Raw genomic sequence first — 56,330 nt, 5'->3', positions numbered from 1 at the left:
GTCCTGAAGTTCTTTCCGATCAGGCCGCGCCCGGTGGAACACCGGAACAGCCAACCGCGCTGAACACCGCGACGACAGAAATGGCGAAAATTTTCGGCAACACTCCGGAAGAACTGAAGGAACACGGCGGACTTTAATTCGCTGATCTCCGGAACACTGCAGCCGGAAATTTGAAATCTAATCCTTAACCATAGAGGGAAAAATGGAACGCAATACAGAACGACTCGCAAACGCCGATGTGCTCGGCTTTAAAATTGCCGCCGGACAGAAACTCTATCTCGGCAAACTCGTTGGACTCAATGATGACGGTTACGCCGTTGATGGAGACGACACCGATCTCGCCAAGGTTCTCGGCCGTGCCGAACAGACCGTGGATAACACTGACGGTGCCGACGGCGATCAGATGATCGCAGTCCGGCGCGGCATTTTCAAGTGGAACAACGACGCGACTGATCCGGTTGTTCAGGCGGATGTCGGCCAGACGGTTTACCTCAAGGACGGCGTCACTGTTTGCGCAGATGATTCCGGCGTTGAGGCGGGAGTCTGCACGGCGGTCGAGAGCGACGGCGTGTGGGTAGAGACGCGGTAGGTTGAACAAAGCATAGAGAGGTAAAAGAGATGTTAATCAACAAAGAAAATATCAAGGCGTTTTTCGTAAACGTCAGAACCACTTTCCACAAGGCGCTGAAAGAGGCGAAACCGCAGTGGGAAAAAATCGCGACGAAAGTCCCGTCTAAAACCGGCATTGAAAATTATGCCTGGATTAAGGACATGTGGCCGAACCTTCGCGAATGGATCGGCCCGAAAAAGGTCAAGGGTCTGGAAGCGGCGAAGTATGTCATCGAAAACAAACCGTATGAAGCGACCATCGGCGTGAAGCGTGACGATCTGGAAGATGATCAGACCGGAAAATACGCTGCAATGGCACGCGCACACGGTGAAGCCGCTGCCGCATGGCCGGATCAGCTTGTATTTGGCGCGCTGAATGAAGCGTTCGAGAAAGAGTGTTTTGACGGCCAGCCGTTTATTGATGCCGACCATCCGCTGGAGGGCGGCAAGGTGTTCAGCAACAAGGGAACGAAAAAGCTGAAATGCGGCAGTTTCGCTGAAGCTCAAGCCAGCTATGGTGCGGCACGCACTCAGATGCAGAATCTGAAAAATGATGCGGGCCGTCCGCTGGAACTCAACCCGAATCTGCTGGTTGTTCCTCCGGCGCTTGAAGATACCGCAAAGATGCTGCTGACCGCTGAGAAGTTCGCGGACAACTCCACGAACATTTATAAAGGCACCGCCGAAGTTTTTGTCTGCCGTGCGCTGACGAGCACCACCGCCTGGTTCCTGATGGATACCACGCAGCCGATCAAACCGTTCATCTTCCAGGAACGCAAAGCTCCGACACCGGTTAACCAGGAGACGGAAGCCAGTGACGACGTGTTCAATAACGGCGTCTATAAGTTCTCGATCGAAGCGCGCGGCGCGGCTGGATTCTCTCTGCCGCAACTGATCTACGGTTCCACCGGCGCGCAGAACTAAGCATTGCAGACAGGTGATTGACGAGTTCAGATTTTCGGAATCCGGAACCCGTTAATCACCTTTCTGAAAGGAGAGCCTCATGGCAAAGAAAGCTACAGAAGCGAAAAAGCCGGCAACGACTAAAAAAGCGCCGGCGAAAAAGAAAGTAACCATCGCCACGCTGAAAACCGCGCAGGAAAATCTGGCGGCCGCGCAAACCGCACTCGCCGCTGATCCGGAAAATGCCGACCTGCAGAAAGCAGTCGCTGAAGCGCAGGCGGTTCTTGACGCATTGCCGCCGCCGGCAGAACCGGTTCCGGCGATCAGTGTGACCTGCAAACGTCCGGGCGGACTCTGGCGCGCCGGACGGCACTGGCCGAAAGGTCAGACGATCGTCGCAGTTTCCGAGTTTTCACCGGAGCAGATCGCTGCGATCCGCGCCGAAACGCGGTTCACGGTTCAAGACGGCATGATGCCGGTTTAAGCCGAACCGCCAGAAACGGCGATTTGGGCGCGTTTGATTGCGCGCCCTGATCGACGGGCGGATTCGGGGAGAAGTGGTGTTTAATGCTCAAATTTGGCTGTTTAAATTTGAAGCCCGTGGCGGGGCGCAGGCTGAAAACGGCGGGAATTTACAGAGATTCAGAAATGAAGGGTAAAAAAAGAGTAAAAAACGCAGTCCGTCCGGCGGATTTTAAAATCCGTTTTTCCGGTTTTTCTATGAACCGGAGTTTTGGCGGGTGCATCCGTATTTCCGGAGCCGGAGAATATCAGTTTTTTGAGCCGGGTGTGTTGAGCGCATTCAGGGTTATTGCCGACCCAAACCGCCGGAGAGTGCGGCGTCTTTCTTTAACTCGGTCTGAACAGGAACGCGTTGAGCGAACACTGGCATGGCTGGAGCTGGTTGACGGCATCTGTATGGAACTCGGATTCGATGCAGAGATCGGAAGGCCTGAAAGTTTACTGATTCGTCCGGATCTCCGGTGTCTGGATGATTTAACAGACTTTCTTGAGCAGGAATATCTGCGGCTGTCCGCCGGTTTGGCAAAACGGAACAAAGGGTAAAAAATGGCATACGCAACGGTAGAAGATCTGGAAGAACGGCTGACACGGCAGCGGCTGCTTACGCTGGCCGGAATCGATGCGGACAACTGTGACGGCTGTCCGTGTCCGGATGAACTGGATATTGAACGGATCACTGCAGCGCTGGCCGATGCTTCGGCCGAGGCGAATGTCTACCTTAACGCCCGATACGCAATGCCGCTGACCTTTATTCCGGAGGCTTTGAAAAATGCGGTGTGCGATATCGCCGCATATCTGCTCGGAAACGAAACGACGATCTCCGACTTTATTACTGAACGGCGCGACAACGCCGTCGCGCTATTGCGGCGTATCGGTGAAGGAAAAGCAGACCTCGGAATTCCAGAGGCGCAGAAACCAGGAGCCGCCGGCGGCGACGCGTTTATTGAGGAAGGACGATCGGATTTTAAAAAGTGGCGACTGTGAGGTGCAGCCGCGTCTTTGTGCAAACAAAAAACGGAGAGGAACAATGGGAAAAATTCAGAAAATATCAGGAGTAATTTTAAGCCAGGTGTTAAACATTCTGGTTCTTGCCTGCCTGTTTGGCGTGATTGCGGTCTTTGCAGCGCCGGCAATTAATAAAGAGATCAGTACGAATGCGGTCAAGGTTCTGCCGGAGCGCAATCTGCTGCTGAAAGACGGAACGCCGTGGCAGGCCGAACTGCAGGTTCCGCAGGGTTTGGTGATCCGTTCCGGCACTGAACATTATATGGCCGAAAACGCCGGCACACTCGGTACGAACGCTCCGACGATTTTTTATCCAGGCTGGGAAACCAACGGCACGGTTGTTTTGCGTTATATCGAAAAAGGCCCACGTCTCGGTTTTATCATGATGATGGAAACCGACGGCACGATGCGCGTGAATGTGAACACACCGCCGACTCCCGGAAGCGGTGCCATTCTCGACGGCCGTCTTAGTACCTGGCAGGAGTCCGGCAGTCAGGCTGTGCCGCAAGGCGCAATCTGGGCAGTCAGTGAAACCGGAACGAATCGCGTTACTGCGATTGAATGGTAGGTTGAAATGAAACGTGCGATTTTTCTTATCACAGCGTTCACGGCCGGCGCCTGTTTTGCCGGGATTATGTTTCCCGGCGTAGAAAAAGAGGTTGATCCGTATGCTCTACCGAAAGTAGAGGCGATCATCGACGGCACTCAGCCGCTGGACGCGCTGATCCTTGACCGGAAAATTGAATCCTGGTCGGATATCGGGCTGACCTATGAAGACGCCGTGCGCTTGAATAATGAAGCGGTGATCGCAAACGGTACGGCGTGGGACGGCTGGGTGACCGATGGAGATCTGCTGCCGGACGGAAGTATATTTCTTGTGCCCGGCCGTTATCTTCAAAGTCCCGTACAAACGAACGGCATTGCGCGGTTTAACATAGACGCATCGTCACACATGAATGCCACGTCCTATCGCGTGGCAATTTCCACGCCGCTCGGAGAATTTCCGTATCCGTATTACGGAACCGACGGCGTTGTTTGCATTACTGCTGGCGGATCATTGCCAGGAGCGACGCCCGGCTTAATCGTGTTGTCCGCGCAGATCGTTGGATATGAAAATGCTGCTGAAGCCGGAAGATCCAAGTCTGTGGCGAATCTGAAGGTGGTTGACGATCCGTCTATGCCGCGTGATCTGACACCGAAAGAATATGTCGACGGCAAAGCGGCGACAGCGCGCGAGTATGCGGATCAGCAAATCGCCGCGTATGCAAATGATGACACGAAGATCGTGCGCGGTTCGCAAATCCGGTTGAACAATACCTGGTCGATGTCGGAGTTCGGGAGACTTAAATTCCTTTCGGCTGAAACTGAGGGTTCGGCAGAGATGGAAGGCGACGGGAATTATTTTGCGATCGCGCAGAATTACTATCCGCTTCTCAGCTTTCAGTCGGATATCGCCGGACTGAAATTAAACGACGTAAATTTTGATGTCGCAGATGAGCAGGCAACGATCACACTGTTTATTTCAACGAACGGCGTGACCTCGGAGCCGTTTGCAGAATGGGCAGAAAGCCTGCGGATCGGCAGCTGGGTTCGCATTATGGACTACAGCATTAACACATATCCGGCGGTCTCGAACGGTTCTTATGTCCTGCAGTTTACCGTGAACGATTATGCCGAGGCGGCTTTTTTTCGCGCCATGCAGCTGAACGGTGAAAGCGTGGTTACGGTGCACACCGATATTTTGAAAGTTGTCGGCCGGATCGAGTTCACGAACGGCTGGAGCATTCAATGCACAACAAACGGCCTCGAATTTATCCAACCATAAGGAGCAACGATGAAACGGTTTTTATTAACAGCAGCTTTAACTGCCGCCCTGTTTGCGGCAGCGCAGGAAGACGAGGGGCTTTCTTTCAGTGTTCGCATTGATCCGGCGCGCATCGAGTTTTTAACCATGACCTATACGCCTGAAAATATTGTCACGAATATTTCCTATGAATGGGTCGAGACCTTTGCGGTTTATACGAATTATTTTTTCGGCCTGCGCGACGACGAGGTGGTTACGAACGCCGTGCGACAACAGGTCGCGCTTGAGCATGTGGTTACGAATGCGGCGTTCTGGACGACACCTTTTATTTACACACTGCCGGCAAAAAAGCCGGTGCTGATGGGCGGAACTCTGGACGCACGGCCGCAACGGGATGCCGTGTTTAATGTTCAGCTTGTTATTCCGGCAACGTTGATGCGCGAGTCAACTGATGCGGCCTTTTATCAGCAGATGGAAGTTTCCGCGTCGCTGTTCGGCGCGCTGCCAGTGCAAGGCGCCCTGGCGGATGTGATGAGAAACGCAGTGATGCTTGTCATGCAAAACGGAGGAATAGAGTAAGGAAGGTTTTTTTGTGCGCAGCTTTTTCGGCGGCCGGTATTTTGGCTGGAATTTATCATCCGGCCGGATCGACCGCCAGCTCTGTGATTACCAACGGAACCGTTGTCGGCTCTCTGACTGTAACACCGGAACTCATCGGCATCCCGACGACGGTTTCCGGAGCACCAGATCCGGTTTATGACGGTGAGTATAATATATTCACGACGATGAATTATATTGGCGAGGTATTCACTAACGCAAACGGTAAGTTCATGTTTTACGATATCGAATGTCTTGCTGATGGCAACTGGTTGATTTCAGATGATTTTCCTGTTGTTTATGATTATGAGAATTGGCCATCGGCAAGCTATGGATATGTTTATTATTACGGTGTTGATAAGGTTACATGGCAAATCATCGGATGGAATAATTCAAGTTATCAGCATATTGACGGTATGAGCTGGACCGGGAAGCCCGACATAATAGAACCGGGGGGAGCAGTCGTTGCGCGATATGGAAAATTTTTAAAAATACAAACTGGGGATCATTCGTATCAAGACAACCCGCAGCGCGATGGAGGAATCATTCGATTTGACCCGCAGCTGCTCCAAGACAGTACGATTAATTACGGCGCTCTCACTAATGGAAATATTGCATTCCCCGGACACATTGCGCTTGTCACGCACACTGACCTAGGACACCGCTGGTGGAGAGGAACGCTTAATCTGCCGGAAGCCTCTCATGGAACGCATGGAACGATAGGCATCAAGCCGTTTTGGGGCGCAAATGTTACGGTTAAACATTGGCCGCAATCCGGATATTATTTTTATTCCGCCGGTGGAAATAAGAATCATACGTTTAATTATCAGGCCGACGCTTCCACGGTAATTCTCCAAAGTCATAATAATAACGCCAATTTCGGGAATACGAACGGAGCGGATTCGATTACGGGGAGTTATGTTGTGTTTTTGGGCAGGCAGTTTTATCCAATGAACAGCACAAATGTTTCTTTTGACACTCAAGGTGATATTAAAAATTCACTGGTTTCTCTGTGGAATAACGCAAATGTTGTAATCGTTAGGGGAAATATTGAGAATTCTATTATCGCGGTGGATGGGCTCTCAAATTCGGTTCCTATTCAAGGCAGTGTGCTCGCCGGAAAAAACCATCAAGTTAACCATACGCATATTGTTATGGCTGGAGATAATAAAACCTCCGTTAGAGACAATGCTGTGCATACAGACGAGCTTGTTCTGTTTAATCAGGCAAATCCAGATCAATACGGCCGAATGTGGTTTTCTAATGACGTGCTGTATGTGCGCACGCCGGACGGCACAGTAAAAGAAGCCCAGTTAATTAATCCATAAATATAAGGAGGTATCATGAAAAAAATTATTATTGTACTCGCGTTGATTACCACTGGCGCAAAATGTGCTGAAATTGTAAGCGAAATTGTTGCCCAGCGCGGCCCGCGCCTAACGCATCGCGTCATTATTCGCAACGCCAACGGGTCAGTAACGCCGCACGATCGCACATACAACATGGTTTTAAGTACGGTCAATGCGCTGGAATTTGAAGCAACGAAAACGCAGTTTCGTAACGAATTGCTCAATATGTCCGCAACCAATGATGTTGCGGCGGCTCCTTAACAATTCCGGGTTTTATGGCCGGCACCGCGATTACTGTAACCGCTGAAGGGATGCGCCATGTGCAGGAGGTGATCTCCCGCCTGGCGAATCCTGATTTTAATCCGCTGCTGGATGCGATCGGCGCGATGGTTATCAGTCAGACGAAATACCGGATCAGAGTTGAAAAAACAGCGCCCGACGGTTCGCCGTGGGCAGATCTGAGTCCGGCCTATAAAAAGCGTAAACCGAAAGGTCGAGGGATTCTCGAACTGGAAGGCGATCTGCGCGATTCCCTCACTCACCTGGTCAACGGCGGATCGGTCGAAGTCGGAACAAATCTTGTCTACGCCGCAACTCACCAATGGGGTGCTCCGTCGCGCGGGATTCCGGCGCGGCCGTATCTTGGAATCAGCGCACAGAATGAAACAGAAATTACGGAAGTGATCGAAAAATGGATCAGCGATCAAATGTCAGCGTAAGACAAATCGTCACGCTTTTTTCATTCGGTGCCTTTGGGTGCCTGGATTTTATTCCGAGAGCGGAACGGCCGCTTCCTGGAACACGAGCAGAGCGCCGCGCGGTTTATCGCAACAACCGGCAGAAAAAATAGAGGTTGAAAATGGAAAAACTGAAAATTGCGAAAACTCTGGATGCGTGGGTGGAGATTTTTCGCGCGAACTATAAAAAATTCAACGTCGCTATTCATGAAGGCGTGATCGATGACAAAGCGATCCAGCAGATGATCGTGCAAGCGCCGGCGATTTTTGTGACCGCTCTTTCCGCTCAGCCGTCAAAAGATATCGGCGACGACACGATGGCTTACGAAACGGTTTTCTCTGCGTTCATTATCACCAAAGGCACCTGCAAAATGACGCAGGGTTTAAACGTCAGCGAAACGATGCTTGTTCTGCTTCGCGCGAATCTTCCGGAAATTGCGGGTGTGCAGCGTGCGGTTCAACCATCCTGGCAGAACATCGTCTCGGCCGGTTTAAGCGGCCTTAAAGTGTCGTTAAATGCCGTCGCCTGGCGTCACCAGATTCTGCTCGGTGAGCCGAATGAAGAAAACATTATGTACACCGACGGCGTCGCGTGGCCGGACGGCGCTATTCCTGAAAAGTTCTGTCCGGCGCTGGAAGATGAAACTCAACCCTAAAACGGAACCCGTTCATGTGCGCGATTCATTCCAATTTTGTGACGCTATCGAAAACAACCGATGCCCATGAGTAAACACGAAAAACATTTTCAGCTTTCCGATGCGCTTCGCCGGATCGCCAACGTAGTCCAGGTTGGCACGGTGGAGTCCGTCGACACGAAAAATGCGCGTGCGCGCGTAAAGCTCGGCGAGATCACTACGGCACCGCTGCCCTGGTGTACACCGCGCCAGGGGAAGAAGCGTGTCTGGAATCCGTTGACTGCCGGCGAGCAGGTTTTAGTGGTTTCTCACAACGGCGATCCGGCGCAGGGAATTATCGTCGCGTCGCTCGGCTCGACAAAAAATCCGGCCGGCGACAATTCGGAAGATATTTTTAAGGTCATTTACGCGGACGGTTCCTTTGTACAGTTCGACCTAGGCACGTCTGAGATGCAGATTGAATGCAAAGGACCCGCATCCGTACGCGCAAAGTCATTGACGGCCATCGCGGATGAATCGGCGGAGATCATTGCGGGAGCACGCTGCGAGCTGACCGCTCCGGAAACGACTGTCACCGGAAACGTGACGTTCGCCGGCGCAGTGATTTTTTCAGGAAACGTAACCATCGCCGGCTCGCTGAATGTTGGCGGATTAACCACACTGGCCACTGCCACAGTGAGCGGAACCCCGCTTATGCCCGGCGGCGACAGTTTTTAAGGAGGAACGGTGAAAAAGGAAATCTATATCGCACAAGTTGAATTCTGGTGCGGGAACCAGCGCATCGGGAGAGGCGACGAATTAACGCTTACTGACTCAAAGGCCCGCTGGCTGGTCGGTCAGGGAAAAATCAGTCTCAAAGAAAAACCGAGCGCAAGAAATAAAAAGGAGAAAGACAATGAGTGATCTTCAACGCGGCGTTGAAACTCAACTGGTAGACGACGGTGTCCGATCAATTGAGACCGTCCGTACCAGTATCATCGGTCTGGTCGGTACTGCTCCGCAGGCTGATCTTGAAAAACTGCCGATCAATGTACCGACATTGTTCGCCGGCAGAATAACGGCACTGCGTAAAGCAATCCTGCCGGACGGTGCAACAGACGGCGGAACACTGCTGGATGCGGTGGATATGATTGCCGGCATCACGAGTCCGATCATCGTTGTTGTGAACGTCGGTGCAGTAAACGGCCCGATCGCGCCAGCACTGATCGGAAACGCGGCCGAATTCACCGGCATGCACGCTCTGCTGAAGGCAAAAGCAAAAACCGGCGTGAAACCGCGCCTGCTCATCGCACCGGCTCCAGACGGATATAATTACACGGACGGCGCGATTACGGCCGCGCCGCTGGCCACTGCGCTCGGCAGCGTTGCCGACCGGCTTCGCGCGATCGCTTTTGCCGACAGCCCGAATGTTGACGCCAGCGCGGCCAATGCTGCGGTGAACGCAATCGGCAACAAGCGGGTTTATTTGACCGATCCGTGGGTTCTTAATCTTGCCGGCGAGGAACGGCCGTTCTCTCCGGTAGCCGCCGCCATGTTCGCTCTGCGCGACAATACGGACGGCTTCCATTGGACACCGAGCAACACAACCATTCCGAACATTTCCGGCACGAGCCGCCCGATTGACTTTGAGCTGGGCGATTCTTCCTGCGAAGCAGATATCCTCGCCGGTTTCCACGTCAACACGATCATTCGTGAAGACGGATTTCGGTTGTGGGGTGTCAAGGTTGCCCAAAAATCGGACTCAAACTGGTTCCAGGTTACACGCGTCCGGATCGCGGACATTATCGCTGATTCAATTCAGCTTGCACACCTCTGGGCAATCGACAGGCCGATCACTGCACGGTTTGTGGATGATATTCTCGCCGGCGTGAACGCCTATCTGCGGAGTCTGAAAGCTCGCAGCATTATTGTCGATGGAAACACATGGGCAGATCCAGACGAAAACACGGCCGCTGATCTGAATCAGGGACACCTCACGATTCGCTACGACTTCTGCGACCATCCGTTAGCGGAAAAAATCACAATGAAATACAACCTGAACACCGACTATCTGGAATCGATCGTCGAGTAACCGGAGGAACGCAATATGCCACTGCCTAGAAAGTTAAAAAATATCAATCTGTTCGTCGATGGGCGGACATACATCGGAAAAGTTACCAGCCTCACGCCGCCGAAACTTACGGCGGTGGTTGAAGAGCATCGCGGCGGCGGAATGAATGTTCCGATCGATTACACGATGGGTTTTGAAAAACTGGAAGCGGAATGGGTTCTGGCGGAGGTTGACAAACATCTGCTGAAGCTGTCCGGCCTGCAGTTGAACGCCGCCATCAATGCTCAGTTCCGCGCCGTCATTGACGATGAAATGGGGAACGTCGGTTCCGTTGTTGTTAATCTGACCGGAAAAATCACTGAAGCCGATCTCGGCGAATGGAAGCCTGGCGAAAACAGCGAGTCCAAATTCAAGATGTCGGTGATTTTCTATGAGATGAAAGTCGACAGCGAAACCGTGGTCTACATCGACGCGGCGAATAACGTCTGGACGATCGGCAAAGTCGATCAGATGCTCGTGTACCGCGCACTGCTTGAAGGCGGCGACGCCGGCACTGCCCGCGCGCTTGCGTCTGCAGCGGCGAACTGGGCGGCCAGTAAAGTCAGTTAAACAACCAATCAACCTTAAAATCATGCCGCCGGATTTCCGGCGGCAGTTTTGGAGACAACCATGAAAACTGTAACAATCAAACTTGATGATCCCATCAAGGTCGCCGGCGAAGAAAAAACGGAACTGGAGTTCCGTAAACCCACCGTTAAAGACATTCGCATTGCGAATGCACAAAAAAAAGACGATCTGCTTGAACAGTCTATTCTCCTGATCGGCGCTTTGTCCGGTTTATCGCCTGAAGACATGGATCAGATTTCATTTTCTGACCTCAATAAAATTAACGAAGGGCTGGCTACGGCCGGTTTTTTACCGGAACCGAAGAACAGTTAGAAAATATGATGTGCGACATCGCAGCAATCTTTCACACGTCATTCGATGAGATGGAATGCTGGGATGTCGACACACTGACTGTTCGTTTGAAGCACGCGCACAAGATCGCAAAAGCAATGTACGGCATGAAGTGATATGGCAGAACTCGGTGTCAGTTTAAAACTCAATCTGGTCGATCGTTTGACCGGCGGAATGAAACGCGTTGAAGAAACCGTCGGCAGGGTTTCCGCCGCGTTTAAAAAACAGGCGGACGAATTAAAAAAAGTTGAGGCATCGCTCGAAAAATATCAGAAGCGAATGCAGCTTGCCCAGAACCTGACTATCGTCGGTGGCCAGGTCTCGGCAACCGGCAACAAACTCCTGCGTCCGATAAAAAACGCAGTGGATGTCGCGGCGCAATTTGAAGAAAGCATGAGTGCTGTTAAGGCTGTTACCGGCGCAACTGCTGATCAGTTTGCGGCGCTGGAACGACAGGCAAGACAGTTAGGTTCATCCACTCAGTTCACTGCAATACAAGCTGCTGAAGGAATGAAATTTCTCGGAATGGCGGGGTTTAAAACCTCGGAAATTCTTGAAGCCATGCCATCCATGCTGGCGCTCGCAAAATCTGGCAGCCTGGATCTTGGCCGTGCCGCCGATGTCGCCAGCAACATCCTTTCTGGCTTTGGGCTGGAAGCAACGGAAATGACGCGCGTCGCGGATGTTATGGCCGCAGCATTCACAAATTCAAACACCGACATTAATATGCTCGGTGACTCAATGAAATACGTTGCACCGTTGGCGAACGCTGCGGGCATGAGTCTTGAAGAGGCGGCAGCGATGGCCGGTATGCTCGGCGATGCCGGTATCCAGGGCTCAATGGCCGGTACCGCATTGCGAGCCATGCTACAAAAACTTGCGAATCCTGCTAGCGATGCCGCCGCATTGCTGAGTGAGTTTAATATCGACCTGTTAGACATGGAAGGAAACTTGCGGAGTCCTGTTGCAATTCTCGGCGAACTGGCTGAGGCGATGGAGGGACTCGGTTCCGGAGAACTCCTGAAAAATATGTCTACTCTTTTCGATGATCGTGCAGCGGCCGGTATGACAAAGCTGATGGCTGATGAAGGTTCTGGCGGTATCACGAAGTTTGTAAAGGCTCTGGAGAACTCAGCCGGTGCTGCAAAGCGTATTGAAAAACAGATGGGGGACAATACGAAAGGTTCAATTATTGAACTGATGAGTGCAGTTGAAGGGTTGCAGATCGCGTTCGGCAGTCTTTCGTTCGGCCCGCTTCGCGTGGTGACTGACCTTATTACAAAGTTCACACAAAAAATCACGGCTCTGACGGAAAAGAATACATGGTGGGCAAAGGTCATTTTGTATGGCGTTGGCGCGCTCGGTTTATTGCTGGCTACATTGGGCGGCCTGATGGGAGTTGTGGCTTCGATTCTCGGCCCGATAGCAATGATGAATCATGCGATGGTTCTTTCTCAGGTGTACGGCGTTTCGGCTGGATCAGCGCTTCGGATTTTCGGCAGCGCTGTACTTGGCGCAACGAAAAGAGTTTTTGCATTCGGCCTTACCCTTGTAAAATCTGCATTGGTTGGCTTGTGGAGTTTTATTACCGCAATTCCGGCGATGGTCAGCGGTCTCGGTGCGATCGCAGTTGCCGGCTGGACAGCAATGGCTCCGTTCCTGCCGATCATTGCAATTATTGCGGCCGTCGCCGGTGCCGCATTTTTGATCGTGAAATTCTGGGAGCCGATCAAAGGATTTTTCCAGCAGCTTTGGGCGGGAATTATTTCCGGCGCACAGATGCTGTGGAATGTAATTAAAACTGTGTTCGGTTTTTCTCCACTCGGTTTAATTCTCAAAGCATGGAATCCGATCATAAACTTTTTTAAGGGCGTGTGGGATAAGATCGGCGGCGTTCTTTCACGACTCGGTTCGTTTTTTGGATTTGGTGCGAAAGGCGCTGCCGCCGGCGCAATGGCCGGAGTCGCTGTTGCCGGCACGCCGAACAGCACACTGGAGCAGAACTACGTTCCGCTGGAAAAAACAATTACTGAAGCGCGCGCCAATAATACGTCGTCCAGTGTGGTCAGCGCGCCGATCACGATTAATCCCGCGCCAGGGCAAAGTCCTGAAGATATTGCAGCGGCTGTGGCGCGCGAACTGGACGCGCGCGATCGTCGCGTCCGGTCGGGAGAACGCGGCGGACTTTATGACTCAGAGTTTTAGTGATGAAATCGTTTCTTCTAATCATAGGCGTTGCACCGAATGACTTTGTGTTTGAAGTTTCCGGAACAACGTACAATCGCCTGCAGCGATCCTCTTCGTGGCGCTGGGCAAAGATGCCTCGCGCACGTCGCTTGCCGGCAAGACAGAGCATCGGCCCTGATGATGATACGATAGAACTCTCCGGAACCATCATTACGGAACGCTCCGGTTATACCAGTATGAACCGTTTGCGCGAACTGATGGGAACCGGCGAACCTCAACTGCTTTGTGACTCCTTCGGAAATGTGTTCGATCGGTGGTGCATTGAAAGCGTTACGGAAACACAAACGAATCTGCACGAAAACGGCCTGCCGCGTAAACAGACGTTCACGATGAAAATGAGCATTTACGGAGAGGATGCGTAATCATGGCCGCTGTCGTTTACACAACCAAAGACGGCGACATGGTCGACGCGATCTGTTTCCGGCGTTACGGCCGGAGCGCCGGCATTACTGAAGCGGTTCTGGCGGCCAATATCGGACTGGCCGCGCACGGCCCGATCCTGCCGGCAGGCATTGAAATTAACCTTCCGGACTATGGAACTCCGGAAAAGCGTCCGGAGAAAAAAGAAACTGTTCAGCTATGGGATTGAGTTATGGGAAGACCGAAACAGAGAGATTTTAAAATGCCGGTACCGGAAGCGGTTCGCGTCCGGACGGTGCTTCAGAGCGCATTAACGCGCGTTGAAAATGTTCGCCGGAAAATTGTCGGAACGAATGCCACGGAACTTGATATGGCGCAGCGCGATCTATCCGTCGTGATCACGATGTTCCGCAACTGCGATCGGTTTTCCGGACTCGGCGAAAAAACGGAGACAGATGGTGAATAAGCCGAAAAGCCGCACGTTCCAGGTTGAATATGAATTGCCGTCTCTGCGCGCGATCTATTTGAAAACAATCGCGGACGTTCCGGACGAAGATCGTGCGCTGAAACGCCTGCGCGAAACAGTTCCGAATGCGCGCATCCGGAGAATCCAGGAAATTTAAAAACGATGAAACCGGCATTCACAATTACAGCGAATGATAAAGACGTCACGGATTTAATCCGTGATCGCCTGCTTTCGTTGACAGTTACAGATGAGGCCGGTTTTGAAAGCGACACGGTTGAAGTGCGACTGGATAACCGCGATCTGAAAATCGCGCCGCCGACAACCGGCGCGGAACTGCGTGTGTCACTCGGCTATGTTTCATCCGGCGTGTATGAAATGGGATTGTACGTTGTCGATGAATATGAACGTTCCGGACTTCCGCACGAATTATTAATCCGCGCGCGCAGTGCATACGGTGGCGACGGCAAAAAAATATCTGAAACTGTTTCCGGTATCACCGCCGCACTGAAAGAGCAGCGCACGCGTTCCTGGGATCAGCGGCGGCTCGGCGGTGTTGTGGATGATGTTGCCAAAGACTGCGGCCTGAAGCCGGCAGTATCTCCGGATCTCGGCCGGATTATGATTGAGCATATTGACCAGACGAATGAAAGCAATTCACATTTTCTGCAGCGCCTGGCAAGGGAATATGACGCGGTATTTAAACCGAATGGCGGCGTGCTGATTTTCGTTCCGAAAGCGCTTGGTCGGACGGCCACCGGCCAGCAGCTGCCGGAAATTTTTCTGTCGCTGTATAAGCAGAAATCCTCTGAAAGCAGAATCTGCGCTCAATTAACCGGCGAGTCCGGCTGCTATCGTTTAACAGTTGCTGAGCGCGCAAATTTTAAAAGTGTCCGTGCGTATTATCACGATGTGGCGGCCGCCGAACGGAAAGAAATTTTTGCCGGCAGCGGTGAGCCGATCAGAACCATGCGCGGAAATTATGCGTCGCCGGAAGAGGCCGCGCGCGCGGCGGATGCTGAACTGCGCCGGATTGGACGCGGGAGTGCTGCGCCGACGTTTTCCTGCCACGGTGAGCCGCGCATCCGCGCGGAAGCAACGGTAACAGTTGACGACTCGATGGGATCAGACCTCGCCGGTTCCTGGTCAGTAACGCGAGCGGAACACACGTTCGACGATCGCGGCTATGCAACCTCGATTGAGTGCGAAAGTCCGGAGGCAGGGAAATGATGTTTATCTGCCAGAAAAAAACACCGTTTAAATTCCGGTTCAAATGCCATTTTAAAATTGCGTTCGGTTGTCTGCTGGAATGGCTCGGCGTGATCACGCTGTTCGTCTGGGGTGTGCCGGTTGAGGAACTCGACGATTTTTCATCACGGAGCGAAAAGGAGCCGGCGCAATGAACGGAATGGATAAACGTACCGGCAAGCGTCTGAGCGGACTGGATCACCTGCGCCAGTCGGTTGAAGATATTCTCCGCACGCCGGTCGGTTCGCTCGTAATGATGCGTGATTATGGCAGCGAACTTTTTAGCCTGATTGATGCGCCGCAAACAGTGGCGAATCGCGCGCGTATGATTGCGGCTACAGCCGGCGCATTAAAAAAATGGGAGCCGCGCTTGCAAACAACGCATGTCGAGATCAGCAACGTCGGCGGCGGAGGCAATACGGAACCGGTTCACCACGCATCCGTTCTGGTAGTTGTGACAGGATACTACACGCCGACGGGAGAGCCTGTCGTTTTAGATGGAATAAAAATACAATGACAAACACATATACAGCGATCGATTTAAGTAAGCTTCCGATGCCGCAGTTTGTCGCGCCGTTAGATTACGATTCCATTTATAATGAATCATTGGCCTATCTGCTTTCGCTTGATCCCACGTTTAATGCGATCGTTGAAAGCGATCCGGCAATAAAAGTCATTCGCGCGCTGGCATACCGTGAGTTGATTTTACGGCAGGATATAAACGATCAGGCGAAACAGTGCATGCTAGCGTATGCTACCGGCGCGCATTTGGATGTTGCTGCAGGAAATCTCCTGATTGCACGTTTGGACGGCGAAGACGATGAAGCGTTTCGTGAGCGCACGGCAAGTGCGCCTGAAGGCTATTCCGTTGCCGGCCCGACCGGAGCTTATCGTTTTCATGCGATGTCGGCACATCCGAATATAAGGGATGTCGATATTTGGAATCCGAAGATCGGCGGCCGCGTAAATGTTTCTGTGTTAAGCAAGGATGGTGACGGTTCTACTTCCGGCGCACGGATCACACACCCTGAAGGTTATTTAGACGGCGCAACATTAATCGCAGTCACGGATGTCCTGGCGGATTTACAAACAGGTATGAAGCTGACCTTTGAAAACGGCGCAGTATTTACTCTTGATGCTGATTTTCCGTCCGGCTCAACGGCATTAACCGGTGTGCTTGAAGGCACCCTCGTTGAGGGTGAGCGCGCCGGCATTCTTCCTTTTGTGATGGATGCGTTAAGCGCGGAGGATGTTCGCCCTCTTTGTGACACTGTAAGAGTGATGAGCGCAGCGATCGTAAATTATGAAATTATTGCGGAGCTAACACTTTATTACGGCCCAGACGCAATGGTCGTTTTACAGAACGCACTTGAGAACCTTTCAGCATATAAAGAGAGCATTCGCCGATGTGGCCATGACATTACGCGATCTGGAATTTTCGCCGCACTGCATCAGCCTGGTGTTCAAAACGTACATATTATTTCGCCAGCAGAGGATATTGTGATCAATGACGGCGAAGCCGGTTTTTGCACCGACGTAAACGTCACTGTACCGAGGAGAGATGTATGACGGTACAACGCGCAGAAACATCAATTCTTCCAGGTGCGCCGGCGATCGGTGCAGTCCGCAAGCCGCGTGGCATTCATGCAATGGATATTACCGCCAGCAGAATTGCATACATCCCTCACGATTTCAGCACGCTTTGGAATCCGGACACCTGTCGGGCGGAACTGCTTCCCTGGCTGGCTTGGGCATGGAGTGTTGATGCGTGGGATGACGACCTGACTGAAGCAGAAAAACGCGCGTTGATTAGTAACAGCATATACACGCATCGCAAAAAAGGAACCGTCGCGTCAATTCGTGCAATTTTAAAAGCCGCCGGATATGAAACCGCAAAAATTATCGAAGGACGGCCGGAACAGTTGCATAACGGAATTTATTTTCGTGATGGAACAATCCGGCGTTCCGGTGGTGGACATTGGGCATACTACTCGATCGATATTGGGAATTTGCCGGCAATTCCCGCCGGCGTGCTAACCGCGATTATTGATGCGGCACCTAAACGGTGCATCCTCTGGAAAATTATCGGAGATAATGGATATGAATACGCTGCCTGAAATCGCAGAATGGACACCAGGAATTTATCAGCTTGAAATCGACGATCCGGTTCAGGGCGGTGCAGAAGGAATCGACAACCTTCAGGCAAAGCAACTGGCCGCCCGAACATTGTGGCTAAAGAAAAAGATAGAGTCTGCGTTCATTGGCGCTGGTGACGGGAAAGTGCTGCTTGCTGAAGGCGACTGGAATGAATACACGAACTCTGGTTTTTTTGCCGGCAAGGAGATGGCGAATGCGCCGCGCGATTCTTTATTGCCGCACCTCGTCCAGGTGTTTGCTTTCGATGATTATGTCGTACAGCTTTCAGTTTGCCCTTACGACGGCTCTCTCTGGCTCCGTTCTTTTTCATCGAATGAATGGTGGCACTGGGAACGCCAGGGAGAAGGCCCTGATTTAATCACGGTGGGTGAAGCGCAGTATTTGGTTCAGCTTTATGACGATCGTGCGAAATATGTGACCATTAATCCGACGGTTAAATCAACACTGCTGCTTCCTGCAGCAGACGGTGGTGAACGCTTTACTTTTATTCGCGCAAACTCTGCCGGCATTCGTGTTCAGGCTCCTGCAGGCGTGTCAATTAATGGATCGCCGCCTGGCGGATATATTGAAGCAGTTGCCGGCAATGAAAGAACCGCCAGTGTCGTGCTGGTTGCCGTTAGTGACATTTTATGGGTTGCAATCGGCGGACTTGGAACCTGGCACGAATCTCGCGGCGCAGGACTTAGCGCGGTGCGCGTTTTTGGAATCATCACAAACAGTGGAGAGGCAACGCCTGCGGGCGGTGACTTCTCCGGAGACATTAGCCTGGTGTAAAATTATGATTATTATTCAAAATCACGTCGGAAATTCGTCCAGCACTTCCTATTACATTATCACAAACTGCAATCAGGAAGTTGATGGAATTGGCGGGTTCTTTGCACAGATGAAAAGTAAGTTTCATCCGTCACGCACATGGAATTCTCATGCAAAATGTGAACTTAGCTTTAAGCACGAGGGAACAGGCTCGCAACGCTTGCTTTCCTTTGAATACTGCCGGCAAACCCGCGACGGCGGAGTTGATAATGCGTGGACGAGCATTGAGGAGTTCGGGCCGTGGAACTCGATCGGGCCGGTTGATGTTACCACCCTCGGTGTCGGCCAGCATATTCTTGAAGGCGCGGCGTATGGCGCTGGTACCGGCGTTACGCTGGAAGTGATTCAGACGGCAGCACCGGACACCTGGCAGTTGGTCATTTGGGTTTATACACTCATGGTGGTCGCTGGTGATTATGCACAGGACGCGATCGCGCTCCGTAATGTTTCGGTGGTAAGCTGATGAAAAAACTTTCTTTTGAGCATGGTGATGGATTCCGGCGCGTGATGAGCGAGGATTACAACACCATTTATGATTTTAAAAGCGGTTATTTTGCACGCTGGGGAAAAACGCTGAGTGATAACAATACGCCGCCGTATCCGGAAGTGTTGGACATGGAAGTCACAACCATCTGTCGCGGCGTGAATGGACGGCTTTGTCCGTATTGCTATAAAGCGAATACGCCGAACGGCAGAAATATGTCGTTCGCGACATTTAAAAAAGTTTTTGATAAACTGCCGATGACGATCACACAGATCGCTTTTTCCGCCGATGCTGATCTGACCGCAAACCCTGAAGTGTTCGACATGATGCGATACTGCCGGACGAACGGCCATCATTATGTGGTTCCCTCGATCTCGGTTGGCCAGGTTACGGAAAACACGGCTTGGAATCTTTTAAACGCACGAGCCGGATGTGTTGGAGTTAGCCGGTATGACGATAAAGAGCCGGCGTATGATGCTGTAGAAACACTTTCCGATCTGGACGGGAAACTCGGCCATCGCTGGCAGATTAATCTGCACATCGTCATTTCTGAAGACACGTTTGAACAGGCGATGGAAACGATCGAAGATACTCTCACTGATCCGCGCCTAAAAGGACTGAACAGTATTGTATTTCTAAGCCTGAAACAAAAGGGACGTGGCTGTAGTTCTAAAATAATTTCTCCGGAACATTTCCGGACGCTGATTGAAACATCACAACGGATTCTCCCGCAATTCGGCCTTGATGTTTGCGCGACGCCGAAACTGCTCCGCGTGAAAGATACGCCGATGTGGCGCATGTGTTCGCAGCCATGCGATTCTGGAATTTATGGTTCTTATATCAACGTCGACGGCTGTGCTTTTCCGTGTTCATTCATGGAAGGAACATCGGGCTGGGAAACCGGCGTCGATGTGATCAGTGCAGAGGATTATATGCGTGATGTCTGGCGGACGCCGGCGTTTATAAATCATCGGAAAAAAATTGCGGATATGCACGCTGAAGGCTGCCGGCTTTGTCCGGTGTGGGACGTTTAAACAAGGAGACAAAAATGGACAAATATAAATTCTATGTACCTGCTTATTTCTGGCATTCGCTCTACGGCCGCACACCGACCTTTGAGCAGTATCTTGATGGATTCCGGCGGTTAAAACAAGAAACCGGAATCGCCGGCGCGGAACTGGCGGCATTTGCTTTCAGTTGGGATGATAAATTCGCCGAAAATGAAGCGACGATGAAAGCAATGTTTGAAGACCTCGGCATTGAGCTTTGTAATTATCGCATCATTTCTCCGGATTGCGTCTCTCTTGATGAACCGACGCGCCTGACCGCCATCGCAAAAGCTGAAAAATCATTTCAAAACGCCGCCGCATTCGGCATCCCGAATGTCCAGATCGATACGCTTTCCGCAATTCAGATTTACGCAAATTATCACGGCGTCTCGCCGGACATTCAAACCCTGCCGGACGACTTCGACTTTTTTGCGATCCGGCAGTTGTTGTCGACACGGTTCGCCGGTTGGCTGCATACGCAGAGGAGTATAGTGTGCACCTGCTGATTGAGCCGCGTTCTTATGGCGTAATTTCATCGCCGGAAAGCGCACTTGCAGTGATCGCTGAAGCCGGCTCGTCGAATGTTCGCGTTGTCTTTGATACAGCGCACATGGTCGGTCAGAATATTCCGCTGGGTATCGCGTGGGCGACACTGAAAAACAAAACTCAGCTTATCCATCTCGCGGATAACCGTCCGCTGGATATGCGCCACGCAACGCCTGGAACCGGCTCCGTTCCGTGGGAGACGATGTTTAATGCACTCAGCAGTCTGCAGGAAAAGGTCTGGCTGGGCATCGAATTATTAACATTTTCTCCGGACTGTATCGGTGCGTATCGTGAAGCGCTGGCGCGCTTGAAACAAACTGCGGAGAAATACGGAAAGGCAGATTTGTTCGACTTCCCTGTGGTGTAAACAGCCACGGGCAGTCAAAGGGATTGCACTCCCTTTAACGACCGGCTTCCACCGGCCACGATAAAAAACCGCTACCCGCAGCCAAGCAACAGAAGCCGCGCAAGGTAGCAAACTCGAAAGAGAGTGCAACATGAAAAGTCCGATCAGTTATCTGGGGGGAAAAAGCCTGCTGGCAAAACAGATTGTTTCGATGATGCCGAAACACAAGGCGTATATTGAGCCGTTCTGTGGCGCAGCATGGGTGTTCTTTGAAAAAGAACCGTCGGAAGTTGAGGTTCTGAACGACATGAATCTGGAACTTGTTACGTTCTGGCGCGTGGTGCAGAATCACTTGGAAGAATTTTTGCGGCATTTTAAACACTGCGTTATTTCGCGGGAGATCTTTGACATTTTAAATCGAACGGACACGTCTACGCTGACGGATGTACAGCGCGCTGTCTGTTTTTTCTACCTGCAGAAAATGGGTTACGGCGGAAAAACGAAGGGGCGGACGCTGACCGCGTATAAAGAGCGGCCGCCGTCGCTCAACCTTTTAACGCTGGAAGAAAGCATTCTGGACGTCCACTGGCGGATGCAAAAAGTCATGATTGAGCGGATGGACGCGGTGCAGTGCATCCAGCGCTATGACACACCGGATTCGCTGTTCTACATCGACCCGCCGTATTACGGCCATGAGAAAGATTATGCCGTCACGATGCCGCGTGAGAAATTCGAGGAAATAAACGCCTGTTTAAGTGGCGTTAAAGGCCGGTTTATTCTCTCATTAAACGATGTGGCGGCTGTGCGGAAAATCTTCGCAGGATTTAAAATAAAGAGTATTTCCACGCGATACACCGCATCGACCGGCACAGGAAACCGTGATAAGGATCGCCCAGAGGTTTTGATCACGAATTTTTGATTGAAATATACGTACCTGAAACATAAATTCTGCGCGATTTATGATTTTATTTAAATTTTAGCTGTCCCTGACTTAAATTTTAGCCGGCTTTTTACAGAAGCCGGAATAAAAACAGGCTTTATAGAACCGGCACTGTCATTTTGTATTTTTAATAGTTTTTGGAGGCCATGCAGTTGGTGCTGATTTTTTAGCCTGTTATCCGGTCAGAAAAATTATTAGCTTCGAAACGATGAGAATTATCAGCGGAAAGTTTGGCGGACGGCGGTTTGAAGTGCCTGAAAACGGGATGCGGCCGACGAAGGAGCAGGTGCGTGAGGCGGTGTTTTCGTCGCTGACGGCACGTGTGGCCGGCGCGCGGGTGCTGGATTTGTTTGCCGGCGCCGGCGGGTATGGACTTGAAGCGCTGAGTCGCGGCGCGGTTCACGTTACAGCGGTGGAAAAGGCGCCGGCACACTGGAGGATTCTACAGCAAAACTTTGAAACAGTTACCGGCGAAAATGGCAGGGCGGGTTCGATGAATCCGCCGCGGACGCCTCATCGAGGTGTTCCTGCCGCCGGAAATGGCAGACAGGAATGTCTGCCCCACACAAATTCCGGTAATTGGAGAACGGTTCAGTCGGATGTGTTTGATTTTTTAAAAGACGGCGGAACGTTTGATCTGATTTTTGCAGATCCGCCGTATGACGATGCAGATCTGCCGCAACTGGCTGCGGCGGTGGAACAGGTTATTGCACCGGACGGGTTATTGGTATTTGAAATGCGGTCGTCCGATCCCTATAGTCTGCCGGATAAATGGACTTTGAATAAGAAAAAAAAATACGGGGAGAGCCGGGTGCTTTTTCTGGAAAAGGATAATACATGAGTAAGAAAGCGATTTATGCAGGGACGTTTGATCCGCTGACTCTGGGGCATCTGGATGTTGTGCAGCGCGCGGCGAAAATTTTTCCGGCACTGATCGTGGCAGTTGCCGCCGAGTCCGGGAAAAACACGCTTTTTACGCAGGATGAGCGGCTTGATTTTGTCCGGGTCTGTTTGCGGAATCTGCCGAATGTGACCGTGAAAACGTTCGACGGACTGCTGGTGGATTATGCACGGCAACAGGGGGTGAGCGTGCTGGTCCGGGGCTTGCGGGCATTCTCAGATTTCGAATATGAATTTCAGATGGCGCTGACCAACCGGCGGTTATCGCCGGATATTGAAACGATGTTTCTGATGCCGTGCGAAAAATACAGCTATGTAAGTTCTACGAATGTCAAACAGATCGCCAGACTTGGCGGCAATGTGAATAATTTTGTCCCGCCGCCGGTCATTGCTGCGCTGCAGAAAAAAATATTGCCCGGCGTGCCGGTCTTCGGACTTAGCAGGAAGACGTAGTCAGTTATTTTTTGACAGCGGTTGTTAATTATTGATTGTCAAATCGCGCCGGAGTCTAATCACTGTTCACTATAAAAACCAGTAGCACCAAATAATCGGCAGCCAGTAACCCATAACTATCAACTACTCCCATGATCATTAACGTAGCCAGAATTCCTGAACAGGGATTAAAGATTCAAGAAAATGAGCCGGGTGAAATCCTGGAGCTCAGCGCCGGAGACGAATTCTCGCCGGACGGGCCGGTGTACTGCGATTTTTATGTTCAGGTGGTTTCCGGTATGCTGATTGTGCGCGGAACAGTGAGCACAGCGCTGAAAGTGCGGTGCGCAAGATGTACGCAAATTTTCTCGACAACGGTCGCCGATTCCGGTTTTCTGCGCGACTACTCTGGAATTGAAGGAACAGAGGAAGTGGATATTACAGAGGAGATCCGTGAAGCGGTTCTGCTGAATCTGCCGCATTTTCCTTTGTGCACAGAAATGTGCAAAGGACTGTGTGTGAGCTGTGGCGGAGCATTGAACGAAGGAGTCTGCGGATGTCTGGAAACGCATGAGGGCGGCGCGTGGAGTGCGCTGGATAAATTAAAATTTTAGGCAGGAGAAAAAAATGGCTGTTCCAAAGAGAAAATCTTCAAAAAGCAGAACCGGGCGCCGTAAAGCACAGAATATGAAACGCAAAATTACGCTGGCCGGTTTGGATGCTGAAAGCGGCGCACCGGCACTGCCGCATCGCGTGTGCCCGGCGACCGGAAAATATAAAGGCCGGCAGGTCATTACCGTTTCAGACGAATAAGTTTTTGAAATTCGACCTTTGATTTTTGGAGTTCGAATTTTGTCTTTTAGAAGTTAACATTATGCGTATTGCAATTGATGCCATGGGCGGCGATTTTGCTCCCCGCGAACTTGTAAAAGGAGCCGTGGAAGCGGCTCGCGGTCTTCCCAAGGTTGAAAAGCTTTTTCTGATCGGCGACGAAACGGCGATCAAAGCGGAGCTGGCACAGTACGGCGAAACGCCGGCATGCATCGAAGTCCGGCATGCATCACAGGTTGTCGAAATGAACGATTCTCCGGCGCTGACGCTGCGCCGGAAGAGAGATTCATCGATTATGCGTGCAGTGGAAATGGTGAGCGACGGCGAAGCGGATGCTATTTTTTCTGCCGGCAACACCGGTGCCGCCGTCGCAGCGAGCACGCTCCGGCTGCGCACACTCAGCAATGTGGATCGTCCGGCCATTGCCACCGTGATGCCGTCGCTCAAAAATCCGTTTGTACTGTTAGATGCCGGCGCGACTCCGGACTGCACCGGCAGAATGCTGGTTGAATTTGCGGTGATGGGCAATATCTACGCGAAAAAAATTCTGAATATTCCCAACCCTACCGTCGGACTGCTGAGCATCGGCGAAGAGGATGCAAAGGGAAATAAAAATACAAAAGAGGCATTTCAGCTTCTTGAAAATTCACCGCTCAATTTTATAGGGAATGTAGAAAGCCGCGACTTGTTTGACGGCGATGTGGACGTGGCGGTGTGTGACGGTTTTGTCGGTAACGTCGTTCTGAAAACCGGCGAGAGCGTGGCGCATACGATGAAGCAGTGGCTGACGGAATCGTTTTCCAGCACGCTGCTGCGGAGAGTCGGCGCCGGAATTTTAAAAGCGGCCGGCGCATTCAAAGAAATCAGAGTTAAAACCGACTCTGAAAGTTCCGGCGGCGCGCCGCTGCTCGGTGTTAATGGAATTTGCATTATCGGTCACGGTTCGTCATCGTCGTATGCCGTTTATAACGCCATTCGTGTTTCGATTGATGCGGCTGAACGAAACGTGAACGGATTGATCCAAGAAGAGATAACCCGGATTTTTGCCAACAGTGAATCCAGCGAATAACACAGCTTTGCGTACGGTCTCGATTATCGGAACCGGCATGTATGTTCCGGAGAAAACCGTCACGAACGACGATCTTTCAAAAATTGTCGATACCTCCGACGAATGGATTTTTACGCGCACCGGCATGCGCGAGCGCCGGATTGCCGCGCCGGAACAGGCAACGTCGGATCTCGCCGCCGGTGCCGCACGCGCTGCGCTGGACGATGCGGGGGTCGCGGCGGATGAAGTTGATCTGCTGATTGTCGCCACGCTGTCGCCGGATATGTTTTTCCCGAGCACGGCCTGTTTTGTGCAGGAAAAAATCGGTGCAAAAAACGCATACTGTTATGATCTTGGCGCCGCCTGTTCCGGTTCACTCTACGCGCTGGAAACGGCAAAAAACGCCATTGCCGCCGGTGCGGCAAACACAGCGCTCGTTATCGGCGCTGAAAAAATGAGTACGTTTATTGACTGGGAAGACCGCAACACCTGCGTGCTGTTCGGCGACGGCGCCGGCGCGGCGGTTCTGCGCGCCACCGGCGCTAAACGCGGCATTATGCCCGGCACATTCGGTTCCGACGGTTCACTCGCGCATCTCCTGTTAACGCCCGGCGGCGGATCTCGTACGCCGATTTCGCACGCGATGATTGACCGCAAAGAGCACTATCTGAAGATGGAAGGCCGCGAAGTATTTAAACATGCGGTGATGCAAATGACGGCCTCAGTCACTGAAACGCTTAAAAAAAACAATTTGACCACAGACGAGATCGCATTATTTATTGCACACCAGGCGAATGCACGGATTGTTGATGCCATTGGCAAGCGTCTGCATGTGGAAGACCGCATGTTTTTGAATGTTGAAAAATATGCCAATACTTCGGCGGCGGCACTGCTGATTGCACTGCACGAAGCGGTAAGCGCCGGAAAAATCAAAACCGGCGACCTCGCGCTGCTGGTAGCATTCGGCGGCGGTTTCACCTGGGGCGCAAATATTGTGGAATGGACGAAATCATGAAGAGAGCCATTTTATTTCCAGGGCAGGGTTCGCAGTTTGTCGGTATGGGCAGAGACTTTTATGATGCACTGCCGGAATGCAAAGCGCTTTTCGAAAAAGCCAATGAAGTGCTCGGTTATGATATCACCGCCATTTGCTTTGACGGCCCCGAGGACGAGCTGAAAAAATCGCATCATACTCAACCGGCCATTTTCACGGTCAGCGCTGCCGCGCTTCAAGCGCTGCGGCTTAAAAAGCCGAACCTCACCTTTGATTATGCCGCCGGTCACAGCCTCGGCGAGTGGGGCGCGCTGTACGCCGCCGGCGTTATTTCTTTTGAGGACACACTGCGCGTGCTGAAAGCACGCGGGGAATTTATTCAGACGGCATGCGAAGTGAATCCCGGTGCGATGCTGGCGGTGATTAATCTCGACCGCGCAACACTGGAAAAAATCGCCGGCGAAGCGGACGTAACGCTGGCGAACATTAATTCGCCGGAGCAGATTGTGCTTTCCGGAACAGTGGAAGGCATTGCAGCAGCAGAAACGCTCTGCAAAGAAGCCGGTGCAAAACGCGCACTGCCGCTGCCGGTTGCCGGCGCATTTCATTCGCCACTGATGCAGCCGGCTGCCGACCAGATGGCAGAGTTTTTAAAGGATATTCCGCTGGCGGAGCCGCGCATCCCGGTGCTTTCAAATGTGACCGGTAAGCCGCATGGTGATCTGGAATTGCTGCGTGATCATATGATTAAGCAGATTACCGGATCGGTGCGCTGGGTGGAATGCATGCAGTGGCTTGCAGGAAGCGGTGTGCAGGAGGCAGTAGAGTGCGGCCCCGGCAGGGTGCTTGCCGGATTGATGAAGCGTATTGACAAAACCGTTGTGATTTCTAACATAGGCGTAATTTCTGATCTGGACGCATAATCGTTCAGGGCATAATCATAGAAAGGGATTTTTTAGATGGGACAGTTTGACGGGAAAGTGGCATTGGTGACCGGCGCCGCGCGCGGGCTGGGTCAGGCGATTGCATTGAAACTTGCCGCCGGTGGCGCCGATCTGGCGTTGTGCGATCTGAACGCGGAGTGGCTGGAGGAGACTGCTGGAAAAGTGAAAGCGCTTGGCCGGCGCGGTGCAGGCTACGGCGTAAATGTGGCTTCCGCCGAAGGCACCGAAGCGGTCGTGAAAGAGATTGAAAAGGATTTTGGTAAAATTGATATTCTCGTGAACAACGCCGGAATCACAAAAGACGGTCTGCTGATGCGTATGAGCGAAGCGGACTGGGATGCCGTAATGGATGTGAACCTGAAGGGCATGTTCCTGGTCACTAAAGCGGCGATGCGCGGCATGATGAAGCAGCGCTACGGAAATATCATCAACATTGCCTCTGTGGTCGGCATCATCGGCAATGCCGGTCAGGCAAATTATTCTGCAAGCAAAGGCGGCGTGATTGCGTTTACCAAAACGGTAGCACGTGAGCTGGCCAGCCGTAATATCCGCTGCAACGCGGTGGCGCCCGGATTTATTCGCACGAAAATGACGGATGCACTTCCGGAGGAAGTGAAAAACAAGATGCTCTCAAATATTCCGCTGGGACGCTTCGGAGAGCCCGAAGAAGTGGCCAATGTGGTCGCATTCCTTGCGGATGACGTTTCAAGTTATGTCACCGGTCAGGTGATTTCAACTTGCGGCGGAATGGTTATGTAAGACAAACGACGACAAGGAGAATACAATGGCACTTGAAGATAAAGTAAAAGATATTATCGTTGAACAGCTTGGCGTAAACGCTGATCAGGTCACACCGGAAGCTTCTTTCATTGAAGACCTCGGCGCAGACTCTCTCGACACCGTTGAGCTCGTTATGGCTTTCGAAGAAGAATTCGGTGCAGAAATTCCGGATGAAGATGCTGAAAAGCTGACATCGGTCGGTGCTGTAATCGACTACCTGAAATCCAAAGGTCTCGGCGAGTAACAGCTGTTTCTGATGAAAACCGGGGATCCGTCTTGCAGACGGGGTTTCCCGGTTTTTAATTAGTCGAAAGTATAAAAGTCGAACGTTAAACATCCTTCCCGGATTCCCGGCTTTCGACCTTTGACTTTCAGGCTTTTGACTCTTTGGCGGGGAAAAAATTTATGAAACGTCGTAACGTTGTAATTACAGGCATGGGTGCGGTGACGCCGATCGGCAACAACCTCGAAGAGTTCTGGGAAGGACTCAAAACCGGACGTTCCGGCGGTGCGCGGATTACTAAAGTCGAAAATGTGGACGCATTCACCACGACCATCGGCGCCGAAGTAAAAGATTTTAATCCCGAGCTCTATTTCTCCAAAAAAGAGGCCCGGAAAATGGATCCGTTTTCACAGTACGGACTCGCCGCATCCATCATGGCGATTCAGCACTCCGGACTCGATTTTACCAGAGAAGACTGTGAGCGCATTGGCGTCATTGTCAGCACCGGAATCGGCGGGCTGCAAATCATGGAAGCCTCGCAGGATATCTACCGCGAACGCGGTCCAAGCCGGCTGTCGCCGTTCATAATTCCGACCATGATCACCAACATCATTGCCGGACAGATCGCCATTCAGTTCGGACTCAAAGGCCCGAACTTCTGCGTTACCAGCGCGTGTGCCTCCGGTACGCACTCCATCGGTGAAGCGCTGCGCATCATTCAACACGGCGAAGCCGACGTTATGATCGCCGGCGGAACCGAAGGCCCGATGACGCCGCTCGGACTCGGCGGATTCTGCGCACTCCGCGCGCTTACCTCGCGTAACGATGATCCGGCGCGCGCATCGCGTCCATTCGATCTCAACCGCGACGGATTCCTCATGGGTGAAGGCGCCGGTGTCATTGTACTTGAAACCGAAGAGCACGCCAAAGCGCGCGGAGCAACAATCTACTGCGAACTCGCCGGCTACGGCCGCACCTGCGATGGATATCATATCACCGCACCGGCCCAGGACGGGGATCAGGCCGCACGCGGAATGCGTCTGGCATTCGAGGACGCCGGGCTGCAGGCTGCAGATGTTGATTACATTAATGCGCACGGAACCAGCACGTCGCTCAACGACAAAGGCGAAACCGGCGCCATCAAAAAAGCGCTCGGAGAAGAGCTCGCGCGCAAAGTTCTGGTCAGTTCAACCAAATCAATGACGGGACATCTGCTCGGCGCCGCCGGCGGTGTTGAAGCCATCGCCTGTGCAATGGCGCTCAGAGAAGGCATCATTCCGCCGACCATCAACTACGAGACGCCGGATCCGGATTGTGATCTCGACTACGTTCCGAACACTGCCCGCAAAGCTGACATCAACGTTGCGCTCAGCAACTCCCTCGGCTTCGGCGGACACAATGCGACACTTTGTTTCAAAAAAGTGTAAAAATCGGCAGAGCGGTTTCAATGAAACCGCCGGAATTTGTTCACGGCTGACTCATCGGGTCAGCCCTGCCGTTTTAACCGCCGAAAATTTCCGGCGGTTTTTTTAATTTTCCAGCTCGCTCTTACAATCTGCCGTAACACCTTCTTCCGTCAAATAAATCTGTGCTGTCTTCTGCTTGATTCTTTAGCTTTTCTTTTCGTATGCTCTTCGCATTGTGAGTGATACTTTAATTGTTATTCCAACGTATAACGAACGCGACAATATCCGGACCATTGCACCGGCTGTGTTTGAGTGTTCTCCTGATGTACATATTCTCTTTGTAGATGATAATTCCCCGGACGGCACCGGCATAATTGCTGACGAACTGGCCGCCGGCGATGCGCGCATTCATGTGATGCACCGTCAGGAAAAGAACGGACTCGGCCGTGCATATATTGCCGGATTCAAATGGGCGCTTGCCAATGAGTATCAGTTCATTTTCGAAATGGATTCCGATTTTTCTCACAATCCGGCGGACATTCCCCGTTTTCGTGCCGCTGCACTGGACGCCGATCTGGTGCTTGGATCGCGTTATAAAAACGGCGTGCGGATTATTAACTGGCCGTTGCGCCGGTTGTTTCTCAGTCGCGGCGCCGGAGTTTATGTCCGGCTTGTCACCGGCATGCCGTTTACGGATCCGACCGGCGGTTATAAGTGTTTCCGGCGCGCCGTGCTGGAGAAAATCGACCTCGAAAAAATTGAATCGAACGGGTATTCATTTCAGGTCGAAGTGACACATACCGCATGGATGATGGGTTTTCGCATCGTTGAAGTTCCAATTGTTTTTGAAGAACGCCGGTCCGGTGCATCCAAAATGTCGAAAAAAATAATCTTTGAAGCGCTCTGGATGGTCTGGAAACTGCTGGCATATTCCGGATTCCGCCGTTATCCGCCGAAAAAATCATGACCCGCTTTGAAAATATGTTCTCAGATTAAATGTGTTATGCAGATCATTACAATTAAACTGATGTTTCTCTGTTTGTAAATTTGATTGTCGACTGGACAGTAATTCTTATAAGTACAAACACACGGCATTGATATATCAACCCGGATGATTTGAAAGGATCAGATATGGAACTTACAGCTGCGCTGAAAAAAGAATTCATGAAATTCCAACGGAATGAAATCACGGAATATCATATTTATTCGCTGCTGGCGGCCAATACATCCTGTCCGAATAACCGCAAGATTCTTTATAGAATCGCGGAGGACGAACGCCGGCATTATTATCAATGGAAGGAAGTCACCGGACAGGAGGTGCTGCCGCATCGTTTTCGTCTGTGGAAATATTATCTGATTGCGCGCGTATTCGGCCTGACGTTTGGTATCAAACTGATGGAAGCCGCTGAAAAAGACATCACGACGGTTTACGGAAGTTATGAAAAACATTATGCCCCCGCCGGACAGCTTGCCGCGGAAGAAGACGAGCATGAACGTACATTGATCAACATGATCGACGAGGAACACTTGAAGTATACCGGTTCCATTGTACTCGGATTGAATGATGCGCTGGTTGAACTCACCGGTGCACTCGCCGGTTTTACGCTTGCACTTCAAAATACAAAACTGATTGCACTGACCGGCACAATCACCGGAATTGCGGCGGCGTTTTCAATGGCGGCATCGGAATACCTTTCAACTAAATCAGAAGAGACAGACAAAAATCCGGTGAAATCCGCTGTTTATACCGGCGCAGCATACATCGTCACCGTGCTGCTGCTGATTTCGCCGTATCTGTTCCTGAAAAATTATTTTGTGTGCCTGGCAATTACACTGTCGCTCGGCGTTATTATTATTGCCTCATTCAATTATTATATTTCTGTCGCAAAAGATCTTAATTTTAAACGTCGTTTTTTGGAAATGACCTGCTTGAGTCTGGGTATCGCCGCCATCAGTTTTCTGATCGGCTGGCTGTTGCGGACATTTACGGGAATTGAAATTTAAAATAGACACGACGAGAAAGTCGCGTCTACTTTTTTAAAAGATATTCCAGTCCATTCGCTTTGATCGTGTAAACCGTTTCGAGCATTCGTCCGAGTTCACCTTTCGGAAACCCTTTCTGTTTCATCCAGACAACATACGGTTCCGGCAAATCAACCAGCCGCCGCCCGGTGTATTTACCGAACGGCATTGTCGCGTTCATTAGTTTTAAAAACGCATCGCGGTCGGGTTGTAATTCATGGCTCATAATGAAGAGCGGGTTGTTGGAATAATGGAATATTGGATTGCTGGAATTTCCTAGAAAAATCGTGAATAATTTCGCCGCGGATTTCACAGATATAAGCGGATAAAAACCACCATCAATCCGTGTCGATTAGTGTTAATTAGTGGTTTAAACACATCCGTATTTATCCGTGTCATCCGCGGTTAACTTTTCCAGCGAAAAAGGGAGCCGGAGCTCCCTTCCCATAAACATCACGTGATGTTTTTTAGACAACACCCTGAGCGAGCATGGCGGTTGCTACTTTGGTGAAACCGGCAATGTTGGCGCCGGCGACATAGTTGCCTTCAAGTCCGTATTCGGCCGCGGTTTCAAAACAGTTTTTATGAATATTAATCATGATCTCTTTGAGTTTCCGGTCGACCTCTTCACGGGTCCAGCTCAAGCGCATGGAGTTCTGGCTCATCTCCAGTCCTGAAGTAGCCACGCCGCCGGCGTTGACCGCTTTACCCGGACCATAGAGAGTTTTCGTCGTAATAAACTGTTCAATCGCTTCCGGGGTGCAGCCCATGTTAGAAACCTCGGCAACGGCTTTTACACCGTTCTTAATCAATGCTGCAGCGTCTGCGCCGTTGAGTTCGTTCTGCGTCGCACAGGGCATCGCAATGTCAACTTTGACCTCCCAGGGTTTCCTGCCCGCAAAGAATTTTGAGCCGGGGAATTTCTTCTCGTACGGGGAGACGATATCGTTATTTGACGCACGGAGTTCAAGCATGTAGGCAACCCTGTCAGCGTCAAGACCTGCCTCATCGTAGATGTAGCCGTCCGGGCCGGAAATCGTCACCACCCTGGCCCCCAGTTCCGTGGCCTTTTGCGCCGTGCCCCAGGCAACATTACCGAAACCTGAAACTGCAATGGTTTTTCCCTCCAGAGAGTCGCCGGCGGTGTTGAGCATCTGTTCAAGAAAATAGACCGCACCGTAGCCCGTGGCTTCGGGGCGGATGAGAGAGCCGCCCCATTCCGGGCTCTTGCCGGTGAACACACCGGTAAATTCATTGCGCAGGCGTTTGTACTGGCCGAACAGATAACCGATTTCACGCGCACCGACGCCGATGTCACCCGCCGGCACATCGGTGTCCGGTCCGATATGGCGCTGCAGTTCTGTCATGAACGACTGGCAGAAGCGCATCACTTCCGCACTCGACTTTCCTTTCGGATCGAAATCCGCACCGCCTTTACCGCCGCCCATCGGCAGCGTTGTCAGCGAATTTTTAAACGTCTGCTCAAAACCGAGAAATTTCAAAATGCCGGCGTTTACACTCGGATGAAAACGGAGACCGCCTTTATACGGACCGAGCGCACTGTTAAACTGAATCCGGAATCCGCGGTTTACCTGAACCCGGCCTTTATCGTCCACCCACGGCACACGGAAAATAATCTGGCGTTCCGGCTCAACAATGCGTTCCAGAATGCGCGCGTCCTGAAAATCCTGCCGGCGCTCAATCACCGGCTCCAGCGATTCCAGCACTTCGCGCACCGCCTGCATAAACTCCGGCTCGCCGGCATTACGGCGCTCCACCGCCGCGAGAACATCATTAATAATCGTACTCATCTGCACACTCCCGTTGTTAAATTCAATACGGCATAAATATGTCGTATAAATAAAATTATCAGTTCTGTTTCTTAAAATTATTCCGGTAAGTCAACGATAATCTTTTGGACCGGGATTTGACAAAATAAATTTATACGGTAATAATGCCGTATAAGTTAATCTACGAAAGGAATAATTTTACAAAAACATCATGTTTATGCGCCGTTTAATACGGTGAAAAAATTTAGAAAAAAAGTTGCAGGTCTTAAGACCAAAAATCCGAAAGTCAGCAATCATAAGCATTCAATTTCCGGATTCAGACTTTTGACTATAAAAATGACCTGCGACTTTCAGACCTGTGACTGTCGACAAGACCCGCACTGTGAACTCTAAAAGTGAAAAAATTCGCATCGCTATTTTGCGCGCACTGAGTGAAATCAGCGGGCCGGCCGGCGCCGCTAAAATTGCCGAACGGCTGCCGGCGCTCGGTGTACAATTGCAACCGCGCACGATCCGTTTATATCTCAACGAGCTTGACCGCGCCGGACTCACACAATTAACGAGCCGCCGGAAAGGCCGCATTCTTACTGAACCCGGACGCGCCGAACTCGAACATTCCAACATTGTTGCCAAAGTCGGTTTCGTGCGCGGACGAATCGACACGCTCGGTTACCGCATGACCTTTCGCTGCAAAACCGGCGCCGGTACCGTCATTTCAAATTTTGCCACCGTGCGCACACGCGATCTGTCGCAGATATTCACCGAAATCAAACCCGTGTTCGATAAAAACCTGAGCATGGGCACGCGGCTCAGCCTGCTTCATTCCGGCGAAACCCGTTCCGGTAAAACAGTTCCGGCAGGCTGTGCCGTGCTCGGCACACCGTGCAGCATCACACTCAATGGGATTTTGATGGCCGAAGGAATCCCGGTAACGGCGCGCTACGGCGGACTGCTTGAAATGAAACAGAACCGCCCTCTCCGCTTCGTTGAACTCATGGAATATTCCGCCGTCACCGTCGATCCGCTCGAAACATTTATCCGCGCCGGCATGACAGACCTGCGCGGCTGCATTCACAAAGATCACGGCATCATCACCGCCAGTTTCCGCGAAATTCCATCCGCCGCCACCGATGATGCGAATAAAATTTTTGCGCGGTTGCAGAAACTCGGACTCGGCGGTGCGTTATTAACCGGACGTCCCGGCCAGCCGCTGCTCGATATTCCCGTCGCCGAAGGACGCACCGGATTCATCGTCACCGGCGGACTCAACCCGATGGCGGCAATTGTTGAAGCCGGAATTCCGTGCGAACCGAGATCGCTTTCCAGTCTTGAAGATTTTTCTCTCTTCCGTTTGTATAATGAAACGTTCCGGCGTTATATGGATTCATTAAGATAAAAACACAGTCCGGGGTTCAATTGTTCAACATACAGTATTTAAACTCTGCCTGTTTCCTCTTCTCCGCTGTACCCGGCAATTTTCCGGTGCAGTGTCCGGCGGCTGATGCCAAGCTCTTCCGCCGCACGCGTGCGGTTGCCGGAATTCCGTTGCAATGCATTTTCAATCGCAGCACGTTCCATTTCGGCGAGCGTTACACCGGCAGCATCCAGACCTGCTGCGCGCTTTAAACCGGTTTCACGGGAGCGGAGCTGCACCGGCAGTTCGCGTACGCCGATTTTTTGCGCGCGCGACAGCACCACAATCTGTTCTACGACATTGCGCAGTTCGCGCACGTTGCCGGGCCAGTTGTAGGCCGACAGCAGATCGAGCGCATCCGGCGAAAAACCTTCAATCGTGCGATGATTCTCGCGGTTGAACAGATCAAGATAATGTTTCAGCAGCAGTGGAATATCGCCGCGCCGGTCACGCAGCGGCGGCAGAGTGACAACCACCACATACAACCGGTAAAATAAGTCTTCACGAAAGGTTCCATCAGCGACCATTTGCTTCAGGTCGCGGTTCGTCGCCGCAATCAGGCGCGTATCCACATCCACCGGCTCCATGCCGCCGACGCGTTCAAACCGGCGCTCTTCCAGCGCGCGCAGAATTTTCACCTGCACATTCGCGTCGATTTCGCCGATTTCATCCAGAAACAGCGTGCCGCCGTCCGCCATTTCGAAACGTCCTTTGCGCCGCTCCGTCGCGCCGGTGAATGCGCCTTTTTCGTGTCCAAACAGTTCGCTTTCAAGCAGGCTCGACGACAGCGCCGCGCAGTGCACCGGCACAAACGCACCGTTTTTGCGCGGACTCAACCGGTGAATCGCTTTGGCAATCAGCTCTTTGCCGGTACCGCTTTCGCCCTGAATCAGCACCGTCGCGCGCGACGCCGCAACCTGCTTCACCGTATCGAAAACCTCCTGCATCGCCGGCGAATTGCCGATGATATTTTCCAATCCGAATTTACTGTCGAGCTGTTCGTGCAGCTGCCGGTTTTCCGCTTCGGCACTGCGCGAGCGCAATACGCGTTTCAGCACCAGTTCAAGCTGATCCAGATTCACCGGCTTCGTCATAAAATCCGTTGCCCCGTGACGCATCGCCTCCACCGCCGTTTCAATATTTCCATAGGCCGTCAGCAGAATGCAGATCAGTTGCGGTGAAATGGCCAGCGCGCGCTGCATCAGTGTAATGCCGTCCATATTCGGCATACGTACATCACTCAGCATCACATCCACCGGCTCTTCGCTCAGGATTGCCAGCGCCGCCGCACCGCTCTCCGCCGTGCGGATTTCATAGGAACGCCGCAGCGCCCGCGCCAGTCCTTCGCGGATATTCTTTTCGTCGTCGACAATTAAAAGTAACGGTTTTGTTCCAGCCATAACTCTTCCTTAATTTTTCCACCGCAGATTACGCGCATATAAACGGATGATCCTGATGGCGGATCGCCGGCCTCGGCGGCCACGGACGCTGAGCCAGCGTCCCTCCAATTTTTCCTTCGCGATCCTTCGTTTCCTTTTTGTTAAAAATCTGCGTTCATCTGCGCCATCTGCGGTTAAAAATCATTTCTTCGCTTTTTCCGGCGCGGTGAGCAGCGCCATCCGCACATCGTCGCGCGGGAAGTGCAGGGTAAATGCCGTGCCGCGATCGGGCGTGGAGGCAATTTCAATCTCCCCGCCGTGATCGCGCAGAATACGCTGAACAATCATCAGTCCAAGTCCGCTGCCGGTCTCTTTCGTGGTGTGATACGCATCGTAAATTGCACCGAAATCCTCCGGCGCAATGCCGCTGCCGTTATCGGTAAAACAGACGCTGACAAAGCGTGATGACACCGCAATACTGATTTTCAAAATACCGCCGTCGTCCATCGCCTGCAGCGCATTTTTGATCACATTAAAAAAGGCCTGTTTCACCTGCGTATCGTCGGCCGGCACCGGCGGAATATTCTCCGGCTGTTCGCGTTCCACCAGCATCCGCCGGTTTTCAATTTCATGTTTCATCAGTTCGAGCGTTTCATCCAGCATCTGTTCAAGCTGCACCGGCCGGCGCTCCGGCATCGACGGACGGATTGCGCGCAAAAACTGTGTGATAATCTTGTCCAGCCGGTGCACTTCGCGCTGCGAAACATCTACCAGTTCCTGTAAATTTTCGCGCAGCGCCGGATCGGCCACATCGTGCAGTTCGCGCTCCATCAGTTGCAAATGGATGGTAATTGCGTTCAGCGGATTGCCGATTTCATGCGCGACGCCGGCGGCCAGCAGTGTCAGTGCTTTCAACCGTTCAGACTCAATCGACTCCGCCGCCGTTTCACGTTCGCGCGTCACATCGCGGAACATAATGACGGCGCCCTGCTCCTTTTCCTCTTCAGAAAGCGGCACCACATAAAATTCAACAAACCGGTGATCGGGATAGGTAACTTCAATTTCGCGGCGCACCATTTTCACCCATTCATCACCGTCGAGATGCAGTACTTTATCCCAGGCAATATCACGAATGTAGCGCGCTACCGGCTGACCCTCAACCGTTTCCTGCTTAAAGCCGAACAGATTCGCCGCTGCACGGTTGGCATAACGGACGCGTGCGGCGCTGTCGACCACAATCAGCCCCTCCTGAATCGCCTGAAAAATAGTTTCCAGCAATCCTTTTTCGCGCGCCAGATGCAGGAAATGCGTCTGAACACTGTCGGCATCCAGCCGGTCAAGCCGGTCGATCAATTTATCTAAAAACTTTGACCTCATAACAAACCGTCGCGACAATTTGTACCATATTGCAAAATTAATTCAATGCCGATATGCGACAAAAGTTTACAGAAAAATAATTCGTATTGCATATTTGATTGAAACTGCAGATGAAGCGGCTGCAAACAGATTTTCACACAGAAATAATAAAATTATAGCGGCACCTTCAGCGCTTCCATGATTTCTTGCCGGTCGGTGCGGAGCATCTGCAGGAAAAGCTGCATGTCGTCCGGCAGCGGTGCGGTAAACATCATGCGGTTGCCGGCGACGGGATGAATGATGGACAGCTTGGCGGCGTGCAGCATCTGGCGCGGTGCTTTGAGATAGAAACTCCGGCCGTACAGTTTATCACCGAGCACCGGATGCTTGATGTGCGCCATGTGAACGCGGATCTGATGTGTCCGGCCGGTTTCAATTTTAACGCTCAACATGGCTGCCGCCGGAAATTTTTCTACGATTTCATAGCGCGAAAGTGCACCGCGTCCGTTACGCACATTCACCGCCATTTTTTTGCGGTGAATGGGATGCCGGCCGATCACCGCCTGAATTACACCGTGTGGCGGCGCCGGAACTCCCTTAACAATCGTCAGGTATTCTTTTTCGGTTTCGCGCTGTTTAAACTGCTCCGCCAGCGAATTCATAGCCGCTTCAGTTTTAGCTGCTACGATGACACCGCTTGTATCTTTGTCGAGCCGGTGAATAATTCCGGGGCGTTTTTCACCGGCGATACTGGCGAGATTTTCACAATGATGCAGCAATGCGTTCACCAGTGTGCCGGTTTCATTGCCGGCGGCGGGATGCACCACCAGTCCGGCGGGTTTATTCACTGCGATAATCGCGTTATCTTCATAAAGAATATCAAGCGGAATGTCCTCGGCGCGCAGTTCAATATCCACTGCCGGCGGAATCATCCATGAAATCTTATCGCCGGCGTGCAGTTTCTGATTCGCCTTCGCCGGCGCGCCGTTCACCGTAACCAGCCGGGCTTTAATTAACGACTGCCATCGCGCACGCGAGTGCTCCGGCTGCTGCTCCGCCAGCCACACATCCAATCGCTTTGCATTCGTCTCTACAGTTCTTTGAAACATGAGAACAGAGTAGAGAATAATAATGATTTTGAAAGACCGGAATGCCGGCGTTCAACTGCAGATGATACAAATGAACATGGATTTTACAGAGAGACATTCGTTTTTAAATCTACATTTTAATCCTTAAACTCCGGCTTCTGTCCCTGTTCTGCTTTGTCATCGGCTTATAAAAACCGGATTGTGCAACATCCTGCATGTTGATTCTGACCTGGAAAGATAGTTGTTCGGGAAGCTTTTTTATAAAAATATGAAATTTATAGTTCAAGGTTCAACGTATTTTTTCCTATACAACGTCCGGCGACGTCCTTATTTGCATAAGCCCGGCAGGAGCCCTCTTCTGCGCGTTTTCCTGTTAAATCCGTTTCCATCCGTTTGAATCCGCGGTTAAAGCGTGTGCCCTTTTCATCTTTCATAACCGGAAGCGCTGCTTTATTCTTTTGCCTATGAGCAAAAAACTTTTTCTTCTCGACGGAATGGCACTGGTGTATCGCGCCTATTTCGTCTTTATCCGCAACCCGATGATTAACTCGAAGGGAAAAAATGTTTCGGCGATTTTCGGTTTTCTGAATACGCTGCTCGAGCTGCTGGAAAAACAGAATCCAACACACATTGCGGTGGCATTTGATGTCTCCGGTCCGACGTTCCGGCATGAAGAATTTCCGGACTACAAAGCGACGCGCGACGAAACGCCGGAGGAAATCCGTTCCGCCGTCCCGGTGATCAAGGAATTCCTCGCGGCATTTAATATCCCGGTGCTCACCGCACAGGGATTTGAAGCGGACGATTTGATCGGCACTCTTGCACGCCGCGCCGAAAAAGAGGGTTACGACACGTTCATGGTGACGCCGGACAAAGATTTCGCACAGCTCGTTGATGAACACACCTTTATTTACAAACCCGGCAAAGGCGGTGCACCGGCGGAAATCCTCGGTGTGCCGGAAATTCTAAACAACTGGGAAATTGAACGCATTGATCAGGTTGCCGATATTCTTGGCCTCGCCGGCGATACCGCTGATAATATTCCCGGCGTGCCGGGCATCGGACAAAAAACAGCACAGAAATTAATTGCACAGTTCGGTACGGTTGAAAATCTGCTCGCCAAAGCCGGCGAGCTGAAAGGCAAACTGAAAGAAAACCTGGAAGCAAATAAAGAGCGCGCCCTGCTCTGCAAACGTCTTGTGACTATTATGACAGACGCGCCGATTGAATTCTCGCCGGACGGACTGGTTCGCGGCGATTACGATGAAGAAAAACTTTCCGCGCTCTTTGCCAAATATGAATTTACTGCATTTGCAAAACGGCTGTTCGGCAAAGCGCCGGCGCCGGCACCGTCCGCCGGTTATGCTCCGCCGCCACCGCACAGCGGACAAGGAGACCTGTTTGATTTTGCGGTGCCGCAGGCGCCGGACGTCCGGGCGGCAGAGACACCGCAGTATAAAACCATTGCCGATACCCGACATGTGTACAAACTGGTTCAAACTCTGGACGAACGCAAAGAACTCGCGGCGCTGCTGGAAAAATCAAAACAGTTCTGTTTTGACACCGAAACCACCGGACTTGATCCGCGTACCGCGCAGCTCATCGGTATTTCGTTTGCCGTCAAACCGCACGAGGCGTTTTATATGACGCTGCCGCCGGATTCCGGCGAATGCAAAAAGGCGCTGGAGCCGTTCGCCGGAATTTTTGCTGACGAAACGATTGAAAAGACCGGGCACAATTTAAAGTTTGATAGCGCGATGCTGCGCACCGCCGGCATTGAACTGCGCGGTCGACTGTTCGACACCATGCTCGCGCACTATCTGCTCGATCCGGAAACGCGGCACGCACTCGACCGGCTCGCGGAAACACATTTGAATTATGCGCCGGTGCCGATTACGGCGCTGATCGGCGAAAAGAAAAGCGGACAGATTCCGATGACGGACGTGCCGCTTGACACACTTTGCGATTATGCCTGCGAAGATGCTGACGTCACACTGCAGCTGCGCTCAATATTTGAACCGCTGCTGGAGAAACATAAACTCGCCGGCGTTTTTAACGCTATCGAATGCCCGCTCGTGCCGGTGCTGGTGGCCATGGAAGCCAGCGGCGTGGCGGTGGATCCCGGTGCGCTGAAAGAGATTTCCGCCAAACTTGCCGGCGAACTCGCCGGCCAGGAAAAGCGCGTCTACGAACTCGCCGGACAAGAGTTTAATCTCAATTCGCCGAAACAGCTCGGTGAAATTCTCTTCGACAAACTGAAGCTGATCGAAAAACCGAAAAAAACCAAAACCGGACAATACGCCACCGGCGAAGAGATTCTCGATCAGCTCGCCACCGATCACGAAATCGCGCGTGTTATTCTTGATTATCGTGCCGCCGCCAAACTGAAAAATACCTACGTCGATGCATTGCCGGAATATATTTCACCGGCGGATCGCCGCATTCATACGTCGTTCAATCAGGCGGTGACAACTACCGGACGTCTGGCATCAAGCGATCCGAATCTGCAGAATATTCCTGTGCGCACCGAGGCGGGACAGGAAATCCGGCGCGCATTCATCGCCAATGCACCGGAGTTTACACTGCTCTCCACCGACTATTCGCAGATTGAACTGCGTGTTATGGCGCATCTTTCCGGGGATGAATTTATGCAGCAGGCCTTCAGTTCCGGCGAAGACATCCACACCGCCACCGCCGCGCGCGTATTTGGCGTCGATTTGAAAGACGTTACCAAAGAACAGCGCCGGCGGGCTAAAATGGTCAATTTCGGCATCATCTACGGCATTTCATCATTCGGTCTCGCACAGCGGCTGCGCATTCCGCGCAAAGAAGCGGCTGAAATTATTGAAAATTATTTTACACAGTATCCGGCAATCAAAGCGTGCATCGACAGTATCATCGCCACCGCACGCGAGAAAGGCTACGTCGAAACCATCGCCGGACGCCGGCGCCGTGTGCGCGATATTAATGCGAAAAACGGCACCGTTCGCGCCGCCGCCGAACGGTACGCCATCAACGCACCGATTCAGGGCTCCGCCGCCGACATGATTAAAATTGCGATGATTCGTATTTACGACCTGCTCAAAACACGCCGCGCCAAAACACGCATGCTGCTGCAGGTGCACGACGAACTCGTCTTCGAACTTCATCAGGACGAACATGAACTCATCGACGAAATCCGCAACCTTATGAGCACCGCCCTGCCCCTGGATGTTCCCGTCGTCGTCGACTGCGGCATCGGCAGAAACTGGCTGGAAGCGCATTGAGGAATAAAAAATGGAACGCGTACAACTTCCATTTGGGATTAAAGCCAATAAATTAACACATATATCTGAGGTTGGTTCCGGGCTAAGTTGCGAATGTTTTTGTCCGGCGTGTGGTACATCTTTAATTGCAAAAAAAGGCGAAATTCAAGCTCATCATTTTGCTCATTATAATGCACCAGAATGTACGTATGCGTTAGAAAGTGCATTACATCTATTTGCAAAAGAAATTATTGCAAAACGAAAAGTATTCACGGTTCCGCCTTTATATGATGATATTCCAGATTATGGGATATGTTTATTATCTAAAGACCAAATAATCAATATTGATAATGTCTACTTAGAACATCGCCTTAAAAGAGTTATTCCTGATTTAATAATTGAAGCCAAGGGTCGGCGGCTTGCTATTGAAATAGCAATCACTCATTTTATTGACGAAGAGAAATTTTACGAAATCGCAAGTCAAGAGTTGTCTACAATTGAAATTGATCTGAGTTCTTTTGATAAAATTTCATTCAAAAAAGAAGATATCGAAAACATAGTTGTCGATGGATTGCAAGGAAAACGTTGGGTTTTCAACGACAAACATCGTTATTTAAGAGAAAAATATATTGAGGAAAGAAAAGCAGAGGAAAGAAAGCGTCAAGAACGGGAATATTTTCTGCAAAATTACAAATTTAAAATAAAAAAACGAAAAAGCCACACGGGCTCGGTATGGCATGTTGATGGGTGTTATTTGAAAAAAAGAAAATATGACACAGACGACCCTTCCCGCCAATATTATGCGAATGTGGATTCGGATTGCCGGAGATGCAAGTACTTTCGAGGATTTCGGAACGAACAAACTTCTATGATCTGCCTGGCTCCCTACTACGGAAAAACAAAACGATTATCTGCATATTTACATTCTGAACAATAAATGCTCACTGCATTTATGATGAGCAGGAATTATTTTGAGGAGATTAACAGGATCGACAGGATTTTCTTTTCTGTTTTTCATCCTGTAAATTTTGTTAATCCTGTCTGAAAATTTTTCACACGAAACGTGACGGGAACGTCGCGTCTACTTTAATTCAAAAAGTGTAGCAAACGCATCCGGTGAAACCGGCTTTCCGCTCTGCATTGTAACGCAGGTGACTTCTGCAGTGAAAATCAGTTTGCCGGTGCAGGGAATTTGCTAAACAAAAATGTTCCGTACCCATCTGTTGAGTCAGAGGCCGTTTGGCATAATAAACACAGCTTTTATGAAATTATTGCAGAGTAGCACGTCCAGCCCTTTCCACGCTTCAACAGAATTTTTTAGACAGGATTCACAGGCAGAATGGAAGGCAAAAGAGGTTGTTCTCCCGCAGCAGCAGTTAAACTGATAAAATCGTAGATGGAAACATAAAGGAACGAACCGGCGGCAAAGAACCGGTGTACGTTGAAATGAACGGCTCCTGATTTACCTTCTCATGGAAAAACTTTTCGTGACCACGAAAATCCACAACATATTTTCAATTGTAGAATACACCAAACACACGGAAACAAATCTGTAATACCTGCCATCAACCCTGTAAATTCCGTCTAAATTATTTTCTCTACTCTGTCATATTTTTATAATTGCCGTTCAGCCTTGAAATTATCATACATGAATTTTTCAAGAAATGCCGTGTTATATTTTCCGGCACGGAATTCCCCGTCGGCCAGCAGTGTAACCCCGACCGGCACGCTCGTGCTTGGACCGGCGATCGTAAATTCCGTCAGCGCGCGGTGCAGCCGGTTGAGTGCTTCATCGCGCGTTGCACCGCGCGCAATAATCTTTGCAATCATGCTGTCGTAATGCGGTGAAATCGTATAGCCACTGTACACATGCGAATCGACGCGAATTCCGGGACCGCCCGGAAAATGTACCGCTTCCACTCTGCCCGGTGACGGAATAAAATTTTTATACGGATTTTCGGCATTCACACGGAACTCGATCGCGTGATTTTTAAACTTCACATCATCTTGTGTAAATGAAAGTTTTCTGCCGCCGGCCACCATAATCTGCTCTTTCACCAAATCGATGCCGGTGACTTCTTCACTGACGGTGTGCTCGACTTGAATCCGCGTATTCATTTCCATGAAATAGAACTTTTTATCCTTTTCATCATACAGAAATTCAAGCGTGCCAACGCTGTTATAACCCACCGCCTTGGCAGCGCGCACGCCGGCTTCGCAGAGCGCCTGCCGCTCTTCCGGCGTCAGTGCCGGACACGGCGACTCTTCGACCAGCTTTTGGTGCCGACGCTGAATACTGCAATCGCGCTCGCCGAGATGCACCACATTGCCAAAATTATCACCGATCACCTGCACTTCAACGTGCCGGGCTGACTCGATATACTTTTCCATAAACACATCCGGATTGCCGAAGTTCGTCTCCGCTTCTGCCCGCGCCATCATAAAACCCTGCACCAGACTGACGTCGTTACGCGCCACGCGCATTCCTTTTCCGCCGCCGCCGGCGACGGCTTTAATCAGCACCGGATACCCCATTTCCTTCGCCAGCGCGAGCGCCTCATCGGATGTCTGCAGAATTCCGTCGCTGCCCGGCGTAATTGGAACACCGGCGGCTTTCATCGTATCGCGTGCAAACGCCTTATCGCCCATGTTGCGGATAATTTCCGGATCCGGACCGATGAATGTAATGTTGCAGCTTTTACAAATTTCGGCGAAATGCGCATTTTCGGCGAGAAACCCATAGCCCGGATGAATCGCATCCACGTCTGCAACTTCGGCGGCGCTAATAATATTCGCCACTTTCAGATAACTCGCCGTTGAAGCGGCGGGACCGATGCAAACCGCTTCGTCCGCCATTTCAACATGCAGCGAATCCCTGTCTGCCGATGAATACACCGCGACCGACCGGATTCCAAGTTCTTTACACGCGCGGATAATACGCAGAGCAATTTCGCCGCGATTTGCAATCAGAATTTTTCCAAACATACCAGACCCTTCGGGTTAAAATTCGCAATCCGAATTCCGAAGCACGAAACAATCTTCGAATATTTTAATTTATTTCGAATTTCGTGCTTTGAATTTCGAATTGTTTAAGCCGGCTCTACGAGGAAAAGCGGCTGACCGAACTGCACCGGTGTGGCGTTATCGATCAGAATTTTCTTAATCCTGCCCTTTACGTCCGCCTGAATTTCATTCATCACCTTCATCGCTTCAATAATGCAAACTACACTCGTTTCAGAAATATCGGCACCGACTTCCACAAATGGCGGCGCATCCGGCGACGGTGCACGGTAGAATGTGCCAACCATCGGTGATGGAATTTCAATTAAACCGTCATCGGCGGCCGGTGCAGCGTCCGGTGCGACAACAGACGCCGGTGTGCCGGCAGGAACAGCCGCCGGAGCTGCGGCAGGCATTGATACAATCTGCGGCGCGGCGGCTACCACAGTGGCACCGCGTTTCATCTGTAATGTGCTGTTGTCGTCTTCGAAAATAAATTCTGAGAGATCATGATCGGTCATTATCTGAGCGATTTTTTTAATTTCTTTGAAATCCATCACCATCCTCCTTTTCTACTTATCCGGCAATTTTCTGTTTTTATGCAAAATTATTAAAAGCAAATTATTTTTAACCACTGATTCACACTAATCGGCACTAATATAATCAGTGGAAATTAGTGAAGGCCAGTAGTTCAAATTTTTTCCTTCCTTCGTTTCCTCTTTGTAAAAAATATTCCCGTCCATTCGTGGTTTTCTAACTGAGATTCGGGGAAATTATCACTAAACCGGCGCCGAACGCAAGGCTTCCGGCAGATTGCGTTGATTGGCATGACACAGCGCCGCTGCCAGCGCATCCGCCGCATCCTCCTGCGGCTCCGACTTCAAATTAAGCAGGCGCATCACCATTTTTGCAACCTGTCCTTTTTGCGCCGTGCCGACACCGGTGATCGACTGCTTAATTGTACGCGGTGAATATTCAAACACCGGCAGCGTCCGCAGCGCGCACGCCGCTAAAACCACGCCGCGCGCCTGACCCAGAATCATTGCGGTCCTGGCATTTTTTGCGAAAAATGCGCCCTCGATCGCCACCTCGTCGGGTTCAAACTCGGTGATGAGTTTATCAATTTCACGGTGGATTGCGGCGAGACAGCCCGTGTGCAGCAGTGCCGGTTTGTTATGAATCCGGCCATATACCAGCGCGCGCACTTCACCACCGGACATTTCAATCACGCCGACACCGGAAGAACGCAGTGATGTATCTACGCCGAGAATGCGGATCGTACTCATACAGATAAAAGCAAAAACCAATTCATAAAAACTGCATCAATTCTGCCGAAAAATACTTTTTTTAGACCTGAAAGTGCAACCTTTCTGTTGCCAAACACCGTTTTTATTTTTCAGCGAAATAATTTTGCAGCAGCGTATCTCTGCCGCCGGACAGAGGCGGGATGCACTTCCATTAATCTGTAATGCGTAATCCCCGTTTTACATATTATCCGTTATGCATTATTTCAAATCCATCATCACGTCTGAAGTTTCCGGCGGCTTGCGCGGTTAAAACTTTTACCGGCCACAACTGTTATTCACAAGGTATGTATTTAACTGCAAAATAAAATTCTGTTAATAACGATCCGTGATTGGACAAGCCGGATCATATACTTTCACTGCGAAAAGTGATTACAGAAACCTTGATTTAATAATAAAACCCAATCCGTTGCATACACATTTTATTATCGGGCAAAATCGAATGCCGGCTTTCTATATTTTTCTTTTTATGCCGCTGTTATATTTTATCAAGGTCTGTTCACTCCAGATGAAGCAGAACCATTACTTGAGAAATTTGTAAACGAAACCGTTTTCTCTGATGAACTTTTACACCGCTTGCCGAGATAAAAATATCTGTCGCAGTGCATGCAGGATCTAAGCAGAATCAAATAATTTGCGCGTCTTCGGCAAAAAATATCTTGTTTTCCAGACAGAATGTTTATATCCGCCTGCTCGACATCTTTAAAAGACCGGCTATGATTCCGGTATGAAAACACTGTTTGTCACCCTGCTCTTTTCCGCACATACGTATGTATATGGTTCTCAGCAATACGGCGAACCGGAGGAGATTCCGGAAGCCGGCCACATCCGTATTGACGGAAAATTGAGCGAGTGGCGCAATATTGACTGGACACCGCTGCCGGAAATTATTGACGGCAATCCGGCAATTACCAAGGCCGAGTGGGCAATCCGCTGGAACGATGATCCGGCGCTTTTCATCGCCGTGCGCTACGTCGATCCCGAATTCGTTTTAAAAAACGGGTATGCCGGAACCCATGCTCAGGACTGCGTCGAAATTTTTGTGCGCGCTGACACCGGCAGTTCGCCGGAAAAATATGCAGCCACTCAATCAAGCGCTCAGAATTATATTTTCGGCCTTGCTCCGGATAAAAAAACCGTTTGGAAAAAACTGGCCGGCGCCGACCGCTTTCCGCAACACAATCCGGCAACCGCTGCCATTACTGTTGACGGCGACACAATAAATTACGAAATCATGGTGCCGCTTTACGACCGGTTTGATAGTCAAAACCGGCGACGCGTCAGTAAAAGCGAACCGGTTGTTGAGATGGAAATCGGCGTCGATATTTTAATTATCGACGCCGGAACAAACGGCTATCGCGGTACCGTCGCCGAAAATCTGATGGATGACAAACGCAACAACGCCGGTCACATCGCTGTTCACACACTGGCGGAATAAAAGTACAGAACAGGAATCAACCATGCCGGCAGTAGAGCAGCAGTAATTCGCCAATAAAACTGAGTTGAACGAATCAGGTTTCGTAATCTGAAACACATCGTGCTGCCGCAAGTTCTTGAATCAGTGCGCCGGCAGTTTTATGGGCCGGATGTTCCTGATATCCGGCGAGCGCATCAAACGAATCAAGTTCGGAATAAAGCGACATCGTTCCGTTTCCGGCGTCAATTCCGACCTCCAGTGTATGCAGTCCCGGTATCATTCCGACCAATGCTTCCAACCGGTTTTTTGCTTCCAGTTTTTTCTCCGGCACTGCCTCCGGCTTCATCGTCCAAAGTACAATGTGCTTAACCATTTTCAGCTCCTTATCATTCGTTCCTGAATTAATTCTCTAATATTCCGGCGGCAATCAAGGACTGCGACAATAGAAAGTTTATTTGGAAATATTTCATAAAAAATCCGATATGGTTTATATCGGAACTCTCTGTATGTTGCCTGCTGAACACCATTATCAAATTCCGGCGGAATATGACCACTGTTTGGGAATTGAGTGAGTTTAAGCATTTGGGTTTCCAAACCGGAAATAATCGCATCTGCTCGTTGCGAATGATCTTTTGCAATATATTCGTAAATGGATTTCAGATCGGATTCTGCATTGCTTGTAACATGAAGTGCTAAACTCATAAGTTGCAATCAGGATACTTTCTTTTAACTTCTTTGCGTAAGCGTGCAAAAACTTTATCTGCCGGCGCAGTTCGTCCAGCAGCAATATCCTCTTCACCCTGCCGAAAAATTTCGAGCAGTGCAGCACGTTCCTGTTCGCGTTCGTATTCTTTCAAATCCTGAATAATAACTTTTGCATAGCCATTTTGCGTAACAATTACAGGATTTCCGCCGGCGCAAACCTGATTAATAATTTCAGCAGCGTTTGCTTTGAAATGACTGATCGGCATAATGGATTCGCTGAGTTTCATGACCTTCTCCGGTTTTTATTCGGTCTTAATTTAGACCATCCGGATCAGTCTGTAAACACCAGTTCCATATTTTTTGCGGCAGCAACTTCATCGAGGCGGCTGACGGGCGTAGTGACCGGCGCGCGATGTAAGGCTTCGGGATCAGTTTTGGCCTGTTCGGCGATTTCAATCATTGCGCGGCAAAACTCATCCAGTGTTTCGCGCGTTTCGGTTTCCGTCGGTTCAATCATGATCGCGTCCGGAATGATTAGCGGGAAATACACCGTCGGCGCATGGAATCCGCGGTCGATCAGCGCTTTCGCCAGGTCGAGCGTGCGAATTCCGTTGGCGAGTGCTTTTCCGCTGAATACACATTCGTGCATGCAGCGTCCCTCAGTCGCTGCCGGAAAACAGGGGCGCAGCTTTTCCTGAATATAATTTGCATTCAGCACAGCGCGATCGCTCGTGGCGCGCAACCCGTCGCGGCCGAGCATCAGCAAATATGCATAGGCTTTCACCAGCACCGCAAAATTGCCGTAAAACGGTGCGATGTAGCCGATGCTTTTTGGATGGTCATAATCCAGAGCAAATGTCTCGGCGGCAGTTTTCACCACGCGCGACACCGGCAGAAACGGACGCAGCTTTTCACAGACGCCGACCGGACCGGAGCCCGGTCCGCCGCCGCCGTGCGGCGTTGAAAATGATTTATGCAGATTTAAATGGCATAAATCAAAGCCGAGTTCACCGGGCTTAATACGCCCCATGATCGCATTAAAATTTGCCCCGTCGTAATACATCAAACCGTCCACCGCATGAACGGCTTCAATAATTTCTTTTACGCGCGGATTAAATACGCCGATCGTGCTCGGCAGTGTCAGCATCACACCGGCAGTTTCCTCATTGAGCGCAACTTTAAATTTTTCCAGATCCATATCGCCGCTGGCATCGGACGGGATTGAAACCACATCATAACCGCCAAGTGCGGCGCTGGCCGGATTTGTACCGTGCGCTGAATCCGGAATAATGATGTGCGTTTTTTTATTTCTGCGGTCGCGATGATATGCCGCCATGATCATCACCGCCGTTAATTCACCGTGCGATCCGGCCAGCGGCTGCAATGTAAACTCGGCGAGTCCATTTATTTCCGACAGCGTGCGCTCGAGTGAATAGAGAATTTCGAGCGATCCCTGCGTCAGCGAACCGCCGCCGGCAAGCTGCGGCAGCAGCGGATGCATTCCGCTGAATTCCGGCAGCGCCGCCGCCGCTTCGCACGCGCGCGGATTATATTTCATGGTACACGAACCGAGCGGATAAAAATGGGTATCCACTGAAAAATTCTGCTGGGACAGGCGTGTAAAATGGCGCACCGCTTCGCTCTCTGAAACTTCCGGCAGTTCCGCCGGCACTGCGCGCAATAAATTTTTCGGAATAACATGACCCTTTGAGAGCCGGTCTGCCGGCATTCTCACTCCGCTCCGCCCTTTCGCACTCAACTCGTAAATTAACGCAGAGTTCACAGTTCTCAGTTCACAGTTCTCAGTTTTCAATTTTGAATTCATAACTTCCAATCTTCGATATCTTCAAAACGCTCAATTTTTCATTTATTATTTCCAACTCTGAACCGTGAACTCTGAACTACAAAACTGTTTCCAGTTTTGCGGCGAGCAGATCAATTTCCTGCTGCGTATGTTTTTCGGTGAAAGCGCAAAGCAGAACATTATCCAATTCAGCATAATAGCGTCCGACAGGAAATCCGGCAGCAATACCCTCTTTAATTAATTCGCCGACGACATCACCGGAATTTTTGGGCAGCCTGATTGCAAACTCATTAAAAAACGGGCGGTCAAACAGCAATTCAACACCGGAGATCCTTTTCAGTTGCGACCACGCATACGCAGCACGGTCGGCGCACTGCTGCGCGACACTTACAAAACCGGTTTTGCCGAGCAGCGAAAGATAAATAATTGCGCGCAGCGCGCAGTGCTGCGCATTGGTGCAAATGTTCGACGCCGCTTTTTCGCGCCGGATATGCTGTTCGCGCGCCTGCAGCGTTAAAACAAATCCGCGCCGGCCTTTAGCGTCGTTGGTGATGCCGACGATGCGTCCCGGCAGATTGCGGACATATTTTTTCTTTGTCGCCATAAACCCGAGATACGGCCCGCCGAACGAAAGCGGAAGTCCGAGGCTTTGCCCGTCGCCGGTCACAATATCTGCATCCATTTCACCGGGCGTCTTTAAGATTCCAAGCGAAACCGGATAGGTTGATAGAACAGCGAGTGCACCGGCACGATGCGCCTGCTCAATCAATCCGGAGAGATCGTCAATGCAGCCGAAAAAGTTTGGATTCTGTAAAAGCACCGCGCCGGTTTTTTCGTTCAGATTTTTTGCAAATGCATCGCGGTCGGCAATTCCGCCGGCAAGTGAAATTTCGCGGTATTCAACATTCAGGTTGCGCGTATAACTTTGCAGCATCATCCGGTAAACAGGATTCACGCCTTCATCAACGAGTACGCGATTCCGTTTTGTAATGCGCAGCGCCATCATCATACCTTCAAACAGCGCGGAGCCGCCGTCGTAAAGCGACGCGTTGGAAACCTCCATTCCAGTGAGTCGCGCGATCGCAGTTTGATATTCAAACGCCGCCTGCAATGTACCCTGCGCCGCTTCCGGCTGATACGGCGTATATGCCGTAAAGAACTCGCCGCGTGCGGCAAGCGAGTCGATCGCCGCCGGAATAAAATGGTCATAAAAACCGGCGCCGCAGAAATTAAGAACGGCACCGGAATTTTTGCGCGCCACAGTGCGCATCTGCCGCATCATTTCCAGCTCGGAAAGTCCGGCCGGCAGATTAAAACAGCCGGTTTGAAACTCCGGCGGAATATGCGCAAACAGATCATCGAAATTTTCGGCTCCGATGGCGGCAAGCATTGCATTTTCGTCATCCGGACTCGTGCAGGCAAACGGCTGAATTGACATGATGATAAGGCCTTTTCTGATTCTGACTCAAAATAACTTGGACAGAGTAAGGCGGTGTGCCGTACAGTGTCAATCATGCAAATTTTATAGGGAAATAATGATAAAAAAAGCGATTCAAACTCTGATTCACGGCGGCACGCTGGAGCGGGAAGATGCCTATCACGCGATTATGAATGTGATGACCGGTGAAGCAACGCAGGCGCAGATCGGCGGCTTTATTACGGCACTCCGGATGCACGGTGAAACGCCGGAAATTATTGCCGGTGCGGCGCAGGCCATGCGTGAAACATCCATCAAAGTTAAATGCGACGATCCAGACGCGGTCGATATTGTCGGTACCGGCGGCGACGGAGCCAAAACATTTAACATTTCAACCGCTGCGGCATTTGTCACCGCCGGCGCCGGGATCACCGTTGCCAAACATGGCAGCTACGGCGTTTCGAGCCAGTGCGGTTCCGCAAACGTTTTGGCGGCGCTCGGTATCAACCTCGACTATTCCCCGGAACAGGTCGAGCGCTGTCTGAATGAAACAGGCATTGCATTTCTCTTTGCACAGACATTTCATCCGGCGATGAAAAACGCCGCCGGTCCGCGCAAAGAGCTCGGCTTCTGGAGCCTCTTTAATATTCTCGGCCCGCTTTGCAATCCCGCTGATATAAAAAAAGGCGTGATCGGGGTGTTTCGCCCGGAACTCGTTCCGATTATGACCGACGCGGCAGCGCAACTCGGTATGACCTATTTATTTGTGGTTCACGGTCACGACGGACTCGATGAAATTACAACCACAACCACCACATCCATGATGGAAATACGGCGCGGAAAACTTGAATCCTACGAGGTGCATCCCGCCGGGTTTGGAATTCCCACTGCGGAAAAAGAAGATATCACCGGCGGCGATCCGCTCGAAAATGCCGGCATTATCCGGCGCCTGCTGAGCGGCGAAGAACACGGACCGAAACGCGATATTCTGCTGCTCAACGCTGCATTCGCCATCATGGCCGGCGGGAAAACCGGCGCGCCGCCGGAAGCGATGGCGCTTGCCGCCGAATCCATCGACTCCGGCGCCGCACTCAAAAAACTTGACCTGCTCATTGAGCGCTCCCGAAAAGGATAACGGGCATAAAAATATCGTTCTGTATAGCTATGGTATTTTACACCCTTGTCAGTTAACGATTGAAGATATTCCAGCGTTTTAGCTGTTCCTTCGCGAGACAGGCGGTCAGGCAACCAAAAACAGCAGCGGGTCATACTTTTTCTAATGCGCTATCTTTAAAACGTCCTTTAAATTTTACGCCTTCTGCAGGTCGGCCACATCTTAAACACTGTGCCGTCCGCCACACCGGAACAATTCCAGTCACACAGAATTTCTGCAAAAACTGTCAGGGCCGCTGCACTTTTTTGTCCGGTTGACATAATTCAAACCAGTCCGCAATTCCATTCTCATTGATATCCGCCCAGCGTCCGTCATGCGGATCAAGATCATATCCGGCGTACTCTCTAAAGAGCGTATGACATTCGGATGACCAGATATACGGCACTTTATCTGTCCGGTAAGGAATGCCGTCAAAAATTTCATATAATCCCTCGACCTGTGCCACCGGTTCATTACTCCGGAGCAATGAGGCGGCCTGTTTACCGGGAACTGCATCGAATTCATGGAACGATAAGCCGGCACTGACACTGCGGGTTTCATTGCCGAAAACTAACGTGCTGTCTTCTTTAGCAAAGACCGCGACATGAACAAAATCGCGCAGCGGCTGATAGCATTGCAGAACGGTATGAAAATCCGTTGCGACCGGATTTCCAAGATACGGCGGATAATGCAGAATCACAACATCCTTTTCAACCGCCGGTTCTTCACCGGTTTTAAACCGTTTCAGATAATGATCAAGGATCAGCAGCTTGCCGAATCCCTGCCGGAACGTCGGCGCGAGCTGGGAATTTTCCTGATAGTCGTTCCAGATGATCACTTTTATCACCGGATTATTCGCGCGGCGTGTGTTTTCAAATGTTTTAATTAAATTATACCAGCCGTCAAACGCGATTCTTTTGTTCCAGACCCGGTGCCAGCCATGCCAGACGGGGATTACAGAGAGTTTCCCGAATTTATTATTACTGTCGATGGCATCATTGTAAACGGCTTGTGTCCGTTCCGGATCATCCAGTACTCCGAAAAATTTTATTCCCAGGAACGGCTCCGCCCACAGATCAAAATATTGTCTCCGCTGTTCCTGAGTCAGTTTCGCCACACCTGTAATTGCACCTGTTTCCAGTTGGGGAACGAAACTCCATGCCGGCGGCATATCAGCAAACACCACAAAATTTGTATCATACCGCTCGCCCAGTTTCGCGAGGATTTCCTGCCAGTTTGCAACAACCTGCCGTTGGTCTTGAAAAAACCGGTCGGTATGAGCAGGAATATCATCCGCATTCATCGACGGATCAAGGATGTTCGCCCGGTAGGTATCGATGACCACATTGCCTTTTTCATCGCGCAGCAGATTGGGTGTATCCAGATAGTGGTCAAACAAGTCCTCCATTCCTTCTTCACGGACCCTTTTAGGCGGCAGTATGCCGTTGGGGTATGCCTGATCCATCTGAAACAGAACTTTTAAGTCTGGCCTTTCTTTAAGCGCTTCAATGATCGGTTTATAGACAGCGATCAATCCGTGCGGCTGTTCTTTCGGATCCGGCCATTTGTTTACGCCCATGCCATAATTGAGACAGATCGCATCAATACCGAAACGCTTCATCAAAGCAAAATCAAACAGCATGGCGTCTTTTGCGGTGGCTCCCCACGGCAGAGTTTCTCCCGTTTTCCATGCACCGGCGGAAAACATGGGGATGTCACGCAGCGTTGCCCGCACTTCTTCTACTGCGCTGCCGGTATGATACGGATTGCATAGCACATTATAACTCTGGGACAGTTTCTGTCCGGACATATAATCAACCAGAACCATTCCGCGCAGCGGATTTTCTTTTGCAGCACCGGGCACAGTGCACAGAAACGCCGCACATATATTTAAAGAAAAAAACAGATAGTGTTTTGCCTGCATGGTGAATAACTCCTTTTGACGGGGAAGTAATATCCCGTTGATAACTTTACAACCAGCCTTTTACGATTTTATTTATGTTAACCGGTTTACACAACACTTTTCAAGCAACAATTCAGTTGCTGGAAAGTGTGAAAATCGGGCTGACATGTATGATTGATTCAAACCGCGGATCACCCGGATTTAGACGGAGGAGGAAAAACCACGAATAGACACGCATAAGAAACCGCAGATAATCCGATATAAACGGATTTTTTTGGAAAAGAGTTAACCACGATTCGAGACGAAGTGAAGAACGGCTTAACGAATGTTAAGCAACAAAACGGCAATTACACAAACCGCACGAAAAGGGGCAAAGAAAATTGGAGGGCTGCGGGCCTCCGCAACCATGGGCGGCGAGCCGCCGTCCTCCATTTCCGGCCTGTGACTTTCAGACTTTAGCTGTTTAGTCCCACAGTGTGCTGGAGTGATGTATAACCAGCTCCGGAGGGATAAATTATGGGACAGATATTACACGGATGCGCCCGTACGACCGAGGCGGTGCGTCGAATGATACAACATCGTCAAGAGAGCCTGAGTGTTCTAGCGCGCCGGCACGGTATTAACCCGAAAACCGTAGTGAAACGGCGACAGCGCACAACAGTACAGGATGCCCCGATGGGACCCAAACAACCCCGGTCAACGGTGCTGAGCAAGGAGGAAGAAGCCGCTTGCGTCGCTTTTCGGCAGCATACGCTGCTTCTTCTCGATGATTGTCTTTACAGCCTGCAGACCGCCATACCTCATTTAACACGCTCCTCTCTGCATCGTTGCTGCCAACGTCATGGGATTAGCCGGCTGCCGGATACCAAAGATCCTCGGAGCAAACGGAAATTCAAAACCTGTCCGATCGGGTTTTTCCATATCGACATCGCTGAGGTCCGCACGGAAGAAGGCAGGTTATATATGTTTGCTGCCATTGACCGTACGTCAAAATTTACTTTTGTTCAGCTTCACGAAAAGGCAGCCCGGCGAATTGCCGCCGACTTTCTTCAAGAGCTCATCCGGGCCGTTCCTTATACTGTCCACACCGTATTAACGGATAACGGAACCCGGTTTACCTCGCCGGGTAACCGACGATCCGCGACAGCGGATATCAAGCAGGCCATGGATTGCGGGAGTCTTTTTACACGCACATGCCTTTGGAACCGGCTTGCGCCCGAAACAATGTTGAGCGGATGAACCGGACGTTGAAAGAGGCAACGGTGAAGCGTTATCACTATGGAACCCATGATCAGCTGAAAGAACACATACAGACCTTTTTGATGGCCTATCACTTTGCCAAACAGCTCAAAACATTACATGGCCTCACGCCATACGAATATATCTGCAACATCTGGACTTCTGCTCCGGATCGGTTTAAGTTTGATCCGTTCCACCACACTGTGGGACTAAACAGCTAGTCTGGTGTCAATATGAAACGCGAGGGAACTTTAAAAGCCCGTAAGCAACTTGGTGAAGCTATACGGGAATACCGAAAAGCGCGGGGATGGAGCCAAGAAAAACTGGCGGAACAGGCGGATGTTCATCACAATTTTATCGGTTATGTCGAACGCGCTGAGCGCAATCTGACGATTGGCAGTCTTCTCAATATTGCAAACGCTCTGAAAATTTCATTGGCGGAGTTATTCAAAACAGCCGGAATTTAGATGCGTCAAAATTCACCGCAGATCACACGGATACAAACGGATAATTTTAATGGGGACGTTGGCCTCAAAGTCCGTGGCCGCCGGGCCGGCGACTCTCCGGTTTTTTCCTCATAATCCTTTGTTTCCTTTTGTAAAAATCATTCTAGAGCATTTAACGATTGAAATATCGTTAATATTGTTTTAGTGTTCTGTTCATGGGAATCGCAACAGAACAGACACGTAAACGCGCCATTACGGCGTACCTGAAG

The 56,330-nt window shown here is 50.9% G+C and carries 68 protein-coding genes and 1 pseudogene (1 of these 69 running past the window's edge); 54 read left to right on the top strand and 15 right to left on the bottom strand.

What is annotated here, in order from left to right; genetic code table 11:
* From WC959_05515 to WC959_05285, 47 genes are all read left to right on the top strand, one after another.
* A protein-coding gene (locus WC959_05515; protein MFA5688585.1) for a phage protease crosses the window boundary here: on the top strand, positions 1-137 show its 3' end. 844 nt of this gene lie to the left of the window's left edge; the window shows 137 of its 981 coding nt (coding positions 845-981); its start codon lies off the left edge, out of view; its stop codon occupies positions 135-137.
* A gap of 65 nt (positions 138-202) precedes the next feature.
* Entirely contained in the window at positions 203-589 is a 387-nt protein-coding gene (locus WC959_05510) for a hypothetical protein (protein MFA5688584.1), read from the top strand.
* Positions 590-618: 29 nt separating this feature from the next.
* A complete protein-coding gene (locus WC959_05505) occupies positions 619-1,533 on the top strand; it encodes a Mu-like prophage major head subunit gpT family protein (protein MFA5688583.1) in 915 nt (304 codons plus the stop codon).
* A gap of 79 nt (positions 1,534-1,612) precedes the next feature.
* On the top strand, positions 1,613-1,996 hold the full coding sequence (locus WC959_05500) for a hypothetical protein (protein ID MFA5688582.1): 384 nt from the start codon (positions 1,613-1,615) through the stop codon (positions 1,994-1,996).
* 164 nt (positions 1,997-2,160) lie between these two features.
* Positions 2,161-2,577 (top strand): hypothetical protein, encoded by a 417-nt coding sequence (locus tag WC959_05495; GenBank protein ID MFA5688581.1) that lies wholly within the window; start codon positions 2,161-2,163, stop codon positions 2,575-2,577.
* 3 nt (positions 2,578-2,580) lie between these two features.
* Positions 2,581-3,018 (top strand): DUF1320 domain-containing protein, encoded by a 438-nt coding sequence (locus tag WC959_05490; GenBank protein ID MFA5688580.1) that lies wholly within the window; start codon positions 2,581-2,583, stop codon positions 3,016-3,018.
* Positions 3,019-3,061: 43 nt separating this feature from the next.
* Positions 3,062-3,607 carry a hypothetical protein gene (locus WC959_05485; protein MFA5688579.1) on the top strand — a complete coding sequence of 182 codons (546 nt, stop codon included), beginning with the start codon at positions 3,062-3,064 and terminating at the stop codon, positions 3,605-3,607.
* 6 nt (positions 3,608-3,613) lie between these two features.
* Positions 3,614-4,864, top strand: a complete 1,251-nt coding sequence (locus WC959_05480; protein MFA5688578.1) for a hypothetical protein — start codon at positions 3,614-3,616, stop codon at positions 4,862-4,864.
* Between the two features lie 9 nt (positions 4,865-4,873).
* A complete protein-coding gene (locus WC959_05475; GenBank protein MFA5688577.1) occupies positions 4,874-5,422 on the top strand; it encodes a hypothetical protein in 549 nt (182 codons plus the stop codon).
* An 11-nt stretch (positions 5,423-5,433) separates the two neighbouring features.
* Positions 5,434-6,768 carry a hypothetical protein gene (locus WC959_05470; protein MFA5688576.1) on the top strand — a complete coding sequence of 445 codons (1,335 nt, stop codon included), beginning with the start codon at positions 5,434-5,436 and terminating at the stop codon, positions 6,766-6,768.
* A gap of 15 nt (positions 6,769-6,783) precedes the next feature.
* Complete coding sequence (locus tag WC959_05465) at positions 6,784-7,050, top strand: hypothetical protein (GenBank protein MFA5688575.1); 267 nt, start codon at positions 6,784-6,786, stop codon at positions 7,048-7,050.
* Positions 7,051-7,064: 14 nt separating this feature from the next.
* Positions 7,065-7,508: a phage virion morphogenesis protein gene (locus tag WC959_05460; GenBank protein ID MFA5688574.1), complete on the top strand. Its 444-nt coding sequence runs from the start codon at positions 7,065-7,067 to the stop codon at positions 7,506-7,508.
* A 140-nt stretch (positions 7,509-7,648) separates the two neighbouring features.
* Positions 7,649-8,182, top strand: coding sequence for a hypothetical protein (locus WC959_05455; protein ID MFA5688573.1), 534 nt, complete (start codon positions 7,649-7,651; stop codon positions 8,180-8,182).
* A 66-nt stretch (positions 8,183-8,248) separates the two neighbouring features.
* Positions 8,249-8,878, top strand: a complete 630-nt coding sequence (locus tag WC959_05450) for a phage baseplate assembly protein V (GenBank protein ID MFA5688572.1) — start codon at positions 8,249-8,251, stop codon at positions 8,876-8,878.
* A gap of 9 nt (positions 8,879-8,887) precedes the next feature.
* Positions 8,888-9,064, top strand: coding sequence for a hypothetical protein (locus WC959_05445; GenBank protein MFA5688571.1), 177 nt, complete (start codon positions 8,888-8,890; stop codon positions 9,062-9,064).
* Complete coding sequence (locus tag WC959_05440) at positions 9,057-10,232, top strand: phage tail sheath C-terminal domain-containing protein (GenBank protein MFA5688570.1); 1,176 nt, start codon at positions 9,057-9,059, stop codon at positions 10,230-10,232. Before WC959_05445 ends, WC959_05440 begins: the two co-directional genes overlap by 8 nt.
* A 15-nt stretch (positions 10,233-10,247) precedes the next feature.
* A complete protein-coding gene (locus tag WC959_05435) occupies positions 10,248-10,820 on the top strand; it encodes a phage major tail tube protein (protein ID MFA5688569.1) in 573 nt (190 codons plus the stop codon).
* A gap of 60 nt (positions 10,821-10,880) precedes the next feature.
* A complete protein-coding gene (locus tag WC959_05430; GenBank protein MFA5688568.1) occupies positions 10,881-11,150 on the top strand; it encodes a phage tail assembly protein in 270 nt (89 codons plus the stop codon).
* Between the two features lie 5 nt (positions 11,151-11,155).
* The gene (locus tag WC959_05425; GenBank protein ID MFA5688567.1) at positions 11,156-11,284 is read left to right on the top strand and encodes a hypothetical protein; all 129 of its coding nucleotides are present in this window, start codon (positions 11,156-11,158) and stop codon (positions 11,282-11,284) included.
* 1 nt (position 11,285) lies between these two features.
* Entirely contained in the window at positions 11,286-13,373 is a 2,088-nt protein-coding gene (locus WC959_05420; protein MFA5688566.1) for a phage tail tape measure protein, read from the top strand.
* A gap of 2 nt (positions 13,374-13,375) precedes the next feature.
* Positions 13,376-13,777 (top strand): phage tail protein, encoded by a 402-nt coding sequence (locus WC959_05415; protein MFA5688565.1) that lies wholly within the window; start codon positions 13,376-13,378, stop codon positions 13,775-13,777.
* A 2-nt stretch (positions 13,778-13,779) separates the two neighbouring features.
* Positions 13,780-14,004: a tail protein X gene (locus tag WC959_05410; GenBank protein MFA5688564.1), complete on the top strand. Its 225-nt coding sequence runs from the start codon at positions 13,780-13,782 to the stop codon at positions 14,002-14,004.
* Between the two features lie 3 nt (positions 14,005-14,007).
* Positions 14,008-14,241, top strand: coding sequence for a hypothetical protein (locus WC959_05405; GenBank protein MFA5688563.1), 234 nt, complete (start codon positions 14,008-14,010; stop codon positions 14,239-14,241).
* A complete protein-coding gene (locus WC959_05400) occupies positions 14,231-14,398 on the top strand; it encodes a hypothetical protein (GenBank protein ID MFA5688562.1) in 168 nt (55 codons plus the stop codon). The genes WC959_05405 and WC959_05400 overlap by 11 nt, the downstream gene beginning before the upstream one ends.
* A 5-nt stretch (positions 14,399-14,403) precedes the next feature.
* Positions 14,404-15,468: a contractile injection system protein, VgrG/Pvc8 family gene (locus WC959_05395; protein MFA5688561.1), complete on the top strand. Its 1,065-nt coding sequence runs from the start codon at positions 14,404-14,406 to the stop codon at positions 15,466-15,468.
* On the top strand, positions 15,465-15,641 hold the full coding sequence (locus WC959_05390) for a hypothetical protein (GenBank protein MFA5688560.1): 177 nt from the start codon (positions 15,465-15,467) through the stop codon (positions 15,639-15,641). Before WC959_05395 ends, WC959_05390 begins: the two co-directional genes overlap by 4 nt.
* Entirely contained in the window at positions 15,638-16,003 is a 366-nt protein-coding gene (locus WC959_05385; protein MFA5688559.1) for a GPW/gp25 family protein, read from the top strand. Before WC959_05390 ends, WC959_05385 begins: the two co-directional genes overlap by 4 nt.
* Positions 16,000-17,055: a baseplate J/gp47 family protein gene (locus WC959_05380; GenBank protein ID MFA5688558.1), complete on the top strand. Its 1,056-nt coding sequence runs from the start codon at positions 16,000-16,002 to the stop codon at positions 17,053-17,055. Before WC959_05385 ends, WC959_05380 begins: the two co-directional genes overlap by 4 nt.
* A complete protein-coding gene (locus WC959_05375; GenBank protein ID MFA5688557.1) occupies positions 17,052-17,603 on the top strand; it encodes a phage tail protein I in 552 nt (183 codons plus the stop codon). Before WC959_05380 ends, WC959_05375 begins: the two co-directional genes overlap by 4 nt.
* Positions 17,587-18,417 carry a pyocin knob domain-containing protein gene (locus WC959_05370; protein ID MFA5688556.1) on the top strand — a complete coding sequence of 277 codons (831 nt, stop codon included), beginning with the start codon at positions 17,587-17,589 and terminating at the stop codon, positions 18,415-18,417. Before WC959_05375 ends, WC959_05370 begins: the two co-directional genes overlap by 17 nt.
* Before the next feature lie 4 nt (positions 18,418-18,421).
* Positions 18,422-18,919, top strand: coding sequence for a hypothetical protein (locus WC959_05365; protein ID MFA5688555.1), 498 nt, complete (start codon positions 18,422-18,424; stop codon positions 18,917-18,919).
* Positions 18,919-19,974: a hypothetical protein gene (locus WC959_05360; protein ID MFA5688554.1), complete on the top strand. Its 1,056-nt coding sequence runs from the start codon at positions 18,919-18,921 to the stop codon at positions 19,972-19,974. Before WC959_05365 ends, WC959_05360 begins: the two co-directional genes overlap by 1 nt.
* 14 nt (positions 19,975-19,988) lie before the next feature.
* Positions 19,989-20,495, top strand: a complete 507-nt coding sequence (locus WC959_05355) for a hypothetical protein (protein ID MFA5688553.1) — start codon at positions 19,989-19,991, stop codon at positions 20,493-20,495.
* Entirely contained in the window at positions 20,483-20,902 is a 420-nt protein-coding gene (locus WC959_05350; protein MFA5688552.1) for a TIM barrel protein, read from the top strand. Before WC959_05355 ends, WC959_05350 begins: the two co-directional genes overlap by 13 nt.
* Positions 20,903-21,032: 130 nt before the next feature.
* On the top strand, positions 21,033-21,800 hold the full coding sequence (locus WC959_05345; GenBank protein MFA5688551.1) for a DNA adenine methylase: 768 nt from the start codon (positions 21,033-21,035) through the stop codon (positions 21,798-21,800).
* Between the two features lie 229 nt (positions 21,801-22,029).
* Positions 22,030-22,662: an RsmD family RNA methyltransferase gene (locus WC959_05340; protein ID MFA5688550.1), complete on the top strand. Its 633-nt coding sequence runs from the start codon at positions 22,030-22,032 to the stop codon at positions 22,660-22,662.
* Positions 22,659-23,174: a pantetheine-phosphate adenylyltransferase gene (gene coaD / locus WC959_05335; GenBank protein ID MFA5688549.1), complete on the top strand. Its 516-nt coding sequence runs from the start codon at positions 22,659-22,661 to the stop codon at positions 23,172-23,174. Before WC959_05340 ends, coaD begins: the two co-directional genes overlap by 4 nt.
* Before the next feature lie 131 nt (positions 23,175-23,305).
* A complete protein-coding gene (locus WC959_05330) occupies positions 23,306-23,767 on the top strand; it encodes a DUF177 domain-containing protein (GenBank protein MFA5688548.1) in 462 nt (153 codons plus the stop codon).
* Positions 23,768-23,780: 13 nt separating this feature from the next.
* Positions 23,781-23,966 (top strand): 50S ribosomal protein L32, encoded by a 186-nt coding sequence (gene rpmF, locus WC959_05325; GenBank protein MFA5688547.1) that lies wholly within the window; start codon positions 23,781-23,783, stop codon positions 23,964-23,966.
* Positions 23,967-24,027: 61 nt separating this feature from the next.
* Positions 24,028-25,053, top strand: coding sequence for a phosphate acyltransferase PlsX (gene plsX, locus WC959_05320; GenBank protein MFA5688546.1), 1,026 nt, complete (start codon positions 24,028-24,030; stop codon positions 25,051-25,053).
* Complete coding sequence (locus tag WC959_05315) at positions 25,037-26,047, top strand: beta-ketoacyl-ACP synthase III (GenBank protein MFA5688545.1); 1,011 nt, start codon at positions 25,037-25,039, stop codon at positions 26,045-26,047. Before plsX ends, WC959_05315 begins: the two co-directional genes overlap by 17 nt.
* Positions 26,044-26,949 carry an ACP S-malonyltransferase gene (gene fabD / locus WC959_05310; protein MFA5688544.1) on the top strand — a complete coding sequence of 302 codons (906 nt, stop codon included), beginning with the start codon at positions 26,044-26,046 and terminating at the stop codon, positions 26,947-26,949. Before WC959_05315 ends, fabD begins: the two co-directional genes overlap by 4 nt.
* 36 nt (positions 26,950-26,985) lie before the next feature.
* On the top strand, positions 26,986-27,729 hold the full coding sequence (fabG, locus tag WC959_05305; GenBank protein ID MFA5688543.1) for a 3-oxoacyl-[acyl-carrier-protein] reductase: 744 nt from the start codon (positions 26,986-26,988) through the stop codon (positions 27,727-27,729).
* Positions 27,730-27,754: 25 nt separating this feature from the next.
* Entirely contained in the window at positions 27,755-27,994 is a 240-nt protein-coding gene (acpP, locus tag WC959_05300; protein MFA5688542.1) for an acyl carrier protein, read from the top strand.
* A 161-nt stretch (positions 27,995-28,155) separates the two neighbouring features.
* Positions 28,156-29,400, top strand: a complete 1,245-nt coding sequence (gene fabF / locus WC959_05295) for a beta-ketoacyl-ACP synthase II (protein ID MFA5688541.1) — start codon at positions 28,156-28,158, stop codon at positions 29,398-29,400.
* A 214-nt stretch (positions 29,401-29,614) separates the two neighbouring features.
* Positions 29,615-30,346, top strand: coding sequence for a polyprenol monophosphomannose synthase (locus WC959_05290; GenBank protein MFA5688540.1), 732 nt, complete (start codon positions 29,615-29,617; stop codon positions 30,344-30,346).
* A 164-nt stretch (positions 30,347-30,510) separates the two neighbouring features.
* On the top strand, positions 30,511-31,383 hold the full coding sequence (locus WC959_05285) for a VIT1/CCC1 transporter family protein (GenBank protein ID MFA5688539.1): 873 nt from the start codon (positions 30,511-30,513) through the stop codon (positions 31,381-31,383).
* 25 nt (positions 31,384-31,408) lie between these two features.
* Here the strand turns inward: WC959_05285 and WC959_05280 are convergent, their stop codons facing one another.
* Together WC959_05280 and gdhA are read right to left on the bottom strand one after the other, a co-directional pair.
* Positions 31,409-31,627 (bottom strand): DUF3820 family protein, encoded by a 219-nt coding sequence (locus WC959_05280; protein MFA5688538.1) that lies wholly within the window; start codon positions 31,625-31,627, stop codon positions 31,409-31,411.
* A 241-nt stretch (positions 31,628-31,868) separates the two neighbouring features.
* On the bottom strand, positions 31,869-33,212 hold the full coding sequence (gdhA, locus tag WC959_05275) for an NADP-specific glutamate dehydrogenase (protein ID MFA5688537.1): 1,344 nt from the start codon (positions 33,210-33,212) through the stop codon (positions 31,869-31,871).
* A gap of 361 nt (positions 33,213-33,573) precedes the next feature.
* On the opposite strand from gdhA, the gene WC959_05270 reads away from it, so the two are divergent.
* Positions 33,574-34,587, top strand: coding sequence for an NrpR regulatory domain-containing protein (locus WC959_05270; GenBank protein MFA5688536.1), 1,014 nt, complete (start codon positions 33,574-33,576; stop codon positions 34,585-34,587).
* A gap of 38 nt (positions 34,588-34,625) precedes the next feature.
* Here WC959_05270 and WC959_05265 read toward each other — a convergent pair whose 3' ends face one another.
* The 4 genes from WC959_05265 to WC959_05250 all read right to left on the bottom strand — a co-directional run bounded on the left by WC959_05265 (position 34,626) and on the right by WC959_05250 (position 38,862).
* Positions 34,626-36,005 (bottom strand): sigma-54 dependent transcriptional regulator, encoded by a 1,380-nt coding sequence (locus tag WC959_05265; GenBank protein ID MFA5688535.1) that lies wholly within the window; start codon positions 36,003-36,005, stop codon positions 34,626-34,628.
* A 180-nt stretch (positions 36,006-36,185) separates the two neighbouring features.
* Positions 36,186-37,361: an ATP-binding protein gene (locus WC959_05260; protein MFA5688534.1), complete on the bottom strand. Its 1,176-nt coding sequence runs from the start codon at positions 37,359-37,361 to the stop codon at positions 36,186-36,188.
* Positions 37,362-37,513: 152 nt separating this feature from the next.
* Complete coding sequence (locus WC959_05255; GenBank protein ID MFA5688533.1) at positions 37,514-38,449, bottom strand: RluA family pseudouridine synthase; 936 nt, start codon at positions 38,447-38,449, stop codon at positions 37,514-37,516.
* Between the two features lie 254 nt (positions 38,450-38,703).
* The gene (locus tag WC959_05250) at positions 38,704-38,862 is read right to left on the bottom strand and encodes a hypothetical protein (GenBank protein ID MFA5688532.1); all 159 of its coding nucleotides are present in this window, start codon (positions 38,860-38,862) and stop codon (positions 38,704-38,706) included.
* Positions 38,863-38,892: 30 nt separating this feature from the next.
* On the opposite strand from WC959_05250, the gene polA reads away from it, so the two are divergent.
* Both polA and WC959_05240 read left to right on the top strand, forming a co-directional pair.
* The gene (polA, locus tag WC959_05245) at positions 38,893-41,694 is read left to right on the top strand and encodes a DNA polymerase I (protein MFA5688531.1); all 2,802 of its coding nucleotides are present in this window, start codon (positions 38,893-38,895) and stop codon (positions 41,692-41,694) included.
* A gap of 10 nt (positions 41,695-41,704) precedes the next feature.
* Positions 41,705-42,610 carry a competence protein CoiA family protein gene (locus tag WC959_05240; protein MFA5688530.1) on the top strand — a complete coding sequence of 302 codons (906 nt, stop codon included), beginning with the start codon at positions 41,705-41,707 and terminating at the stop codon, positions 42,608-42,610.
* Between the two features lie 677 nt (positions 42,611-43,287).
* Here the strand turns inward: WC959_05240 and accC are convergent.
* The 3 genes from accC to ruvC form a co-directional block, all read right to left on the bottom strand.
* Complete coding sequence (accC, locus tag WC959_05235; protein MFA5688529.1) at positions 43,288-44,658, bottom strand: acetyl-CoA carboxylase biotin carboxylase subunit; 1,371 nt, start codon at positions 44,656-44,658, stop codon at positions 43,288-43,290.
* 104 nt (positions 44,659-44,762) lie between these two features.
* Positions 44,763-45,230 carry an acetyl-CoA carboxylase biotin carboxyl carrier protein gene (gene accB / locus WC959_05230; GenBank protein ID MFA5688528.1) on the bottom strand — a complete coding sequence of 156 codons (468 nt, stop codon included), beginning with the start codon at positions 45,228-45,230 and terminating at the stop codon, positions 44,763-44,765.
* A 222-nt stretch (positions 45,231-45,452) separates the two neighbouring features.
* Positions 45,453-45,959: a crossover junction endodeoxyribonuclease RuvC gene (gene ruvC / locus WC959_05225; protein MFA5688527.1), complete on the bottom strand. Its 507-nt coding sequence runs from the start codon at positions 45,957-45,959 to the stop codon at positions 45,453-45,455.
* Positions 45,960-46,704: 745 nt separating this feature from the next.
* On the opposite strand from ruvC, the gene WC959_05220 reads away from it, so the two are divergent.
* Positions 46,705-47,415 carry a sugar-binding protein gene (locus tag WC959_05220; protein ID MFA5688526.1) on the top strand — a complete coding sequence of 237 codons (711 nt, stop codon included), beginning with the start codon at positions 46,705-46,707 and terminating at the stop codon, positions 47,413-47,415.
* Between the two features lie 73 nt (positions 47,416-47,488).
* Here the strand turns inward: WC959_05220 and WC959_05215 are convergent, their stop codons facing one another.
* From WC959_05215 to gcvPA, 5 genes are all read right to left on the bottom strand, one after another.
* Positions 47,489-47,767, bottom strand: coding sequence for a Dabb family protein (locus WC959_05215; GenBank protein ID MFA5688525.1), 279 nt, complete (start codon positions 47,765-47,767; stop codon positions 47,489-47,491).
* A 2-nt stretch (positions 47,768-47,769) separates the two neighbouring features.
* On the bottom strand, positions 47,770-48,096 hold the full coding sequence (locus tag WC959_05210) for a type II toxin-antitoxin system RelE/ParE family toxin (protein ID MFA5688524.1): 327 nt from the start codon (positions 48,094-48,096) through the stop codon (positions 47,770-47,772).
* Positions 48,093-48,386: a type II toxin-antitoxin system Phd/YefM family antitoxin gene (locus WC959_05205; protein MFA5688523.1), complete on the bottom strand. Its 294-nt coding sequence runs from the start codon at positions 48,384-48,386 to the stop codon at positions 48,093-48,095. Before WC959_05205 ends, WC959_05210 begins: the two co-directional genes overlap by 4 nt.
* 44 nt (positions 48,387-48,430) lie before the next feature.
* On the bottom strand, positions 48,431-49,882 hold the full coding sequence (gene gcvPB / locus WC959_05200) for an aminomethyl-transferring glycine dehydrogenase subunit GcvPB (protein ID MFA5688522.1): 1,452 nt from the start codon (positions 49,880-49,882) through the stop codon (positions 48,431-48,433).
* Between the two features lie 118 nt (positions 49,883-50,000).
* The gene (gene gcvPA, locus WC959_05195) at positions 50,001-51,341 is read right to left on the bottom strand and encodes an aminomethyl-transferring glycine dehydrogenase subunit GcvPA (protein ID MFA5688521.1); all 1,341 of its coding nucleotides are present in this window, start codon (positions 51,339-51,341) and stop codon (positions 50,001-50,003) included.
* Positions 51,342-51,438: 97 nt separating this feature from the next.
* Between gcvPA and trpD the strand changes: the two genes are divergently transcribed.
* Positions 51,439-52,455 (top strand): anthranilate phosphoribosyltransferase, encoded by a 1,017-nt coding sequence (gene trpD, locus WC959_05190; GenBank protein ID MFA5688520.1) that lies wholly within the window; start codon positions 51,439-51,441, stop codon positions 52,453-52,455.
* 265 nt (positions 52,456-52,720) lie between these two features.
* On the opposite strand, the gene WC959_05185 is transcribed toward trpD, so the two are convergent.
* Positions 52,721-54,397 carry an endo-1,3-alpha-glucanase family glycosylhydrolase gene (locus WC959_05185; protein ID MFA5688519.1) on the bottom strand — a complete coding sequence of 559 codons (1,677 nt, stop codon included), beginning with the start codon at positions 54,395-54,397 and terminating at the stop codon, positions 52,721-52,723.
* A 495-nt stretch (positions 54,398-54,892) separates the two neighbouring features.
* On the opposite strand from WC959_05185, the pseudogene WC959_05180 reads away from it, so the two are divergent.
* Together WC959_05180 and WC959_05175 are read left to right on the top strand one after the other, a co-directional pair.
* Positions 54,893-55,836: pseudogene (locus WC959_05180) on the top strand (DDE-type integrase/transposase/recombinase).
* A gap of 12 nt (positions 55,837-55,848) precedes the next feature.
* Positions 55,849-56,082: a helix-turn-helix transcriptional regulator gene (locus WC959_05175; protein MFA5688518.1), complete on the top strand. Its 234-nt coding sequence runs from the start codon at positions 55,849-55,851 to the stop codon at positions 56,080-56,082.
* The last annotated feature ends 248 nt before the right edge of the window (positions 56,083-56,330 follow it).

Source organism: Kiritimatiellales bacterium (genome assembly GCA_041656295.1).
In the GTDB taxonomy this organism is placed as follows: Bacteria; Verrucomicrobiota; Kiritimatiellia; order Kiritimatiellales; family Tichowtungiaceae; genus Tichowtungia.
The sequence above is the reverse complement of the archived record's forward strand: the minus strand, read 5'-3'. Positions and strand labels throughout refer to the sequence as shown.

Coding starts and splice junctions, on each gene's coding strand:
- WC959_05510 (MFA5688584.1), top strand. CDS start 203: ATGGAACGCAATACAGAACGACTCGCAAACGCCGATGTGCTCGGCTTT.
- WC959_05505 (MFA5688583.1), top strand. CDS start 619: ATGTTAATCAACAAAGAAAATATCAAGGCGTTTTTCGTAAACGTCAGA.
- WC959_05500 (MFA5688582.1), top strand. CDS start 1,613: ATGGCAAAGAAAGCTACAGAAGCGAAAAAGCCGGCAACGACTAAAAAA.
- WC959_05495 (MFA5688581.1), top strand. CDS start 2,161: ATGAAGGGTAAAAAAAGAGTAAAAAACGCAGTCCGTCCGGCGGATTTT.
- WC959_05490 (MFA5688580.1), top strand. CDS start 2,581: ATGGCATACGCAACGGTAGAAGATCTGGAAGAACGGCTGACACGGCAG.
- WC959_05485 (MFA5688579.1), top strand. CDS start 3,062: ATGGGAAAAATTCAGAAAATATCAGGAGTAATTTTAAGCCAGGTGTTA.
- WC959_05480 (MFA5688578.1), top strand. CDS start 3,614: ATGAAACGTGCGATTTTTCTTATCACAGCGTTCACGGCCGGCGCCTGT.
- WC959_05475 (MFA5688577.1), top strand. CDS start 4,874: ATGAAACGGTTTTTATTAACAGCAGCTTTAACTGCCGCCCTGTTTGCG.
- WC959_05465 (MFA5688575.1), top strand. CDS start 6,784: ATGAAAAAAATTATTATTGTACTCGCGTTGATTACCACTGGCGCAAAA.
- WC959_05460 (MFA5688574.1), top strand. CDS start 7,065: ATGGCCGGCACCGCGATTACTGTAACCGCTGAAGGGATGCGCCATGTG.
- WC959_05455 (MFA5688573.1), top strand. CDS start 7,649: ATGGAAAAACTGAAAATTGCGAAAACTCTGGATGCGTGGGTGGAGATT.
- WC959_05450 (MFA5688572.1), top strand. CDS start 8,249: ATGAGTAAACACGAAAAACATTTTCAGCTTTCCGATGCGCTTCGCCGG.
- WC959_05440 (MFA5688570.1), top strand. CDS start 9,057: ATGAGTGATCTTCAACGCGGCGTTGAAACTCAACTGGTAGACGACGGT.
- WC959_05435 (MFA5688569.1), top strand. CDS start 10,248: ATGCCACTGCCTAGAAAGTTAAAAAATATCAATCTGTTCGTCGATGGG.
- WC959_05430 (MFA5688568.1), top strand. CDS start 10,881: ATGAAAACTGTAACAATCAAACTTGATGATCCCATCAAGGTCGCCGGC.
- WC959_05425 (MFA5688567.1), top strand. CDS start 11,156: ATGATGTGCGACATCGCAGCAATCTTTCACACGTCATTCGATGAGATG.
- WC959_05420 (MFA5688566.1), top strand. CDS start 11,286: ATGGCAGAACTCGGTGTCAGTTTAAAACTCAATCTGGTCGATCGTTTG.
- WC959_05415 (MFA5688565.1), top strand. CDS start 13,376: ATGAAATCGTTTCTTCTAATCATAGGCGTTGCACCGAATGACTTTGTG.
- WC959_05410 (MFA5688564.1), top strand. CDS start 13,780: ATGGCCGCTGTCGTTTACACAACCAAAGACGGCGACATGGTCGACGCG.
- WC959_05405 (MFA5688563.1), top strand. CDS start 14,008: ATGGGAAGACCGAAACAGAGAGATTTTAAAATGCCGGTACCGGAAGCG.
- WC959_05400 (MFA5688562.1), top strand. CDS start 14,231: ATGGTGAATAAGCCGAAAAGCCGCACGTTCCAGGTTGAATATGAATTG.
- WC959_05395 (MFA5688561.1), top strand. CDS start 14,404: ATGAAACCGGCATTCACAATTACAGCGAATGATAAAGACGTCACGGAT.
- WC959_05390 (MFA5688560.1), top strand. CDS start 15,465: ATGATGTTTATCTGCCAGAAAAAAACACCGTTTAAATTCCGGTTCAAA.
- WC959_05385 (MFA5688559.1), top strand. CDS start 15,638: ATGAACGGAATGGATAAACGTACCGGCAAGCGTCTGAGCGGACTGGAT.
- WC959_05380 (MFA5688558.1), top strand. CDS start 16,000: ATGACAAACACATATACAGCGATCGATTTAAGTAAGCTTCCGATGCCG.
- WC959_05375 (MFA5688557.1), top strand. CDS start 17,052: ATGACGGTACAACGCGCAGAAACATCAATTCTTCCAGGTGCGCCGGCG.
- WC959_05370 (MFA5688556.1), top strand. CDS start 17,587: ATGAATACGCTGCCTGAAATCGCAGAATGGACACCAGGAATTTATCAG.
- WC959_05365 (MFA5688555.1), top strand. CDS start 18,422: ATGATTATTATTCAAAATCACGTCGGAAATTCGTCCAGCACTTCCTAT.
- WC959_05360 (MFA5688554.1), top strand. CDS start 18,919: ATGAAAAAACTTTCTTTTGAGCATGGTGATGGATTCCGGCGCGTGATG.
- WC959_05355 (MFA5688553.1), top strand. CDS start 19,989: ATGGACAAATATAAATTCTATGTACCTGCTTATTTCTGGCATTCGCTC.
- WC959_05345 (MFA5688551.1), top strand. CDS start 21,033: ATGAAAAGTCCGATCAGTTATCTGGGGGGAAAAAGCCTGCTGGCAAAA.
- WC959_05340 (MFA5688550.1), top strand. CDS start 22,030: ATGAGAATTATCAGCGGAAAGTTTGGCGGACGGCGGTTTGAAGTGCCT.
- coaD (MFA5688549.1), top strand. CDS start 22,659: ATGAGTAAGAAAGCGATTTATGCAGGGACGTTTGATCCGCTGACTCTG.
- WC959_05330 (MFA5688548.1), top strand. CDS start 23,306: ATGATCATTAACGTAGCCAGAATTCCTGAACAGGGATTAAAGATTCAA.
- rpmF (MFA5688547.1), top strand. CDS start 23,781: ATGGCTGTTCCAAAGAGAAAATCTTCAAAAAGCAGAACCGGGCGCCGT.
- plsX (MFA5688546.1), top strand. CDS start 24,028: ATGCGTATTGCAATTGATGCCATGGGCGGCGATTTTGCTCCCCGCGAA.
- fabD (MFA5688544.1), top strand. CDS start 26,044: ATGAAGAGAGCCATTTTATTTCCAGGGCAGGGTTCGCAGTTTGTCGGT.
- fabG (MFA5688543.1), top strand. CDS start 26,986: ATGGGACAGTTTGACGGGAAAGTGGCATTGGTGACCGGCGCCGCGCGC.
- acpP (MFA5688542.1), top strand. CDS start 27,755: ATGGCACTTGAAGATAAAGTAAAAGATATTATCGTTGAACAGCTTGGC.
- fabF (MFA5688541.1), top strand. CDS start 28,156: ATGAAACGTCGTAACGTTGTAATTACAGGCATGGGTGCGGTGACGCCG.
- WC959_05285 (MFA5688539.1), top strand. CDS start 30,511: ATGGAACTTACAGCTGCGCTGAAAAAAGAATTCATGAAATTCCAACGG.
- WC959_05280 (MFA5688538.1), bottom strand. CDS start 31,627: ATGAGCCATGAATTACAACCCGACCGCGATGCGTTTTTAAAACTAATG.
- gdhA (MFA5688537.1), bottom strand. CDS start 33,212: ATGAGTACGATTATTAATGATGTTCTCGCGGCGGTGGAGCGCCGTAAT.
- WC959_05265 (MFA5688535.1), bottom strand. CDS start 36,005: ATGGCTGGAACAAAACCGTTACTTTTAATTGTCGACGACGAAAAGAAT.
- WC959_05260 (MFA5688534.1), bottom strand. CDS start 37,361: ATGAGGTCAAAGTTTTTAGATAAATTGATCGACCGGCTTGACCGGCTG.
- WC959_05255 (MFA5688533.1), bottom strand. CDS start 38,449: ATGTTTCAAAGAACTGTAGAGACGAATGCAAAGCGATTGGATGTGTGG.
- WC959_05250 (MFA5688532.1), bottom strand. CDS start 38,862: ATGAAAGATGAAAAGGGCACACGCTTTAACCGCGGATTCAAACGGATG.
- polA (MFA5688531.1), top strand. CDS start 38,893: ATGAGCAAAAAACTTTTTCTTCTCGACGGAATGGCACTGGTGTATCGC.
- WC959_05240 (MFA5688530.1), top strand. CDS start 41,705: ATGGAACGCGTACAACTTCCATTTGGGATTAAAGCCAATAAATTAACA.
- accC (MFA5688529.1), bottom strand. CDS start 44,658: ATGTTTGGAAAAATTCTGATTGCAAATCGCGGCGAAATTGCTCTGCGT.
- accB (MFA5688528.1), bottom strand. CDS start 45,230: ATGGATTTCAAAGAAATTAAAAAAATCGCTCAGATAATGACCGATCAT.
- ruvC (MFA5688527.1), bottom strand. CDS start 45,959: ATGAGTACGATCCGCATTCTCGGCGTAGATACATCACTGCGTTCTTCC.
- WC959_05220 (MFA5688526.1), top strand. CDS start 46,705: ATGAAAACACTGTTTGTCACCCTGCTCTTTTCCGCACATACGTATGTA.
- WC959_05215 (MFA5688525.1), bottom strand. CDS start 47,767: ATGGTTAAGCACATTGTACTTTGGACGATGAAGCCGGAGGCAGTGCCG.
- WC959_05210 (MFA5688524.1), bottom strand. CDS start 48,096: ATGAGTTTAGCACTTCATGTTACAAGCAATGCAGAATCCGATCTGAAA.
- WC959_05205 (MFA5688523.1), bottom strand. CDS start 48,386: ATGAAACTCAGCGAATCCATTATGCCGATCAGTCATTTCAAAGCAAAC.
- gcvPA (MFA5688521.1), bottom strand. CDS start 51,341: ATGTCAATTCAGCCGTTTGCCTGCACGAGTCCGGATGACGAAAATGCA.
- trpD (MFA5688520.1), top strand. CDS start 51,439: ATGATAAAAAAAGCGATTCAAACTCTGATTCACGGCGGCACGCTGGAG.
- WC959_05185 (MFA5688519.1), bottom strand. CDS start 54,397: ATGCAGGCAAAACACTATCTGTTTTTTTCTTTAAATATATGTGCGGCG.
- WC959_05175 (MFA5688518.1), top strand. CDS start 55,849: ATGAAACGCGAGGGAACTTTAAAAGCCCGTAAGCAACTTGGTGAAGCT.